At 58.9% G+C, this 41,050-nt stretch carries 36 protein-coding genes, 3 tRNA genes and 1 pseudogene; 23 read left to right on the plus strand and 17 right to left on the minus strand.

Going from position 1 to position 41,050, the window contains the following annotated elements; translation table 11 throughout:
- Positions 1 to 530: 530 nt before the first annotated feature.
- The 3 genes from rho to AB5767_RS08020 all read left to right on the plus strand — a co-directional run bounded on the left by rho (position 531) and on the right by AB5767_RS08020 (position 5,306).
- Positions 531 to 3,068, plus strand: coding sequence for a transcription termination factor Rho (gene rho / locus AB5767_RS08010; RefSeq protein WP_368132135.1), 2,538 nt, complete (start codon positions 531 to 533; stop codon positions 3,066 to 3,068).
- A gap of 311 nt (positions 3,069 to 3,379) precedes the next feature.
- Positions 3,380 to 4,849, plus strand: coding sequence for a hypothetical protein (locus tag AB5767_RS08015; protein WP_368132136.1), 1,470 nt, complete (start codon positions 3,380 to 3,382; stop codon positions 4,847 to 4,849).
- 7 nt (positions 4,850 to 4,856) lie between these two features.
- Complete coding sequence (locus tag AB5767_RS08020) at positions 4,857 to 5,306, plus strand: VanZ family protein (protein ID WP_368132137.1); 450 nt, start codon at positions 4,857 to 4,859, stop codon at positions 5,304 to 5,306.
- 113 nt (positions 5,307 to 5,419) lie between these two features.
- Here the strand turns inward: AB5767_RS08020 and AB5767_RS08025 are convergent, their stop codons facing one another.
- Complete coding sequence (locus AB5767_RS08025; RefSeq protein ID WP_368132138.1) at positions 5,420 to 6,313, minus strand: ROK family protein; 894 nt, start codon at positions 6,311 to 6,313, stop codon at positions 5,420 to 5,422.
- Between the two features lie 135 nt (positions 6,314 to 6,448).
- Positions 6,449 to 7,630, minus strand: coding sequence for a pyridoxal phosphate-dependent aminotransferase (locus tag AB5767_RS08030; protein WP_368132139.1), 1,182 nt, complete (start codon positions 7,628 to 7,630; stop codon positions 6,449 to 6,451).
- Between the two features lie 166 nt (positions 7,631 to 7,796).
- Here AB5767_RS08030 and AB5767_RS08035 point away from each other — a divergent pair.
- The 3 genes from AB5767_RS08035 (at position 7,797) to AB5767_RS08045 (ending at position 8,090) form a co-directional block, all read left to right on the plus strand.
- Positions 7,797 to 7,873 (plus strand) — tRNA-His (locus AB5767_RS08035).
- 22 nt (positions 7,874 to 7,895) lie between these two features.
- Positions 7,896 to 7,971, plus strand: a tRNA-Lys gene (locus tag AB5767_RS08040).
- Between the two features lie 43 nt (positions 7,972 to 8,014).
- Positions 8,015 to 8,090: transfer RNA gene (locus tag AB5767_RS08045), tRNA-Lys, on the plus strand.
- A gap of 51 nt (positions 8,091 to 8,141) precedes the next feature.
- Here AB5767_RS08045 and AB5767_RS08050 read toward each other — a convergent pair.
- The 4 genes from AB5767_RS08050 to AB5767_RS08065 form a co-directional block, all read right to left on the minus strand.
- A complete protein-coding gene (locus AB5767_RS08050; protein ID WP_368132140.1) occupies positions 8,142 to 8,579 on the minus strand; it encodes a BRO family protein in 438 nt (145 codons plus the stop codon).
- 161 nt (positions 8,580 to 8,740) lie between these two features.
- Entirely contained in the window at positions 8,741 to 10,267 is a 1,527-nt protein-coding gene (locus AB5767_RS08055; protein ID WP_368132141.1) for an FAD-dependent oxidoreductase, read from the minus strand.
- Between the two features lie 273 nt (positions 10,268 to 10,540).
- On the minus strand, positions 10,541 to 11,545 hold the full coding sequence (locus AB5767_RS08060; RefSeq protein WP_161160877.1) for a GGGtGRT protein: 1,005 nt from the start codon (positions 11,543 to 11,545) through the stop codon (positions 10,541 to 10,543).
- Positions 11,546 to 11,563: 18 nt separating this feature from the next.
- Positions 11,564 to 12,298 carry an iron-sulfur cluster assembly scaffold protein gene (locus AB5767_RS08065; protein ID WP_006235554.1) on the minus strand — a complete coding sequence of 245 codons (735 nt, stop codon included), beginning with the start codon at positions 12,296 to 12,298 and terminating at the stop codon, positions 11,564 to 11,566.
- 403 nt (positions 12,299 to 12,701) lie between these two features.
- Here AB5767_RS08065 and AB5767_RS08070 point away from each other — a divergent pair, with 403 nt between their 5' ends.
- Entirely contained in the window at positions 12,702 to 13,511 is an 810-nt protein-coding gene (locus AB5767_RS08070; protein WP_368132142.1) for a transposase, read from the plus strand.
- Positions 13,512 to 13,577: 66 nt separating this feature from the next.
- Here the strand turns inward: AB5767_RS08070 and sufU are convergent, their stop codons facing one another.
- From sufU to sufC, 5 genes are read right to left on the minus strand one after another with little or no spacing between them, the layout of a single operon-like run.
- Entirely contained in the window at positions 13,578 to 14,012 is a 435-nt protein-coding gene (sufU, locus tag AB5767_RS08075; protein ID WP_138340649.1) for a Fe-S cluster assembly sulfur transfer protein SufU, read from the minus strand.
- On the minus strand, positions 14,005 to 15,330 hold the full coding sequence (locus AB5767_RS08080; protein WP_368132143.1) for an aminotransferase class V-fold PLP-dependent enzyme: 1,326 nt from the start codon (positions 15,328 to 15,330) through the stop codon (positions 14,005 to 14,007). Before AB5767_RS08080 ends, sufU begins: the two co-directional genes overlap by 8 nt.
- Positions 15,327 to 16,598 carry a SufB/SufD family protein gene (locus tag AB5767_RS08085; protein WP_368132144.1) on the minus strand — a complete coding sequence of 424 codons (1,272 nt, stop codon included), beginning with the start codon at positions 16,596 to 16,598 and terminating at the stop codon, positions 15,327 to 15,329. The genes AB5767_RS08080 and AB5767_RS08085 overlap by 4 nt, the downstream gene beginning before the upstream one ends.
- Entirely contained in the window at positions 16,598 to 18,010 is a 1,413-nt protein-coding gene (gene sufB / locus AB5767_RS08090) for a Fe-S cluster assembly protein SufB (protein ID WP_368132145.1), read from the minus strand. The genes AB5767_RS08085 and sufB overlap by 1 nt, the downstream gene beginning before the upstream one ends.
- 12 nt (positions 18,011 to 18,022) lie before the next feature.
- Positions 18,023 to 18,820 carry a Fe-S cluster assembly ATPase SufC gene (gene sufC, locus AB5767_RS08095; RefSeq protein WP_368132146.1) on the minus strand — a complete coding sequence of 266 codons (798 nt, stop codon included), beginning with the start codon at positions 18,818 to 18,820 and terminating at the stop codon, positions 18,023 to 18,025.
- Between the two features lie 224 nt (positions 18,821 to 19,044).
- On the opposite strand from sufC, the gene AB5767_RS08100 reads away from it, so the two are divergent.
- From AB5767_RS08100 to AB5767_RS08120, 5 genes are all read left to right on the plus strand, one after another.
- On the plus strand, positions 19,045 to 19,476 hold the full coding sequence (locus tag AB5767_RS08100; protein WP_368132147.1) for an RrF2 family transcriptional regulator: 432 nt from the start codon (positions 19,045 to 19,047) through the stop codon (positions 19,474 to 19,476).
- An 8-nt stretch (positions 19,477 to 19,484) separates the two neighbouring features.
- Positions 19,485 to 19,772, plus strand: a complete 288-nt coding sequence (locus tag AB5767_RS08105) for a nucleotidyltransferase family protein (RefSeq protein ID WP_316366652.1) — start codon at positions 19,485 to 19,487, stop codon at positions 19,770 to 19,772.
- Positions 19,759 to 20,178 (plus strand): HI0074 family nucleotidyltransferase substrate-binding subunit, encoded by a 420-nt coding sequence (locus AB5767_RS08110; protein ID WP_035138648.1) that lies wholly within the window; start codon positions 19,759 to 19,761, stop codon positions 20,176 to 20,178. Before AB5767_RS08105 ends, AB5767_RS08110 begins: the two co-directional genes overlap by 14 nt.
- Positions 20,179 to 20,306: 128 nt before the next feature.
- Positions 20,307 to 22,058: a VgrG-related protein gene (locus AB5767_RS08115; protein WP_316366650.1), complete on the plus strand. Its 1,752-nt coding sequence runs from the start codon at positions 20,307 to 20,309 to the stop codon at positions 22,056 to 22,058.
- A gap of 202 nt (positions 22,059 to 22,260) precedes the next feature.
- On the plus strand, positions 22,261 to 24,057 hold the full coding sequence (locus AB5767_RS08120; RefSeq protein ID WP_368132148.1) for an AAA family ATPase: 1,797 nt from the start codon (positions 22,261 to 22,263) through the stop codon (positions 24,055 to 24,057).
- A 24-nt stretch (positions 24,058 to 24,081) separates the two neighbouring features.
- Here AB5767_RS08120 and AB5767_RS08125 read toward each other — a convergent pair whose 3' ends face one another.
- Positions 24,082 to 25,101 (minus strand): glycosyltransferase, encoded by a 1,020-nt coding sequence (locus AB5767_RS08125; protein ID WP_055252280.1) that lies wholly within the window; start codon positions 25,099 to 25,101, stop codon positions 24,082 to 24,084.
- A 256-nt stretch (positions 25,102 to 25,357) separates the two neighbouring features.
- Between AB5767_RS08125 and AB5767_RS08130 the strand changes: the two genes are divergently transcribed.
- The 7 genes from AB5767_RS08130 (at position 25,358) to AB5767_RS08160 (ending at position 34,558) form a co-directional block, all read left to right on the plus strand.
- The gene (locus tag AB5767_RS08130) at positions 25,358 to 26,461 is read left to right on the plus strand and encodes a glycosyltransferase family 2 protein (RefSeq protein ID WP_368132149.1); all 1,104 of its coding nucleotides are present in this window, start codon (positions 25,358 to 25,360) and stop codon (positions 26,459 to 26,461) included.
- Between the two features lie 6 nt (positions 26,462 to 26,467).
- Entirely contained in the window at positions 26,468 to 27,508 is a 1,041-nt protein-coding gene (locus AB5767_RS08135) for a glycosyltransferase family 2 protein (RefSeq protein ID WP_368132150.1), read from the plus strand.
- A 74-nt stretch (positions 27,509 to 27,582) separates the two neighbouring features.
- Positions 27,583 to 28,704, plus strand: a complete 1,122-nt coding sequence (locus tag AB5767_RS08140; RefSeq protein ID WP_368132151.1) for a glycosyltransferase family 2 protein — start codon at positions 27,583 to 27,585, stop codon at positions 28,702 to 28,704.
- Between the two features lie 12 nt (positions 28,705 to 28,716).
- Positions 28,717 to 29,784, plus strand: coding sequence for a glycosyltransferase family 2 protein (locus tag AB5767_RS08145; protein WP_368132152.1), 1,068 nt, complete (start codon positions 28,717 to 28,719; stop codon positions 29,782 to 29,784).
- Positions 29,785 to 32,271, plus strand: a complete 2,487-nt coding sequence (locus AB5767_RS08150; protein WP_368132153.1) for a glycosyltransferase family 2 protein — start codon at positions 29,785 to 29,787, stop codon at positions 32,269 to 32,271.
- A 210-nt stretch (positions 32,272 to 32,481) separates the two neighbouring features.
- Positions 32,482 to 33,585: a DUF8462 domain-containing protein gene (locus AB5767_RS08155; protein ID WP_368132154.1), complete on the plus strand. Its 1,104-nt coding sequence runs from the start codon at positions 32,482 to 32,484 to the stop codon at positions 33,583 to 33,585.
- 154 nt (positions 33,586 to 33,739) lie between these two features.
- Positions 33,740 to 34,558 carry a S1 family peptidase gene (locus AB5767_RS08160; protein WP_117638101.1) on the plus strand — a complete coding sequence of 273 codons (819 nt, stop codon included), beginning with the start codon at positions 33,740 to 33,742 and terminating at the stop codon, positions 34,556 to 34,558.
- Here the strand turns inward: AB5767_RS08160 and AB5767_RS08165 are convergent.
- A complete protein-coding gene (locus AB5767_RS08165) occupies positions 34,555 to 34,737 on the minus strand; it encodes a hypothetical protein (RefSeq protein WP_006235576.1) in 183 nt (60 codons plus the stop codon). The genes AB5767_RS08160 and AB5767_RS08165 overlap by 4 nt on opposite strands.
- Before the next feature lie 187 nt (positions 34,738 to 34,924).
- Here AB5767_RS08165 and AB5767_RS08170 point away from each other — a divergent pair, with 187 nt between their 5' ends.
- The 3 genes from AB5767_RS08170 (at position 34,925) to AB5767_RS08180 (ending at position 36,856) form a co-directional block, all read left to right on the plus strand.
- A complete protein-coding gene (locus AB5767_RS08170) occupies positions 34,925 to 35,359 on the plus strand; it encodes a hypothetical protein (protein WP_347498016.1) in 435 nt (144 codons plus the stop codon).
- Positions 35,331 to 36,005: a hypothetical protein gene (locus tag AB5767_RS08175; RefSeq protein ID WP_040359437.1), complete on the plus strand. Its 675-nt coding sequence runs from the start codon at positions 35,331 to 35,333 to the stop codon at positions 36,003 to 36,005. Before AB5767_RS08170 ends, AB5767_RS08175 begins: the two co-directional genes overlap by 29 nt.
- Positions 36,006 to 36,505: 500 nt before the next feature.
- Positions 36,506 to 36,856, plus strand: coding sequence for a hypothetical protein (locus tag AB5767_RS08180; RefSeq protein ID WP_040359438.1), 351 nt, complete (start codon positions 36,506 to 36,508; stop codon positions 36,854 to 36,856).
- Between the two features lie 146 nt (positions 36,857 to 37,002).
- Here AB5767_RS08180 and AB5767_RS08185 read toward each other — a convergent pair.
- Positions 37,003 to 37,295 (minus strand): annotated as a pseudogene (locus AB5767_RS08185) (IS3 family transposase); the annotation flags it as partial.
- Between the two features lie 10 nt (positions 37,296 to 37,305).
- Between AB5767_RS08185 and AB5767_RS08190 the strand changes: the two are divergent.
- Positions 37,306 to 37,821 (plus strand): transposase, encoded by a 516-nt coding sequence (locus AB5767_RS08190; protein WP_162010723.1) that lies wholly within the window; start codon positions 37,306 to 37,308, stop codon positions 37,819 to 37,821.
- A 1,166-nt stretch (positions 37,822 to 38,987) separates the two neighbouring features.
- On the opposite strand, the gene AB5767_RS08195 is transcribed toward AB5767_RS08190, so the two are convergent.
- The 3 genes from AB5767_RS08195 to AB5767_RS08205 form a co-directional block, all read right to left on the minus strand.
- On the minus strand, positions 38,988 to 39,290 hold the full coding sequence (locus tag AB5767_RS08195; RefSeq protein ID WP_006235584.1) for a nucleotidyltransferase domain-containing protein: 303 nt from the start codon (positions 39,288 to 39,290) through the stop codon (positions 38,988 to 38,990).
- Complete coding sequence (locus AB5767_RS08200; RefSeq protein ID WP_368132617.1) at positions 39,287 to 40,438, minus strand: HNH endonuclease; 1,152 nt, start codon at positions 40,436 to 40,438, stop codon at positions 39,287 to 39,289. Before AB5767_RS08200 ends, AB5767_RS08195 begins: the two co-directional genes overlap by 4 nt.
- Positions 40,439 to 40,627: 189 nt before the next feature.
- Positions 40,628 to 41,050, minus strand: a 423-nt coding sequence (locus AB5767_RS08205) for a helix-turn-helix domain-containing protein (RefSeq protein ID WP_368132618.1), incomplete at its 5' end; no start/stop codon positions are given.

Consider the following 41,050-nt stretch of genomic DNA (forward strand, 5'->3'; position numbering starts at 1 on the left):
TGCGACGCGGAAATCGCGCGCTGTCGCCGCGCCCCGCAGTGCCCGCTTCCCCCGAGAACAATTATCAGTGCAGGTAGCGGGCTTGCGATTTTAGGAAGATCGAGGGAATGGTCAGGGGTCGTGGGTCAAACGTAGTAGATAAGCGCGATTCGTGGCGTGGCTATTCCGGATGCCACGGTTTCACTCCTCTAGCGCGACATTTCAAGGCGCTTTTGATTAAGACACTTTTGAGGAGGAGTGTCCCTGATGACTGGGCGTTTAAGAACGTCCAATGACTAAGTTGCAGGTGGTGGCGGTTGTGCTACACTTACGCAGCGTATATGACGCAATCATCTCGATACAGATCAATGATGTCCGTCGTTTTTGTACGGAGCTAGACTGTTTAGCCGCCCTGAAGGTTTATGCAGGGAGCATGTGATCACAGGGCTTGAAAAGAAAGTTGAGCAAACACTGTGTCTGATCAACAGCAAGAAAACGAAATAACGACGGCGCAAACCGCTCCCGCTGCACCGGTTGCGTCGGACCAGGCCGTGAAGCCTGCGCCGGTGCAGGCCTCGGTTCCTGAGGCCTTCAAGGCCGCTTCGACGCCTGCGCCCGCATCGGCTGAGAAGGTCTCGCCTGCCGCTGGCGAGGGCGTTGCCCCTGCGGCCGAAGAGGATGCCGCGCCCGTAAAGCCCAAGCGCATACGCCGTGCGTCTAAGCCCGCCGCTGACGGCGAGGAGGCTGCAAAGCCCAAGCGTCGCACGACGCGCACCACGCGCGCGAAGCGGCCCGTTGCCGCCGATGCCTCGGCCCCCATTTCCGATGAGGTCGCGCAGGCCCGTGCGCTGGCGCAGATTAGCGAGGCTCAGGTTGTGCGCGCCCGTCGTCGTGCTGCCGAGCGCGAGGCCGCGGCACTGACCGAGCTTGCAGCGCCGGTCGTCTCCGAGGCGCCTGCGGCCACCGAGGCCCCTGTCGCGGGGCAGCCGACCGAGAAGCCGGCTCCGCGCACGCGTCGTCGTGCGGCCAAGTCTCAGCAGGATGCTGAGCAGGCGGCTCAAGAGTCCGGTGAAGCTCCGGCTCGTTCTGTGGTAGGGGAGGGTGAGCAGCCCTCTGAGTCTGCAACACCTGCCGAGGCCAACGAGGTTCCCGTTGTCGATCCCGCTCTTCGCCCGCACCGTCGCGGCCGCAAGCCCAAGGCCTTCGTCGAGGCCGAGAAGGCTGCCGCCGCCGCAGCAGCCGCAGCTCAGGATGCCGCGATGACCGCCGCGCCCGCGCCCGTCGCCGACACTCCTGCCCAGGGAACCGCTGCCACCGAGGTCGGAGCACCCGCCGAGGACGAGCCCGCCGATGTTCGTCCCGGTCGCAGCCGTCGCACGGCCGCTAAGCGCTCGTCCAAGGCCAAGGGTTCGAAAAAGGACACGTCCGAGGACTCGGGCAACGAGATCGCCGAGGCAACCGTCGACTCCGCTTCCGATGCCGAGAACACCGGTCAGCCGGCAGCCGAGAAGCCCAAGCGTACGCGCAAGAAGTCTGCAAAGGCTAAGGCTGTCGAGCAGCAAGCCGATGCCGAGCCCAATGCCGATGCCGATACCAAGGCCGATAACGAAGTCCCGGCCGACACCGACACGGCAACTTCGGCGGCCAAGGGCGCCACGACCGCCGAGTCCGACGAGAACGCCCGCCCCAACCGCCGTCAGCACAAGCGCAACGACGAGCGCAACGAGCGCAAAGACGAGCGCAACAACGATCGCCGCAACCGTCAGCGCGATCGCAAGCAGCGCAACAAGGAGCGCAACGCCGCCCCCACCGAGCCTACGCTTTCGCGCGAGGAACTCGCGGCCATGAAGGTTGCCGAGCTGCGCGAAAAGGCCAAGGAGTTCGAGATCGAGACGACCGGCAAGAAGAAGGCCGAGCTCGTCGAGGAAATCTACACCACCGCTGCGAAGGCTGAGGGCTTCCGTGACATTAAGGGCATTCTGCAGATTCGCCCGGACAGCTCCGGGATCATCCATGCCCACGGCTACATGAAGTCCAGCGACGACGCCTTTGTTCCCGCATATCTCATCCGTTCCGCACGCCTGCGTACGGGCGACGTGATCGAGGGCTCGCTGCGCCCCTCACGCGGCGGCGACAAGCGCGCCGGCCTTGCCAAGATCACAACCGTCAACGGCCTTGATCCCGAGCAGGCCCGTAACCGCCCCAAGTTCGGCGACCTCACGCCGGTCTATCCCAATGAGCCTCTGCGTATGGAGCACGGCAAGGATTCCATTACCGGTCGCGCTATCGACATCGTGTCGCCGATCGGCAAGGGCCAGCGTGGTCTGATCGTGTCGCCGCCCAAGGCCGGCAAGACCACGATCCTCAAGAAGATCTGCCAGTCTATCTCAATCAACAATCCTGAGGTGCACCTCATCTGCCTGCTCGTCGACGAGCGCCCCGAAGAGGTCACCGATATGCAGCGCTCCATCAAGGGCGAGGTCGTGGCCTCGACCTTCGATATGCCCGCCGACAACCATACTCGCGTGGCAGAGCTCGTGATTGAGCGTGCCAAACGCATCGTGGAGCTGGGTGGCGACGTCGTGGTGGTGCTCGACTCTATCACGCGCCTTGCCCGCGCCTACAACCTGGCAGCTCCCGCCTCGGGCCGTATCCTGTCGGGCGGTGTCGATTCGGCGGCGCTCTATCCGCCCAAGCGTTTCTTGGGCGCTGCCCGCAACATCGAGAACGGTGGCTCGCTTACCATCCTGGCCTCCGCCCTCATCGATACCGGCTCCAAGATGGACGAGGTCATCTTTGAGGAGTTCAAGGGTACCGGCAACATGGAGCTCAAGCTCGACCGCGACCTGGCCGACCGCCGTATCTTCCCGGCCATCGATCCCGTTGCCTCGGGCACGCGCAACGAGGATCTGCTGGTCGACGAGCAGATGCGCCCGTTTGTCTTTGGCCTGCGCCGTATCCTCGCCGGCATGAACAATACCGAGCGCGCGGCCGCGTCGTTTATCAAGGGCCTCAAGGGCACCAATACCAACCAGGAGTTCCTGGTGCGTTCGGCAAAAAAGCACAGCGATTACGAGCAGACGTTCTAGGCCGTTCGCTGCACGCGACAACAACCATAGACATGCCAGAAGGGCCGGGGTTTAGATCCTGGCCCTTTTCGTATAGCCGCTCGCCAGCGGTTATTGACCTCACGACCGGCAAGCAGCGATTTTCCCGTTTCAATCCCGCTTCGTCGCTTGCAATCCCCAAGGGGGTTTCGCATAATAGCTGTTAAGCTTCGCGACGGAAAACGCAGATGAAACGAACCATATACCGTTGCTTTGGGGCATAGCCCCGCTTCATCTTCTCTCGCGCAGCCAACTGAATGATGCGATTTTGGTGCTGGAAGATGGGGAGACTCATGGCTTCTTCTGATGCAACACAACGAGCAGTCCTTGCTGGACTTTCCTGCGGAATCGGCCTTGCCGCTCCCGTGGTGATGTATGCTGCCACGCTGCCGTTTTCGTCGGTGAACGAGACGGTCGTCGCGGGCGCTGTTCCCTTTGCCGTGGGTGCGGTGGCGGGCGTGGGTATCTATGCCGCCTCGCTCGGCATTTCTGAATATCGCGCGCAGCATGCCGAGCGCCTGTTCGAGCCCGACGCCATGGGTGGCGCTGCGAACGTCAGCCAGCATCAAAATGAGTTCCAGACCGCCTCGATGCCCGCTCAACAGCAGTGGGCTGCCCCTCAGGGCGTTGCTGCTGCGGCTCCTGCCGTTCAGGCAAACGCTGCGCAGCCCTCTTCGGTTTTCTCCGGCCTGACCGGTGCCTTCCAGCGCCGCCGTGCCGACGATGGCGTCCCCACCATCGCCCGCGCCGCAGACGCCATGAGCGAGGCCGACGCCTGGTCCATGATCGATAGCATGCTCGACGACGATTCGCCAGTCAGCTGCGACCCCACGCGCTCACGCGACGTCTACCAGGTCGCTATCGACGAACTCACCTACGGCGGGCAGACCGGCTCCTATAACCGCGATGACATCGCTGCCGCTGCGCGTGCCGTCTCGGGCTCTCATGCCGCTCCTGCGGGCAGCACGGCCGCCTTTGTGGCTGCCGTGGCTAACGCCGCCAACAACGCCGCCACGGCTCAATCCGTTACGTATGACACTGCCGTGCCCGTGACTCCGGCCGCCGCCACCGCCGCTGACCCTTACGCCAACGAGCCGCTGGCCGTCGACGAGGAGACTATTGCCGCCCGCCGCGCTGCCGAAAGCTCGCTGTGGGGCGCCCCTGCACAGCAGCAGGCGGCGGAGGCGGTGCCGTACAACGCGAACCTAGCCAACATGCCGATCATCAGCGACGCCTCTGCTGCAGCTATCGATCTCGATGACCTTGACGAGCCGGTCATCTCGAACGACATGCCGTATGTGGTCGCTGCCCCGGTCGATGTCCCGGCCTCCGCGTCCCAGTCCGTCGTAGTCGACGATCCTGTCGATGCGACTTCCGAGGAAGACGTCCCCATGGCCGATTATTCGGGCCACGAGGGCATGTGGGCAGCCGCTGCCGCAATTTTGGACGAGGTCGTCGAGCCTGCTTCCGTTGCCGCTCCGGTGTTTACGCCTGCTCCTCAGCCCGCTGCCCCCGCTTACGTCGGTCGCCACAGCGCTGTGTTCCCCGAGGATACCGCCCGCATCTCGCGCGAGGGTATCGAGCGTGCCGAGGCCATCGCTGCTGGCATCATGGAGAACCGTCGTCACGAGCGCGTCAATCAGATCCTCGAGGAGGAGATCGACCGCCTGCAGTCTGCAGCGGTGAGGCGCACAGGCCGTGCCTATCTGAGCGTTATCGAGGGTGGCACCGCCAGCTTTGAGCCGCTCTGTGCGGAGGCATAACTTCTGCATGCTTAAACTCGATCGAAAATGGGCGGTTGCGACCTGCCTGATGGTGCTGCTCATCTGGGGCAATTCGATGGTTCCCGGCACGGGGTCCGGTTCATTGAGCTTGTCGATTATGGAGGCCGTTCGCGGCTTTTTCCACGGCATAGGGCTTCCGTATGAGTGGGTGACCAACTTCGTCATTCGCAAGTGCGCGCATTTTACCGAGTACATGGTGCTCGGTATTCTGGCGACGCACGCTTTCGATATCGAGGGTCGTCGCACCTTTGACGTGCTGCTTCCCACGGCGGTGTTTTTGCTGCTGATCCCATCGATTGACGAGACGATTCAGCTCTTTGTGCCCGGTCGCGCCGGCATGATCACCGACGTGATGATCGATTGCTGCGGAGCGATGACGGGCGTTGTGCTTCGATATCTTCTACGATCGCTCATATGTGCTAAAAAGGCCGCCTAGGACACATTGCTTGGTCCTAGGCGGCCTTTCTTTGTTTGGGGGCTTATTCGGGGCGTGGCGGCGTTATACCGTTGAATGGGATTGCTGGACGTTGCGGCGCCCCTTTGGCGCGCCTACAGCTGAAGCGCGGCGGCACCCAGGGCCAGGCAGCCCATGATGCCCTGCTTGCCCTCGAGGCTATTGTTGACGATGTAGGTATCGATGTCGTTGACCTCGGGAGTGACGATGTAGCCGTTGAGCATCTCGGCGCACTTTTTGCGTGCGAGCGGCACGATGGGGGTGTGGTCGGCAACGCCGCCGCCGATGATGATCTTCTGCGGGGCATAGCACAGCGTGTAGGTCATGAGCGCCTGTGCCAGATAGCCTGCGAGCAGGTCCATGGCCTCCGGGTCATCGGCCATGTCTCCGGCGCTCTTGCCGTCCCAGCGCTTTTTAACGCCGGGACCGGCGATGAGGCCCTCGAGGCAGTTGTCGTGGAAGGGGCAGGCGCTATGCTCGCCAATGGTGTCGCGCGGGTCGCGCGTGACCAGGATGTGGCCGGCCTCGGGATGCATCATGCCGTGGACGAGCTGGCCGCCCGAAAGCACGCCGGCACCCACGCCGGTGCCGATCGTCAGGTACACCACGTCGGTGAGGCCCTGCGCGCAGCCAAAGGTGACCTCGCCCAAGCAGGCGACGTTGACGTCGGTATCGTAGCCGCAGGGGACCTTGAGCTCGTTTTGGATGGTGCCTAGTAGGTCAAAGTAACGCCATGCGGTCTTGGGCGTCTCCAAGATCTTGCCGTACTGGGGCGAGGCAGGGTTGACCGCGGTGGGGCCAAAGGCGCCGATGCCCAGCGCGGCGATGCCCTTGTCGGCAAACCATGCGTTGACGGCCTCAACGGTCTCCTGCGGGGTCGTGGTCGCGATCTGCTCGCGCTCCAGGACCGTGCCGTCCGCATAGCCCGTGGCGCAGACCATCTTGGTGCCGCCGGCCTCGAGTGCTCCGATAAGCTGCTGCTCTGCCATAGCGTCCCTCTCTTGGGCGAGTTGTCCCTTGACTAAAATATAGCGCTCTAAATTAAGAAAGCACTATAAAAAGAAGCCCTGCAACGCGACGGGCGATGCGGGGCCTCTTTGGTTGCTTTAGTTGCCGGGCCGCCCTTACCCGCGCGGCTTGATTTTATCACGCAGGGACTTGAGGTTCTCCAGCGCGGCGTTGAGTGTTTCGTCTCGCTTGGCAAAGTGGAAGCGGACCAGATGGTTGACGGGCTCGCGGAAGAAGCTCGAGCCGGGAACGGCGCCCACGCCAACCTTAGACGCGAGGTCCTCACAGAACTCGAGGTCGCTGTCGTAGCCGAACTCCGAGATATCCATCATCACGTAATAGGCGCCCTGCGGTACGTTGTGCTTAAGTCCGATACTATCGAGCCCTTGGCAGAACAGGTCGCGCTTGGCGGTATAGAGGTCGAGGACCTCATCGTAATAGCTGTCGTCGAAGTTGAGAGCGGTAACGACGGCTTCCTGCAGGGGAGCGGCGGCGCCCACCGTGAGGAAGTCGTGGACCTTCTTGATGCGCTCGGTAATCTCGGCCGGGGCGATGGTGTAGCCCAGGCGCCAGCCGGTGATGGAGTAGGTCTTAGACAGCGAGCTGCAGCTGATGGTGCGCTCGAACATGCCAGGCAGCGTGGCCATGTAGACGTGCTCATGGGGTGCGTAGACGATGTGCTCGTATACCTCGTCGGTGATGCAGTAGGCGTCGTACTTTTTGCAGAGGTCGGCGATAAAGGTGAGCTCCTTGCGCGTGAAGACCTTGCCGCAGGGGTTGGACGGGTTGCACAGGACGATGGCCTTGGGCTCGTTGTCGCGGAAGGCCGCCTCGAGGACCTCGCGATCGAAGTCGAACGTGGGCGGGTTGAGCGGCACATAGATGGGCTCAGCGCCCGAGAGAATCGTGTCGGCGCCGTAGTTCTCGTAGAACGGCGAGAAGATGACGACCTTGTCTCCGGGGTTCGTGACCGTCATCATGGCGGCCATCATGGCCTCGGTGGAGCCGCATGTGACTACGATGTTCTCGTTGGGGTTGATCGGCATGCCCATAAAGTGTTCCTGCTTGGCCGCGAGTGCCTCGCGCATGGCCTGGGAGCCCAAAGTGATGGAGTACTGGTGATAGAGCGGCTTGGGGTCGCTGGCGATGGTGCTCAGGCTCTCGAGCAGCTGCACAGGAGGATCGAAGTCAGGGAAGCCCTGCGAGAGGTTGACGGCGCCGTACTTATTAGAGATGCGCGTCATGCGGCGGATGACCGAATCGGTAAATCTCGCCGTACGGTTGGAGAGTTCTTTCATGCTGGTCCTTTCGAGCATTTGCAGTGGGGCAAGTTTACTCCTATGAAACCGGTGGGAATTGCTCGAAACGCGCTCGAAAAACTCTTTTCAAAATTCTTGAAAATTGGGGCTTGCATCGCGTGGCGTTCCTTGCGATAATAGTCGAGCGCGAAGCGCACAGGACACGGTGGGTGTAGCTCAGTTGGCTAGAGCGACGGGTTGTGGTCCCGTAGGTCGAGGGTTCGAGTCCCTTTACCCACCCCAGTTCTTGCTTCGTGTTGATATCGGGTCGTTAGCTCAGTTGGTAGAGCAGGGGACTCTTAATCCCAAGGTCCAGGGTTCGACCCCCTGACGGCCCACCACACGATATCTCCTCTAAAGTCCGCCACAATGGACTTTAGCTTTGGGTCGTTAGCTCAGTTGGTAGAGCAGGGGACTCTTAATCCCAAGGTCCAGGGTTCGACCCCCTGACGGCCCACCAAAGAATGTTAAGACGGTCAACTTCGGTTGGCCGTCTTTTTTTGTTGACCTTTCATGGGGTCGAACCCGAAAGGGCGCGGAGCTGAGGAAATGCGTAAGCATTTACCAGCGCAGCGCGCAAGGCGCAAAGCGCCGCAACGGCCGCCTGCACGGCGAAGTACGCCTGTGCGAGCGCGATTTCAGGTTTGTTTGGGTCTCCGTTTTGGGCGATTAAATAGCATGCGTAGCGTGTCAGCTTGTAGTCTTTTACGGCTCGTTTGGCGATGCCGGCATCTACCATTTTGCTGGCCTCAGCAAAATGGGCGGCAACAGGCATTTTATTGGTGTCACACGATGCCATGGATCTCTTAACCGCAGTCTCAAAATTACGCCATTGGGCGTATCCGAGGGGCTCCATTAAATCGCGTGCGAGCCAATACTCAACGCCGTCTTCTACATGGGTGTAGCTGTCAAGTTCGACACGCAATTTCTCGATATCCCTGCTGTCCATATCTCTTCCTTTCTGTTCATTTGTCTACGTGGACTATGTCGACTCTGTATTAAGAATAAGGATACGCTGTCGTGCGGACACGAATGGGCCCCGTGTCGCTTTGAGCTCACGGGGCCCATAGATATCGATTAGTTGTGTTCTGCTCTAGATGGGTGCTCAGCTTAGTCTGCTCGATAGTGCGATCCGAGACTTTCGGTTCGCTTACGCATGGCTTTGACCATTTCCTGTGCTAGTTGAATCTGCGATTGCAGGCGGGCGAGGGCTGCGACTTCGCTGTCCAGGACTTTCTGCGTGCTCAAGGTCGTTGCCTCCGTCTTCAAGCCCTCAAGCTCGTGTAGTGCCTCGGATAGGCCCGTCTCTGTGCGGTTGATCATGCAATAGGTGCTCATCGTGTGTTTGAGGCCGTGCGTCAGGCGTTCGGCATCTGTTGTGGCAATGCCGTACTGGGGGAGGGCGATATCCGCTTTCAGAGCTGCCTCAGGCTCTTTCTGCGCTGCAAGGGCTGCCGATGCGCCAGCGATGCGCCCAAACACGATGCCGTTGGCGCTTGACAGGCCGCCGATGCGGTCGGCGCCGTGCATGCCGCCTGTTGCCTCGCCACAGGCGTAGAGGCCCTCAACGCCCGTGCACGCGGTCTTGTCGATCTTGATACCGCCGTTGGCGGCGTGGGCATACATCGCCACGCGCATCTCGTCGGTCGGCGCGATGCTATGCTCGTCTTGTAGCCAAGTGGCAAAGGTCTGCACAAACTCGGGGACGTTCTCGCGGGGGAAGTCGTAGTGGAGCGCGAGGCCTTCGGCACCCGCTTGATCGATGGCAAGATCGATGGCGCGGGAGGCCAAGCGTGACGTGAAGGGACCATATCCGGAGCGCTGATCGAGCAGGTCGTCCAGCTTGTCGTCGGCAATATCGATCGGTTGGTCAAATGTGACGTAGCGCCAGGTCTTCTCGTTAAAGACCAGGTTGCGCTTAGGCTCAATGAAGCCCGGCATCATCTGCATGAACTCTATATTAGTAAGGGACGCACCGTGCACCAGTGCGATGGCCTGCGAGGAGCTGAGCACGTCTGCCGAAGTGAGGCTGCGCTCGAACAGTCCGCCCGTGCCTCCGGCGGCGATGATAGTGGCGTTGGCTGCCATAGGCACGAGATGCTCGTTTGCACGGTCATAGAGCACTGCGCCGACAATCTTTCCGTTCGCATCCTCAACAAGGTCGATAAGTTCGTGGCGGGGGAACAGGCGAATGCCAAGCAACTCGATTTGGGCCGTACACGCGTCCTCAAGCGGCTTGCGGGTGAGGCCGCGCCACATACGCGTCTTATGGTCAAAGCAGGGGATAAACTGCTTCTGCTGGGCGCTTTCGGCACTTTGCGGACGCTGGAGCTCAACACCTAGATCCTGCTCGAGCCATTGGATGGCCTGAGGAATACCGTGGACAAACGTCTGGACGAGTTCGGGGTCGGCAACGCCGCCGCCGACGGTCTGGATGGTGTCGATGAGGTCCTGCTCGTCGTCTTCGTCGACGGGACCAATCAGGCCGAGGCCCCAGGTGCCCGGGAAAAAGCTCGATCCGCTCATGGTCTTGCCGGCGCTTGCCACAGCGACGGTTACACCCGTGCGTGCCGCTTCGATGGCGGCGCAAAGGCCCGCAATGCCAGATCCAATTACCAGTACATCAGTCGATTCCATCGGATTCCTTTCTCGTCCGGCGCATTGTCGCACGGGTGATCGGCAAAGGTATCGCAAAGATTGGATAAATCGGTAAAGGGCCAAATTGGAAGGTGGGCGTCACCGATACCTTAACGCCCGCTAAGAAGTTGCGGTGGAATAGTTCCTGTTTGGAAGGATGGGGCGGCTGTTTAGGAACTATTTCACCGCAACTGAGGGAGGGACAAAAAAGAGCCGCTACCCAAGTGGATAGCGGCTCCAAAGCTCAACTATATGAGCATCGCGCAAGCGCGATTAGGCCTTGAGGGCCTCCTCGACGGCGACGGCGCAGGCGACGGTGGCACCGACCATGGGGTTGTTGCCCATGCCGATGAGACCCATCATGTCAACGTGCGCAGGCACGGAGGAAGAACCGGCGAACTGGGCGTCGGAGTGCATACGGCCCATGGTGTCGGTCATGCCGTAAGAGGCAGGGCCGGCGCCCATGTTGTCCGGGTGCAGGGTACGGCCAGTGCCGCCACCAGAAGCGACGGAGAAGTACTTCTTGCCAGCCTCGATGCGCTCCTTCTTGTAGGTGCCAGCGACGGGGTGCTGGAAGCGCGTGGGGTTGGTGGAGTTACCGGTGATCGAGATGTCGACGTTCTCGTGCCACATGATGGCAACGCCCTCGCGGACGTCGTCGGAGCCGTAGCAGTTAACGGCAGCGCGGGGACCATCGGAGTAGGGGATGGTCTCGACGACCTTGAGCTCGCCCGTGTAGTAGTCGAACTGGGTCTTCACATAGGTGAAGCCGTTGATGCGGGCGATGATCTGAGCAGCGTCCTTGCCCAGACCGTTGAGGATGACGCGCAGCGGCTTCTTGCGAGCCTTGTTGGCGTTCAGAGCCAGGCCAATAGCGCCCTCAGCGGCAGCGAAGGACTCGTGGCCGGCCAGGAAGGCGAAGCACTCGGTGTCGTCGGAGAGCAGCATAGCGCCCAGGTTGCCGTGGCCCAGACCGACCTTGCGGTCCTCGGCGACGGAGCCGGGAACGGTGAAGGCCTGGATGCCCTCGCCGATGATGGCAGCAGCCTCAGAAGCGGTCTTGGCCTCGCGCTTGACGGCGAGAGCGCAGCCGAGGGTGTAGGCCCACTCAGCGTTCTGGAAGGCGATGGACTGGGTGTTGTTGACGATCTCACGCGGGTTGAAGCCCTTGTCGGTGCAGATCTGCAGAGCTTCCTCGAGGGAGGCGATGCCGTTGTCGGCGAGGCACTTGTTGATCTTGTCAGCGCGGCGCTCGTAACCTTCGAACGTAACAGTCATAGTTATTTCCCTCCCTTTCTACTCGTGAACCGGGAACACGCTGGCGACGGAGTGAGTCTCCTCGTCGGTGCGCGGGTCGATGTACTTGGCAGCGTTCTCCCACTGACCATAGTGGCCCATAGCGCCAGCGATGGCCTCCTCGGGGGTCTTGCCGGCCTTGACGGCGTCGGTGAACTTGCCGAGGTTCAGGAACTCGAATGCGATGATCTCGTTCTTGTCGTTGAGAGCCATGCGGGTGACGTAGCCCTGGGCGAGCTCGAGGTAACGAGCGCCCTTGGCCTTGGTGCCGAACATGGTGCCGACCTGAGAGCGAAGGCCCTTGCCGAGGTCGTCGAGGGAGGCGCCCACGGGCAGGCCGCCCTCGGAGAACGCGGTCTGGCTGCGGCCGTAAACGATCTGCAGGAAGATCTCGCGCATAGCAACGTTGATGGCGTCGCAGACGAGGTCGGTGTTGAGGGCCTCGAGGATGGTCTTACCGGGAAGGATCTCGGAAGCCATGGCGGCAGAGTGGGTCATGCCCGAGCAGCCGATGGTCTCAACGAGGGCCTCCTCGATGATGCCGTCCTTGACGTTCAGCGTGAGCTTGCAGGCGCCCTGCTGAGGTGCGCACCAACCCACACCGTGCGTAAGACCGGAGATGTCGGAAATCTCCTTAGCCTGGACCCACTTGCCCTCCTCGGGGATGGGTGCGGGGCCGTGGTATGCACCCTTGGCAACGGGGCACATGTTCTCCACTTCCTGTGAGTACTGCATGCCTCTCCTCTCTATCGTGTTGGCGTCCCGTCTGGGGGTCGTGGCTGGCGATTGCCGGGCGACCCTTCGAAAGGGACATGACATGCAGCCCCTATAATACCGCGAAATGCACGGAATATTCGGCGAACGGCTCAGTTTTCGTAGCGAGAAGTCCGGAAGTTTTAATTGAAACGGTTTAACCCTATGTTATGTGGTCGTGAACTTCCGTAGAGGGGGTCCTTCTTGGGCAAGCTTTTGGTCAGCTCTTGTAAGCGTTACAGGGGTTGACCTGTTGCAACGGTGCCGTTCGCCGCCTGATTACTGCCTTTGGCCGCGCGAGTGTATTGTTTTGCGTGAATGTTTTGATGGCACGCTTCAATCGTGCTGTATTGGATGGCAAGCAGATCCCGGCGAAGGGAGCGCCATGCAGCGCGTTTGGAAAACGGTTACCGGCTTTTACCATGTCTGTGCCCGCGGTACGGGCAAGCAGCTCATCTTTGAGGGCGATGAAGACCGGTGGGAGTTTTTGGAGCTGATGCGCGAGTGCTGCTGCGAGGAGGGTGTGACGGTTATCGCCTGGTGCCTTATGGGCAATCACGTGCATTTGGTGCTTACAGATTACGAGGACAGGATGAGCGCGGCGATGCACCGGTTGCTTTTGACGTACGCGCGGCGGTTCAATAAACGCACGGGGCGCACAGGGCATCTGTTCCAGAACCGTTTTGACCGGCGCTCGCTCGATACCGACTGGCAGGTGATGGAGGCTATTCGCTCCGTACACGCCGATCCGCAGGAGGCGGGCGTTAGCCTAATCGAGCGTTATCCCTGGAGTAGCTTTGCGGAGCATTTGTGCGCTTACGACGGTGACGCGGCCGATGTCGTGAGGGGATTTTCTGATCCTTCTTGCGTGCTTGAGCTTTTTGGCTCTGCCGAGGGCTTTATTGCCTATTCGCTTTCGACGCCCGACGGCAGTGAGCCAGCTCTGTGCGATATGAAAGAGACGGAGTGGGAACGCCACGCCTTTGCCGACAAGATGGCGAAGAGCCTCGGGGTTCCGCTCAATGTGGTTAAAACTGCACCGCCGGCGCAGCGCGATACCGTTATTGTTGGATTGCACGATGCCGGTTTTACGGTGCGCCAGATTGAGCGGTATACCGGGATTGGCAAAAGTACCGTCTCTCGTATCGTGCGCGCTTATGCGCGGGTGAAGGCACAGGCCGAGCTCTCGGAATAGAAAATGGCCGAACCACTCTTAGTCAAGCGATTCGGCCAACAAAATTCTTAAGATTTGGGACAAATACTACTGATTATTTTGTCCCGTGAGCATGCCGTCGAGGGTGCGCCAGGCGAGCTCGGCGCATTTGACGCGGGCGGGCATGTGCGAGATGTCCTGGAGCTGGGCGGCTTCGTCCAGGTCTTCCAGATCTTCCTCGGAGAGCTGCTCGCCGCGGATCATGGCGAGGAAGAGCTCTGCCAGGCGGTGAGCTTCCTCGACGGTCTCGCCGGTGATGAGGTCGGCCATGATGTCGGCGCTGGCCTGGCTGATGGCGCAGCCATGACCGGTAAAGGAGGCCTCCTCGATCACACCGTTCTCGACGCGCAGCTGCAAGGTGAGCTCGTCGCCACAGCTGGGGTTGATGCCGTCGTGCTCGTGCGTGGGGGCATCCATCTCGTACTTGTAGTCGGGGTGCGAGTTGTGCTCCATAAACGTGGTGGAGGTGTACAGATTACCCATTGAACGTGCTCCAAACGTGATGCAGGCCGGCGATGAACTTATCGATGTCGGCCTTGTCGTTGTAGAAGGCCACGCTGGCGCGGCAGCAGGCGAGGTTCTCGACGCCCAGCCAGGTAAGCAGCGGCTGCGCGCAGTGGTGACCGGCACGGATGCACACGCCGTCCATGTCCATGATGCTCGCGACGTCGTGCGGGTGGATACCCTTGACGTTAAAGCTGACGACGCCGTGATGGTTGTCCCAGTAGATGGAGCCGATGATCTGGACAAAGTCGAGCTGCATGAGTTCGCCCATCAGGTAGTGGACGAGTGCCTGCTCGCGTGCCTGGATGTTTTCGTAGCCAACCGTGTTGACGAGGTAGTCGAGTGCCGCACCCGTGGCGAATATGCCGGCGGCGTCCTGCGTGCCGGCCTCGAACTTCTCGGGGACGGGCGCCCAGACGGCGTCCTGCTCGGTGACCGAATCGATCATCTCGCCGCCGGTGAGCATGGGCGGCATGGCGTTGAGCAGGTCCATCTTGCCCCACAGCACGCCGATGCCCATGGGGCCCATGGCCTTGTGCGCGCTAAAGGCAAAGAAGTCGGCGCCCAGGTCGGCCACATCGACCGGCATGTGCGGCAGCGACTGCGCACCGTCGACGACCAGGTAGCCGCCGTACTTGTGCACGAGTTTGCCGAGGTTCTTGACCGGGTTCTCGACGCCCAGCACGTTAGAAACCTGACCCACGGCCAGAATTTTGGTCTTGGGACCCACCTTGGCAAGAACCTCCTCGGTGGTGAGCTGGCCGTTCTTGGTGGGGTAGAGGTAGACGAGCTTGGTGCCGGTCTCGCGGCAGACCTGCTGCCACGGAATCAGGTTGGAGTGGTGCTCCATGATGGTGATGACGACCTCGTCGCCCGGTTTGAGCACTGTGGGCGCAAAGCTCTTGGCGACCAGGTTGAGCGACTCGCTCGTGTTGCGGGTGAAGACGACCTCGTTGGCCTGTGAGGCGCCGATGAGGTCGGCGATCTGCTGGCGGACCTTCGCGATGGCGTCGGTTGCCTCGACGGACAGCGAGTACAGGCCGCGCAGGGGGTTGGCGTTCATGCGCTGGTAGAAGTCGCGTTCGGCGTCAAGCACGCAGGCGGGGCGCTGCGCGGTGGCGGCGCTATCGAGGAAGGCGATCTCGGGGTGCTGCTGGAAAAGCGGGAATTGCGCCTTGTAGGGATTGGTCTCGATGTCGACGGTAGGCCAGCCGCGCGAGGCCTCGTCGCTGGCGTCGAGCTCCATAGGCTCCGGTGCGGTACAGGTGTTGCATTTAACGTGCTCGGTGTCGATCATGCGAGCTCCTCTTCAAAGTTGTCGATCAGGTTGTTGCCCAGGCGGACGATGCCGGCGCGGGTGCGCTCGTCGGTGGCGGAAAGCGCGGCGTCCTCCAGCTTGGCGCGGATGAACAGGTCCTCGGCGGCGTTTTGGTCAAGACCGCGGCAGGCGAGGTAGAACAGCTGCTCGTCGCGGACGTGACCGATGGTGGCGCCGTGGTTGCCGGCGACGTCGTCCTCGTCGCAGAGAATGACGGGAATGGTCTTGTTGTCGACGCCCTTGTTGGCCAAAAGCACCGTCTCGCGCTCGGTGCCGGTTGCACCCTTGCAGCCGTGCACGAGGTCGATGGTGCCACGGTAGACCTTCTTGGACGTGCCGGTCAGCACGCCGTTGGCGTCGATCTCGCACTCGGTCTTGCGACCGCGGTGGCGCAGCTCGTAGTTAAAGTCGCGCACCTGCTCACGGGCGCCAAGGTAGTCAGTATCGATGGTGACCTTGGCGGTATCGCCCAGCAGGTCGCCGGCAAGGCCGGTGGCGCTGGCGCCGGCACCCAGGACGGTGTGTCGCACGTTGACGCGCGCGCCCTCGTCCAGGAACAGGCCGGTATCGTCGAGTGCGATCCAGCTATCGTCGAGCGTCTGCGTGCAGGCCACGTTGACGGTGGCGTACTCGTGGGCGCACACGCGCAGCACGGATCCCACGACGCCCTCGCCGGCAACGGGGGAGTCCAGGGCGATCTGCAGGTCGAGCGTCGACTGGGGACGGACGACGACGTCGATGGCGGCGATGGCCGCGGCGGCATCGACACCGCTCACACGCACGGTAACCGTGGCGTGCTTGTATGCGGGCACATCGATGACGACGCGCTTGGTGGCGTGGTCGGCCAGGTAGGTGTAGGCAGCCTCGCCCATGCCAGTCTCGAAGGCCTCAGCGGGGGAGAGCTCCTCCTCCAGCTTAATGGCACCGGCCTGGTAGACGGAGGTGGCGGGCACGTCGAGCTCGGTCTCGGGCGTGATGCGGGCGCGGTCGGCGGCATCGCCGGGCGCGGAGGCGCGGCGCTCGGGGAAGCGCTCGGCCATGGCGTCCATGGCGGCGTCGAACGCGTCTGCCACGGCAGCAAATTGCTCGTCCAAGCCCTCAACCTTAACGGTCTCGGCGGGAGCGGCGGCAAGCTCGTCAGAGAGCTCGAGCTTGGTCTGGTTCATCTTCAGCCAGCCCCATGTGGCAGCCGGCATCGCATTGACCTGCTCAAGGGTGGTAGCAGCGGTGTTCGTGGTCTGTTTCATTATCCGATCGCTCCTTCCATCTCGAGCTTGATCAGGTTGTTCATCTCGACGGCGTACTCCACCGGTAGCTCCTTGGAGACCGGGTTGGCAAAGCCGTTGACGATCATGGTACGGGCTTCTTCCTCCGAGATACCGCGGCTCATCAGGTAGAACACCTTATCGTCGCCGATACGGCCGATGGTGGCCTCGTGGCCGATGTCGACATTCTTGGCGCGGATGTCCATGGCGGGGATGGTGTCGGAGCGGCTCTGGTCGTCGAGCATGAGCGACTGGCAGCTCACGGTTGCCTTGGAACCCTCGGCCTTGGGCGTGGCCACGATGGAGCTGCGGAAGGTCTGGATGCCGCCGCTCTTGGAGATGCCCTTGGTCTCGACGGTTGCCGAAGTATCGGGCGCGTTGAGCACGACCTTGCAGCCGGTATCCAGGTTCTGGCCGGCGCCGGCAAAGGTGATGCCGGTAAAGCTCGAGCGGGCGCGGCGTCCGCTGAGCACGCTCATGGGGTAGAGGTAGCCCACGTGGCTACCGAAGGAGCCGCTGATCCACTCGATGTCGCCGTCCTCGTCCACGCGCGCACGCTTGGTGTTGAGGTTGTACATGTTCTTGGACCAATTCTCGATGGTAGAGTAGCGCAGGTGCGCACGCTTGCCCACAAAGAGCTCGACGGCGCCGGCGTGGAGGTTGGCCACGTTGTACTTGGGCGCGGAGCAACCCTCAATGAAGTGCAGGTCGGCATCGTCCTCGACGATGATGAGCGTGTGCTCAAACTGGCCGGCGCCCTTGGCGTTAAGACGGAAGTAGCTCTGCAACGGGAAGTCAAGCTTGGTGCCCTTGGGCACGTAGACAAACGAGCCGCCCGACCACACGGCGCCGTGCAGGGCCGCAAACTTGTGGTCGGTGGGCGGGATGAGCGTCATAAACTTCTCGTGGATGAGCGGCTCCCACTGCGGATCGTGCAGGGCTTCTTCGATGCCGGAGTAGACGATACCCATCTTGGATGCGGTGTCCTGCATGTTGTGGTAGACGAGCTCGGAGTCGTACTGTGCGCCGACGCCCGCCAGATAGCTGCGCTCGGCCTCGGGGATGCCCAGGCGCTCAAAAGTGTTCTTGATGTCGTCGGGCACCGACTCCCAGTCGTGCTTTTGGTCGGTGTTGGGCTTGACGTAGGTGACGATGTTGTCCATGTCCAGGCCCTCGATGGAGGGGCCCCACGTCGGATCGGGGAAGCGGTTGAAGATCTCGAGGGACTTGAGGCGCAGGTCGAGCATCCACTGCGGCTCGTCCTTCTTGGCGCTGATCTCGCGCACGATGTCGGGCGTGATGCCGGCGTCGAGGCGCTCGAATCCCTCCTCGCCATAGGTGAAGTCGTAGAGGCTGCGGTCGATGTCCGCGACCTCGGTGCGGTTCTTGGTCATTGCTTCGCCCCTTTACGCCTGCTCGGCAGCGGCAGCCTCGGCCTGCGCGCGCTGCTCGGCGGCCTCGCGCTCGAAGGTCTCAAAGCCGTTCTTGTCGATCCAGGGGATCAGCGAGGCGTCGTCCTCGCGCACGATGTGGCCCTTGACCATAACGTGGACGCGGTCGACATCCAGGTGCTCCAGGATGCGCGTGTTGTGCGTGATGATGAGCATGGAGCCGTCGCAGCTCTTGCGGTAGGCGTCCATGCCGTGGCTGACGGTGGACAGGGCGTCGACGTCCAGGCCGGAGTCGGTCTCGTCCAAGATGGCGAGCTTGGGCTGCAGCAGCAGGAGCTGGAGCATCTCGACCTTCTTCTTCTCGCCGCCCGAGAAGCCCACGCCCAGCTCGCGGTTGAGGTAGGCGGTGTCCATGTTGAGCTCGGCCGCGAGCTCCTTTACGCGACGGCGGAACTCCTTGCCTTTCATCTCCAGACCGGGGTGGCCGGCGATGCTAGCGCGCAAAAAGCTCGACAGCGGCACGCCCGGGATCTCGACCGGGGCCTGGAAGCTCAGGAACAGGCCGGCGCGCGAGCGCTTGTCGGTGGTGAGCTCGGTGATGTCCTGGCCGTCAAAGACGATGCGGCCGTCGTTGACCGTGTAAACGGGGTCGCCCATGACCAGGTGGCCGAGGGTGGACTTGCCGGCGCCGTTGGGTCCCATCAGCACGTGGGTCTCGCCGGCGGCGACGTTAAGGTTGACGTTGTGGAGGATGGTCTTCTCGTCCACGGAGGCGGTCAGACCTTCGATGGAAAGCAGCGGATTTGCGCTCATGCTGTCCCTCTCTGTATATGGTGTACTCATAGGTGTACTAAACCCTAGGAATCTTCTCGGAATAAAGTTACTATGGGTTCGGCGTTAGTCAAGGGAAAACCCGACTAATCCACTCGACTTTTCAAATTCTGGGACAAAATAACCTGTTGTGTTTGTCCCACTTACTTAAGATTTGGGACAAACAAACCTGGTTATGTTGTCCCAGATGCGATGGGAGGGTAGGTATGCTCATTTCTTCCAAGGGCCGCTATGCCCTCCGGCTGATGATCTATATCGCGGCGCTCGGTGACGCCGAGGGCAAGATTGCTCTGCGCGAGGTTGCCGACCGCGAGCATATCTCGCAAAAGTATTTGGAGCAGCTGGTGCGTCCGCTTATGAAGGCTGGCTTGCTTAAGAGCGTGCGCGGCAAGGGCGGCGGCTACATGATGGCCAAGGACCCGGCCGAGGTGCGTGCCGGCGACATCCTGCGCGTTGTCGAGGGCAGCACGGCGCCCGTGGCGTGCGACGGCATCGACAACAGCTGCACCCGCAGCGATTTGTGCTCGACCGTCAAGTTCTGGCGCGGCCTAGACGACGTGATCGAAAAGTACGTAGATGGCGTGACGTTGGCCGACTTGGCCGCCGTCCCCGAGATCAACTTTGACATTAAGTTGTAGGGCTGCAAATGACATCTCTCGATAAGGTGTACAAGCAAATCGAAGTTTTTGCTCGGGAATGTGATACCGAGAAGGTTGTGCTGTTTGGTTCTCGCGCTCGAGGTGACGGTTTGCCTAAGAGCGATATTGACATCGCCGTAGCAGGTTGTCAGGATTTCGGCCGTTTCTCATATTTGATCGAGGAGCGTCTTGATACTCTTTTAGATGTAGATGTCGTCAATCTCGACGAGTCCTTATCGCAGCAATTGCTCGATGAAATTGCCAGGGATGGTGTGATTCTGTATGAAAAAATATGAGAACTTTGCCAGCGCCTTGGCGAATCTTGAGGATGCGCCCAATCAGGATCTCAACAATGATTTTGTTCAGAGTGGATTGATTAATAAGTTCAATCTTCAATTTGAACTGAGCTGGAAGCTCCTTAAGCGTCTGCTCGAGTATGAGGGCGCCACGCTTGCCGCGTCGGGGTCTCCTCGTGCCATCTTGAAGGAGTCCTACCGATTCTACGACTTTATTGATGAGGCAGCCTGGCTGGATATGCTCAGAGACCGCAATACGAACGTCCATATCTACGACAACAAGCTCGCTCAAGATTTGATTCAGCGCATCTTGAACGTCTATATTCCCGCTTTCTGTCAGTTGAGAGACGGGCTGACGAAACGTTACGGCGAGCTTCTGTTGGCGCCCGATGACCAGTTTGTCTAATTCCTTAAGATTTCGCGGAGGGTTGTTGCCGTTTACCGAGGGGTTGTTGTGCAACAACGGGCGAGCTGCAATACTTATTTTTATCTTTGCAAACTGAACTATAACTACACCAATGCAGGGAGGATCTTATGCAGCCCAAGCATTCTGCGATTGTCGCGGGCCTGACGTTGGCGCTTTCGTTTGGCGCCGTTTCCGCGCCGGCACCCGCCGCTGCCGAGGAGCCCACGCCGGGCGTTGCCTCGGATGCCACCGATATCGATAAAGGTCTCTACACCCAGCAGTCCTTCTCGGGCGTGCTGAGGTCGGTCCAGGGCGTTTCGTTTGTCAACGTGACTCCCGAGATGAAGTACTTTACCAAGTACGAGAGCCATGGTAACTACAACCAGGGATTTTCGTTTGGTGACGGCTATAACGCACTGGGTTACTATCAGTTTGATCGCCGCTGGTCGCTCATTCCGTTTATGAAGCAGGTTTACAACTACGATTCTGCCAAGTACAGCATGCTCAAGGATGCGATTGATCGCGGCAGCGAGATTTCCAACACGAGCAATGCCATGTACGAGAACGGCCAGCTCACCGAGTTGGGCCGTATTGCGCAGGAGGCCTTCCAGGGTGCTTACAACACCGATCCTGTTGAGTTCTCAGCACTTCAAGATGCTTATGCGTACAACTCGTACTATGCGGTGACCGAGGCGTGGCTCAAGAGCGGCCTGGGTATTGATATTTCGGGCCGCGCTGACTGCGTCAAGGGAATGGTGTGGAGCATTACCAACATGTGCGGCACTGGTGGCTGCAGGGACTTTTTCCGCTGGGCGAATCTTTCCAACGATATGTCCGATCGCGAGTTTGTGACGGCGCTTTCCAACAGCGTGGTCAATAACGTGGCGACCAAGTATTCGAGCCAACCCCAGTATCATGAGGGCTGGAAGAACCGCTACCGCAACGAGCTAAAGGACTGCTTGGTTTATATCGCTGAGGACGAGGCTGCCGCCGCGACGCCCGTGCAGCCCGAGCCCACACCGGCGCCCTCGCCGACACCTGATTCGAATGACGACTCGAGTGACGATGCCAACGATGACAGGATGGATGCGCCCTCGACCGATGCTGACGGTAATGGCTCTGCTGGTGGCACTACCAACGACGGCTCTACCTCGAACGGCTCCGATTCGAACGGCTCTGCTGCGGGCGATTCGCCTTCAAGCTCTGCCGGCAATACGGACAGCGACGCTTCTGGTTCGACCGGCGCTGACACCTCTAACTCATCTACCGGCTCTAACAACGGCTCCGGCTCTGACGCAACCCCTGATTCCGATGCTTCCAAGGACGACTCGAATAAAGCGCCGGACGCTCCCGTTGCTTCGCCGGACAAGAAGCCCTCTTTCTCCGAGCAGCTTGGTTCTACGCTGGGTTCTTCGCTGATGGCTGGCGTCAATAACGGCTCGGCCCAGAACAAGGACAACTCTGATCAGGTTTCCACGGAAAAGACCGAGGCCTCAAAGGGCGACTCCAAGGACAAGGCTTCCGAGAAGACCGAATCCGATAAGGGTTCTAGCTCTGAGGAGAAGGGCGACAAGTCCGAACAGAAGAAGGACGAGAGCAAGACCGAGGGCGAAAAGAAACAGCCCGAAGACGACGACAAGAGCGGTGCTGACAACCAGGCCCAAGAGCAAAATGACTCCAAGACGGTGACCACTACAACCACGACGACTACAACGACCAAGTCATCTGGCGGTAACATGCCCAAGACGGGCGACCTTATCGTTATGGCGAGCCTTGCCAGTGCAAGCTTGGCCACACTGGGCGCTACGTCTATCGTAAGTGGTAAGCATAAGCTCGATCAGCAGAAGAAAGCTTCTGGGGAGGACGGCTCGGAGGAGTAGCCTCTCGGTTGCCAGATAACTAAAGAGTTGGGACGGGGTCCGGTGCGAATGCATCGGGCCCCGTTTTGTTGTGCAACGATTAGTTATGCCCCCTCATACCTCTTGTTGCTACCGTTGCCCGATATGTTCGCGCGGCGACATCGGTACATGCGATGCGGTCATTACAATTGGCATCGTGCTGCGATTTAGGGGGAACGTTTTGGTGTCTGAACAGGCAAATGTTGATTGTGCTGCTGGCTTTGGCGTGCGCTTGATCGGCTGTGCCGACGATGCGGTTTTGCCCATTGGCATACACGACTATGCGGAGGCTCTTGGTTGCTGCACGCTGGTCGACAAGACCATGTTTATTGCCGATGTGTTGGACTGCGACGCGTCCGTTGTGGTGTGCTGTCGACCCGAGGGTTTTGGCAAGAGCATGAACTTGTCGATGCTCAGGGCTTTTCTGGAGCGTCCAGCGGTCGGTCGCTCTGGTCAGCGTTTGTTTGCCGATGCTCAGATTTGGGATGCGAACGGCGGGCGCTATCGGGATGAGTACGCTTGCTATCCGGTGATATCGCTGGACTTTTCTGGCGCTGCAAGGCGTGGCCCCGCTGTTGCCAACGTCGTGCGCGATGCTCTTTCGGGCGAGTGCGCCCGCCTGCCGGCGCTTTTGGAGGCTCCAGATTTAGCTCGAGACAAGGTGCGTCACATCGAACGTGTTGCGCGTGGCGCGGCGAGCGCGGACGAGGTCGCCTCGGTGCTTGGCGTGCTCATAGAGCTGCTGGAGATTGCCAGCGATGAGCAGGTTGTATTGCTCGTTGATGGGTACGATGCGGCGTGGTCTCGCCGTGCGAGCGCGAGGGACGCTTCCGACGCCGATCCGGCAGAACTACTTGACCGTGTGCTGTTTGACGCCATTGCCACTGCGCGCGATTCGTTGCGGCTGACGTGTCTGATGGGGGAGTGTCCCGGTCCTGCCGAAGCGGCGCTTTCTTCGCGCGGCTGCTCGTATTGTCTGACGACGCCGCTGTCGGCGTGGTGTGACCGATGGTTCGGTTTTTCGGATGCCGAGGTCGAGGCTCTGTTGAATCATGCTGGGCGCGAGGAATACCTGGATGATGCGCGTGAATGGCTCGAGGGGTATCGGTTTGGCAGGGCCTATTGCTCGAGTCCAGAGCGTGTGATCGGTTTTCTTGGCCGAGGCTGCACGGCGCCTGTGCGTGCCGATCTGTATGGATATGCCGATTGCCTGAGTAGGGTAGTTGCCGGGTGGAATCTCGACCGCCTTTCGGTCTTGTTTGATTTGCTCGAGGCCCATGGGTGCGCTGAGGTCTCGCTTTGTTTGGGCACTGCAGAGCCAGATGTCTCGCCTGACGATGGCATGTGGACAGCGCTATATCTGTCCGGTTTTCTCACGACGGATATGACTGAGGAGCCAGAGCATGGCAATCGCCTCCGTGCTTTGCGATTGCCCAATAACGAGCTTCGCCAGGCCTTGCGTCTAGTGATTATTGAGTGGTTTGAGTGCACTGCAGAAGACATTCGAGACGTCGATGCGTTTCGCGACGGGCTGTGCCATGGGAACGAGGATACCGTGAGGCGGGCGCTAAGCCGCATCCTGGGGGATGCGGGAATCGGTGAGACCGACCTAGATACGCCGCTGCCATATCATCTGCTCTTGCAGGGGCTCTGCTTTGGCTTGCCGGGCTATGCCAATCCTGCCTCGAGGCGAAAGTGTGGCGCAGGTCGCTGGGACATCCAGGTTTTCCCTACGGGTGCTGTGTTCGACGTAGCAGATACGATTGGCATGCTGGACGAGCGCCCGCTGATAACGATTAACTTGATGTATGACCCCGATGTGGATGCGCTGGGACTGGAATTGCTGGCCGTGCAGTCGCTACTCGACATAGAGCGCGACGGCATCGACGAAATCCGTGTACCGCGCCCCGGCGTGGGTCGCATGCGCTGGGGGTTCGGTTTTGATGGGCAGCATGTGGCTACGGTGTGCCAGCGGCTTTAAGCGCCGAGGTGTTTCCGGCTTCCGTTACTCGGTGTCCTTCATGGGCGGCATGGGCTTCCAGTCGGGGTCCTTGATGATCTTGCGGGCGTCCTTCATGCCACGGCGCAGCGCCGGAATGCCGGTCTTAAAGCACTTGTCGACCGCGGCCAGGCGAATGAACTCCTTGCAGAAGGTCGCGGCGTTGCCCAGACGGAACAGCACGGGGTGATAGTCGCCGTAGATTTGCATGTAGCGGGCCAGATAACCGCGGTTGCGCATGATGTAGTAGCGGTTGGTGTCGCTCGTGGAGTTGAGCTGGCGCTTGCCGGCGATGTCCCAGTTAGAGACGGCGCGGGCGCGCTTGAGCACCACGTCGGCCACAACGGCGGCGGGGAAGTGCTGGCTGGCTACGTAGCCGTAGCAGGCATCGTCGCCGTAGATAAAGAAGCGCGCGTCGGGCAGGCCGATTTTGTCGACCACGCGTCGCGAGAACATGCCGCCCTCAAAGCACAGCTGGTTCATGGCGCGGTAGCCCTCGGGACCCAGATCCCACTTGGCGATGGGGTTGGGGATGCCGAGCGAAAGGATGAGCTGGTACTGCCAAAAGAAGGCGCCGCCGTCAAAGTCCAGGCGCGAACCCTGGATGACATCGTAGCGGTCGGTCCACTTGGCAAGACGCTCGATGCCTTCGGGGATGACGAGCACATCGTCGTCCATCACCCAGAACCACTGGGCGCCCAGGTCGTAGGCGCATTTAGTGCCGGCGGAGAAGCCGCCCGCACCGCCGCCGTTTTTGAGCTGCGGGGCGTAGATGACACGGTCGGTGCCGCCCTGCGCGTCGGGCTGCTCGGTGTCGATGCCCCACAGGTTGGCCAGGCGCTCGTTGAATGCGGTGCACATGGCCTCGGTCTCGCGCGAATTCTCGTTATCGACAATCACGATGCGCCAGGGCGTTGCCGTGAGCTCGGTCATGGAGTCGAACAAGTTGGCCAGGAGTTCCTGGCGCTTGTACGTAACGACGACGATGGCGAGCTTGTCGATGGGAGCGGGAAGGGTTGAAGGCATGGGGCAATATATCCTTTCACGCGCGGCGGGCGAGTGCTGCGCGGAAGCTATCGAATACGTCCTTGGGACTGTCCTATTGTAAAGGCTCGGCGCACCTTAGCGGCAAGCTTTGAATAAAACGCAGGAACCTGCCATGGGCCCGCCGCATGACGTGGGGCTGCTTTGCCCGCAAGAGGCTCCATAGATTATATAAACGCCCGCTGGCGCGCTGACCCTTTGATACCATGAAACGACAGGTATTTCCTAAGGAGCACATTTGTCTACTAACGCCTCTGGCAGCCCTGTTCTGTCGCTGCTTATTCCCATTTACAATGTTCAGCGCTACCTGCGCGAGTGCCTCGATTCCGCCCTGGCGCAGACGCTCAAGGATATTGAGATCATCTGCATTAACGACGGGTCGACCGACAACTCGCCGGCGATTATCCGCGAGTATATGGAGCGCGATGGGCGCGTCAAGATGATCGACAAGGCCAACAGCGGCTACGGCGACTCGATGAACCACGGTCTGGAGATGGCGCGTGGCAAGTACGTGGGCATCTTGGAGTCCGATGACTTTATGGCGTCCGACGCACTCGAAAAGCTTGTCTCGGCCGCCGATAGCAATAATGCCGACTTCGCGAAGGCGAACTTTGATTTCTACTGGTCTAAGCCCGAGGAGCGCCGTTCGCTGCACGAGATGTTTAAGGCCAAGGACTGCGGCAAGCCGGTGCACCCGAGCGACACGACGCAGTTCTTTAAACAAAAGCCGTCGATTTGGTCGGCCGTGTACCGTCGCGATTTTCTTGAGCGCAACGGCATCAAGTTCTTGCCGACTCCGGGGGCATCCTTTCAGGACACGTCATTCGCCTTTAAGGTGATCGCGTGCGCCGATAAGGCTGTTTACCTGCATGATGCCGTGTTGTCGTATCGCCAGGACAACGAGAATTCCTCGGTCAATTCTTCGGCTAAGGTCTTTTGCGTCAATACCGAGTATGCCGAGATTGAGCGTTGGATTCGAGAGGATTATGCCCGCGACCACGCAAGCGGCGATGTCGCGCGCATGCTCAAGTTCAATCAGCTCATTAAGTACGATTCGTACATGTGGAACTACGTGCGCCTGGCGCCTAAGTTCTATAAGGAGTTCCTGGTTCAGATGGCCAAGGAGTTCCAAGCGGCCTTGGACGCCGGGGACTTTTCGCTTGACGACCTCAAGCCGTGGAAGCGCGCAAATCTCGCTGCCATCCTCAAAGATCCTGAGGGCTGGGTTGACGAGCACCCGAGTTTTGCGACGGATGGTGCCTTGGGGCGTGCTAAGTATTACGCCTCGGTTGGAGGCCCAGGCGTGGTTGCTGCCTTCCTCATCGAATCGCTGAGGGGGTAGGTCGACATGGGAGAGGCCTCGTGTCCTAAAGCTACCATTGTCGTCCCCGTTTACAACTCTGCGCGCTCCATTCAGCGATGCCTCGATTCGCTGTTGGCCCAGTCCGAGCGCTCGATTCAGGTTGTCTGCGTCAACGACGGTTCGACTGATGATTCGTTGAACGTGTTGTGCCAGATCGCGCAGGCCGACGATCGCGTACTGGTGATTGACCAGGAAAACGCGGGCGTCTCGTGCGCTCGAAATGTCGGTATCGATGCCGCCGAGGGCGAGACCGTCTTTTTTGTGGACGCCGACGATTACATCGATGCCCAGACGGTTGAGCGCGTGCTGCATGCCATGGAGTCTGCAGATGCCGAGGCCGCCGTTTTTGGCGGCGTCTGTGAACCTGCCGATGCTGCCCCCAAACGCGTCCAGCAACTCATGAGCCCCAAAGCTGGTACCTCCGGCGCCCGTGATCCCCAACTGCTGTTCCATTCGAATGCGCAGCCCTATGCCTGCCGTGCGGCTTTTTCGCGCGAGCTGCTCAATCGCGAAGGCATTCGCTTCGCCCCCGGTTTGGCTTTGGGCGAGGACGTCGTCTTCCAATTTGCGGCTTATGCGCTTGCCCGCAGGACCGTCGTCATGCCGGACAAGTTCTACCACTACGTGATGGAGAACGAATCGGCGACGCACGAGTTCAACAGTGCCGAGGCTCGTGCCAAAAAGCTTGACGCCCACATGAGGATGCTCGAGGAGATCTTGGAAGACTGGGCGGCCTACGGTCTTTTAGACCTGTGTCCCGGCGAGCTGATAACTTGGTTTTTGGACCTTATTGTGTTCGACTTGGCGCGCTTGGATGCCGATGACTTCCATCGCGTGGCGGCTCGCGTCAACATGGATCTCACGACGTTTTTGGGAACGGCGTGGGCGGATATGCCTGCTAAGGGCGCCGTTCGGCGTGTTGCCCACAAGCTCGTTGCGGCGACCTCGGGCGTTTCGATGGCAGACGCCACGCTGTTCTATCTTTCGACTCGCGGTCTCAAAGCCTGTCTGGAGCGCTTTATCTAATTCCAAGCGCTGCCGCCCGCCGCAACCCGGCTGCTAAAATAACCCTGTTACACGCTATTCAACAGGAGGTTCTCTTGCTGCAGAACTCTGATACCCCTAAAGTTTCGCTGCTTGTCCCCATTTGCAATGTCGAGCGCTATCTGCGCGAGTGCCTCGATTCCGCCGTGGCGCAGACGCTCAAGGACATCGAGATCATCTGTATCAATGACGGTTCCACCGATAGCTCGCCGGATATCATCCGCGAGTACATGGAGCGCGACCCCCGTGTAAAGATGATCGACAAAGCCAACAGCGGCTACGGCGACTCGATGAACCGCGGTCTGGAGATGGCGCGCGGTGAGTACGTGGGCATTCTTGAGTCCGACGACTTTATGTTTGAGGATTCGCTCCAAAAGCTGGTCGCCAAGGCCGATGCTGAGCATGCCGATGTGGTAAAGGGCGACTTTTATCTGTATTGGTCCACGCCCAGGGAGCGCCGTGAGCTGTTTGGGATCATCGACGAGCATATGACGGGCGCCGCGTATCGCCCCGTCGATCGCCCGGGCATCTTCTACCGCAAACCTTCCATTTGGTCGGCTATTTATCGACGCGAGTTCCTCAACGACAATCAGGTTCGGTTCCTTCCCACGCCGGGCGCCTCGTATCAGGACGCAGGCTTTAACTTTAAGGTTTGGGCTTGCGCCGAGCGTGCCGCGTTTATTACGGACCCCATTTTGTGCTATCGCCAGGATAACGAGAAGAGCTCCGTTAATTCGCCCAACAAGGTGTTTTGCGTATGCGACGAATATGCCGAGATGCAGCGCTTTTTGGATGAGCGCCCCGAACTCAAGGCTCAGCTCCAGGGGATTTTAATGCGCATGAAGGTCGATACGTATCGTTGGAATGACGAGCGTTTGGTCGATGAACTGCGTGAGCAGTTTTGGAAGAAAGCCTCGTCTGAGCTCAAGGCCGATTGGGATGCCGGTCGCTTTGATCTGTCGCTGTTCGACCCGCGTGGCGAGACCGACTTGCGCCTGATGGTCAAGTCGCCTCGCGCCTATATCGATTCGCGCTTTGGCTTTAAGAAGCCGGGCAAGATCAATACGTTTAAGCATTACTTTAAGATTGGCGGCCTGCCGCTGGTGTGGCGCGTGCTGACGTATCAGCGCACCTACGGCGACAACCCGCACCCTGATGACGTTCCCGCCGCACAGTAGGAGCGAGTGATTATGGCTACCCCCAAGATTTCCGTTGTCGTTCCCATCTACAAAGTGGAGGAGTGCCTGGCCTGGTGCCTGGACTCCCTGCTTGCGCAGGACACGCCCGATTGGGAAGGCGTGTTAGTCAACGATGGCTCGCCGGACGGTTCGCGCGATATTGCGGCTGCGTATTGCGAAAAGGACGCGCGCTTTACGCTGGTCGATAAGGAGAACGGCGGCCTGTCGAGTGCGCGTAATGCAGGCATCGCCGCGTCCACGGCGCCTATCGTTGCGTTTTTGGATTCCGACGACCGATTTACGCCCGATGCATGCCGCGTGATCGTCGATACCTTTGAGCGCGAGGATTGCGACGTTTTGACCTTTGGCGCGAATCCGTATCCGCTGGAGGCGGGGTATCCGTGGCTTAACTATGTGCTGAGCCCGCGCGATGTGTCGTTTGAAGGCTATAGCTCTGACCTGCTGTTTAAGGAAGCTTCTCGCCCCTTTGCATGGCGCACTGCCTGCAAGCGTGAGTTTTTGCTGGGCAACGGGATCGTGTTCGACGAAACCGTTAAGTATGGCGAGGACCAGGTCTTCGATTTTGCCGTGTACGGTCGTTCGCATAAGACCGCGCTTATCTCGAGCAAGCTGTATGACTACCGCGTGGCGCGCAAGGGTTCGCTCATGGATACCATGCGCTATGACGACGAGACGCGTCTGCTGGAGCATGTGAAGATTTACTCCGCTGTGCTGGCTGACTGGCAGCGCGACGGTCTCGATGCACAGCATGCCGATGACCTGGCGTACTTCCTATGTGATCTGGTGCTGTACGATGCGCTCAGGTTGCTGGGCTCGGACTGCGGCAAGGTGTTTGCTGCCGTTGCCACGGCGCTTGCCGGTTCTGCCGCGGGCAGCGATGCTGCACTCGCACAATGCGCTCCTTCTGTTGCTGCTATGGTGCGTGCGGCGCTTACCAGCAAGGCCCCCAATGCCCGTGAGTGCAAAAAGCTCATGTTCGATTACGACGTCTTGAGGTTTGGGCGCCTGGGTGCCTGCAAACGCATGGCAGCGAACGCCCTGGGAAAGCGAGAAGTGTAGATGAGTATCAAGCGTTTGGCACTTTGCCGCAGTCAGGGCCGTCTGTTTGTGCTGCTTCGTTTTGCCGGCCAGGATGTCGCCGCGCTTATTGAGCGGGAGGGTTCTCAAGCGTTTGCCCATGCGACGACGAGCGGTTCTTGTGCGCCGTCGCTGGTGCTCCCAGTCGATCATGGCCGTGTGCTGGCGCTTTGCCCTTCCGTTTCCGATTACGAACACGAGCTCGCCGTCTTGGTGCTTCCATTTTTGGACGGTTCTACGATTGACGTCGCATTTGCGTTCGGTGGCCAAAGGTTGGGCTCCATTTGCCTCGATAGCCGCGTGGCCAAGCTGGAATCCAAGATTAACTACAAAGCAAAGGCTGCGATGTGTGCGCTCGTTCGCGACGCACAGCGCGGCGAGTGCTGCGGTCGCTATGAGATCGATGCCGTTCGTTATTTACCGGCAGACGCCGGCGTGGTGTGGCGCTATGAGGTTACGTGGGTGGGAGACCCCCAGTACGCACCTGAGCTCCAGGTCTTCGATACACATATGAACGCCATCGGTGCCACCGTGCATGTGTTTGAATCGCAGGTCGATGTGCCGCAGCGCAACGGTTGCCACGTCAATAAAACGTATCTGAGCGTTGAGATGCCTCAGGATATACGAGATTTTGTCGCGATTGTGAGCGATCCCACGGAGCAGATCCAGAGCGGGTTTTGCGCCATGGATGGTCGCCTGTACAACGGCATGGTCGATGACAGTTGGAACCGCATGAAGGATGCGCGTGCAGACGACGCGGCTTATCGACGTTGGTTTGAGCAGCATCGCGCAAAGCCGGGCGATTTAGCGTGCCAGCGTGTCGCTTCGGTGGCTTTTGCCTATAGACCACTCGTGAGCATTGTGGTGCCGTGCTACAAGACTGATCGGGTCTACCTGCGCGAGCTGCTGGACTCGGTGCTAGCCCAGAGCTATGACAACTGGGAATTGCTGCTTATGGACGCCTCGCCCGAATGGGACGAGGTGTCCAATCTTGCGGCAGGCGCCCACGACGAGCGCGTTCGTCGCATCGAGCTGCCCGGCAACGGCGGCATTGTGCTCAACACCAACGCAGGTATCGAGCGAGCGACAGGCGACTACGTCGCGTTCTTGGACCATGACGACATTCTGGAACCGGACGCGTTATTCCAGTATGTTTCCGCGCTGAATAAGGCGGCCGAGGGCGAGCGCCCCCATGTCCTATTCTGCGACGAGGACATGTTCCAGAAAACGGGGGAGTGGGGCCAGCCGGTCTTTAAGACCAAGCTCAATGTAGACCTGCTCTATAGCCATAACTGCGTGACGCATTTCCTGATGGTGGAGAAGGCGCTTATCGATCGTATTGGCATGTCTCCGGAAGATGTTGCGGGCGCGCAGGACTACGACCTGACGCTTCGCTGCCTTGCGGCGGGCGCACGGTTTGAGCATGTTGCTCACGTGTTGTATCACTGGCGCGTGCACCCCGGTTCCACCGCCGACGGTTCTGCCGATAGCAAGCCGTATGCTATTGAAGCTGGGCGCCTTGCGCTGCAGCGCCACTTTAACGCGCTGGGCATTTGCGGAACAGTCGAGGAGACCGAGACGCCGTTTGTCTATCGCATGCGCTATGCGCTGCCGGAGTCTGCGCCGCTGGTGAGCATTGTGATTCCCACCAAGGACCACGTTGAGACGCTCGATGCCTGTGTGATGTCGATCGCCCAGAAAGCCACGTATACCAATTACGAGATCGTCTTGGTGGAGAACAACAGCGAAGCCCCGGAGACGTTTGCGTATTACGAAACCCTTCCAGAGCGCGTGGCTGCAGCATCCGAAGGCAAGGGCATCGCGCGCGTTGTGTACTGGCCGGGCGAGTTCAATTACTCTCAGATCATTAATTTTGGCGTGGAGCATGCCAAGGGCGATTACCTTCTGCTGCTGAACAACGACACCGAGGTCATAAGCCCCGACTTTATCGAAGAGATGATGGGCTATCTGCAGCGTCCTGATGCGGGCGTGGTGGGCGCCAAGCTCTACTTTGCCGATCATCTGGTGCAGCACGCTGGCATTGTGGTTGGTGTGCGTGGCGCACTTGCCCATGCCAACCAGGACTTCTCGGCAAAGCGCGAGGGCTATCTTGCCCGTGCCGTGCGTCCGGGCAACTTTAGCGCCGTAACGGGCGCCTGTCAGATGGTCCGCCGCGACATATTTGAGCAGGTCGGAGGCTATAACGAGGAATTCGCCGTCGGTTTTAACGACGCAGACTTTTGCCTGCGCGTGTGGGAGGCGGGCTACCGCACCATCTTTACGCCCTATGCCGAGCTGTATCACTACGAGTTCACCTCGCGCGGCAGGGAAGAGGCCAGTGAGGAAAAACTGCGCCGCTGGAAGCGCGAGCAAGCGCTGTTCATGCAACGCTGGCCGGAGTTTTTCTTGACGGGTGATCCATGGTTGGGGCCTAACTTGTCTTCCGAGAGTGAGTACTTCTCGCTTTAGACAATGGTTGTTAGAAGGCCCTCAGCTTGACTTCGCCATGAGTTGGGAAGAAGGCAGCGTTTAGGCTATTTGTTAGTTTACATTACGATAGCTCGATACTTCTACGATAAGTTTGTACAGGCTTATACAACTCGATATAATCCGATATAGTTGCGATAAACTAATAAAGCTAAGATTGACCGATAATCGATTTCCTTGAGAGGCAAACAAGTGAGCGCCACAATATTCCATAACCCGTTTCGTCCCACTGCCGGCGCTGAGCCTCCGCGCATAATTGGTCGTGATGATATTGCCCTTGAGTTTACCGAGAGTTTGAATTCGGGAATTGGTGCACCTGCGAGGCTCATGCGCGTTGCCGGGCCAAGGGGTTCCGGAAAAACTGTTTTGCTCTGTGATCTTAGAGATCGTGCACGAGAGCTTGGCTGGAAGACGGCTATTGTTTCTGCTGGTCCCAACCTATTGCTGGACCTGAAGGATCAGATTGCAGAATCCTCCCTTGCGACCAATGCTTCAGTCGGCGTAAATGCCGGCTTTGTTTCCGCTAAATTCGACGTTGTGCCAAAAGAGTCGAGTCTTAGAAAGTTGCTTGGCTCGGCCGCAAAGTCTTCCAAGGGCCTGTTTATTGCAATAGATGAGGTGCAGGATGCCCCGATTGACGATATGCGCGCTATTGCTTCTGCTGTGCAGCTTCTAATAGGGGAGAAAGTCGATATTGCTCTCGCATTTGCCGGATTGCCCGCTGGTGTTATGGATCTTATTAACGGCAAGGCACTTACATTCTTGCGTCGTGCCCTCCCCGAAGATCTGGCGCCTATCAACCAGGTGGAGGTAGCGCTCTCTATGGGCGATAGCTTTATAGCGACTGGTTTGACCATAGAGGACGATCTGCTGTCGAGAGCCGCTAAGGCCACGAAGGGCTATGCCTATTTGGTGCAACTGGTCGGTTACTCCATTTGGCAGCGCGCCAACTTGCATCGTGTCAAAAGTGCCAACGTGAGCGAGCGCGATGTTATCGAAGGCATTGCGCTGGCAGAGGCTCGTTTTCACGATGTTGTTCACGAGCCCGCGATTTCTGGACTTGGACTCAACGATATCAAATATCTTTTGGCCATGTGCGAGGATAAGCAGCAGTCCAAATCATCTGAGATTGCTAAACGTATGGGTAAAAAGACCAATGAGGTCAGCTCTGTTAGGGCTAAGCTGCTACAAAGAGAGGTTATTCAGGCTCCACAGAGGGGCTACGTGCAGTTTGCCGTGCCGGACCTAGATATCTATCTGCGAGAGAATGCCGCGGAGATTCTCGAGCGGTTCTAAATCAAGGCATGAATAGCCGCCGGTTAACTGCCTTTTTCGACTTGGCTCGCGTCCCCCCCCGCGAGGACGTGCCCAAAGCGGCAATACTGATTGATTACGGAAGGGCATCTCAGGGTGCAATCGATATACTATTTGTCCAAATGAAAGGAAACCCATGCAGCTATCTGAGCAGCTTCTGCACACGACGATTCGCATCGAAGCTTCGTTGGCCTCGGGAGGTTGCTCAGTTGGAACGGGTTTCTTTTTCAAGTTCTGCGACGACGGAAAGACCTATGTGCCGGCAATCGTGACCAACAGGCACGTGGTCGAGGGCGCGTACGAGTATCGCGTCATCTTTTCGAGATCTGACGAGAACGGAAACCTGCTCAATATAAACGAGCAACTTACCATGCGGGGCTCCGAGAGCGACTGGATCGCACACCCTGACGAAAGTGTTGACCTGTGCGTCTTACCCATCGGTCCCGCACTGAATGGTTTTATCCGGGCGGGGAAGCATCTGCTTACCATACCGCTCAGCTTGGAGCTTCTGCCGACGGATAAGCAGATTCAAGACATGGGCTGTATGGACGAGGTGACCATGGTCGGATACCCCAACGGCATTTGGGATGAGGCCAACAACCTGCCGATCGTCCGTCGGGGTATCACGGCGACGCCCTATAGGTACGACTATCAGGGGCAGAAAGAGTTCCTGGTTGACATGGCGTGCTACCCGGGATCGAGCGGTTCCCCGGTCTTTCTCTACAACGAGGGTACTTATTTGGAGAACGATGCTGTGGTCATGGGCAAGAGGCTCTATCTACTTGGCATCCTTCGGGCTGTGCCCATCAGAACTCTTCTCGGAGACATCACCGTATCCACGATTGCCCACGTGAGCGTTCAGGACATGTTGAATCTCGGCATCGTCATCAAATCCGAGCGTCTGAGGGACTTCGATCCCATCGTGAGGGAACGCTTGAGCGTTTCTGGAAATTAGTATTTATTTGGCTCGCCCGCTCTGATGCCGCCCCCGCACAGCTGGTCGGCCTCGGCGTCCATCACCGCGTTCACGACCTGCTCGGCGAGGCGCCTGAGCAGCTCCTGCATGTCGATGGCGCCGTCGTCGAAACGGGGCATGGCGAGCATGTCCGGCGTCGGGTCTGATAAGATTTCCATAGCGGTCCTCGTCCTTTCCTAGAACCTGTTGTTGTGGTGATTTCAGATTCTAGGACGAGGGCCGCTCTTCGTTAAGCGGCCGCTGGGGCGTCACCCTTACACCAACATTTTCGACGCGATCGGCCGCTTCGTGGACTTCGTGCGCGACGTGTGTGCTGAGGATGCTCTGGAAGAGAATCTCCGTTTTGTGTCTGATGCCCTGGACGGTAAGTGCACGCCGCGTGAGATTATTCGCAACTACTTCCTCAAAGATTTCTACAAGGATCACTGCTCAACCTACCAGAAGCGCCCCATCTACTGGATGCTTGATTTCGGTAAGAAAAACGGCTTCAAGTGCCTTATTTACATGCATCGCTACCAGCCAGACCTGCTGGTCCGCGTACGCACTAATTATGTCCATGAACAGCAAGAACGGTACCGCACGCAGCTCGCTCACCTAGAGGAAGCCGTGGCACAAGTTGATATCTCGCAACGCGTAAAGTTGAACAAGCAGATCAAGAAGCTCAACGATCAGCTCGCTGAGACTATAACCTTTGGGGAGAAGATTCACCATTTAGCAGAACAAATGATTGCGATCGGACTGAGGGATAAGCGTGATCGATTTCGGCATCTTTACCATTGACGGGGTGAAAAGGTTCTTGTTCGACGCCCTGCGCATCGATGGGTGCGAGTTCGGAGATATGCAGCTGCGTTTTCGCAGCGACGAGGTTGGGACGTACGCCGATGTCCGGGAGAGGCTGGGGGAGTCCCTCGCCCCCGACGACCTGCTGCTGCACCTCAGGCACGTCACGGCCAACACGGATGGCTGCGCGTCCATTCGCGAGAGCGGGATTCTCGGAATCGGGGACGTGCTCTCGCGTCCTAGTGCGCTTACGCGTCTTTTCGAGGGCTGCGGGGTTCATTTCGACAAGGCGAGCCGAACCGTGTCTGTCGACGGGAGAAGGCTCAGCCTGGACCTGGTCGATGATGCCTTCCTCGGACGGGAGTCCTCGGAGCCGATAGATGGACTTCTGTACATTCTGGCGGAAGACTCCCTCGTGAACTCCTTCATCCACAAGTCGTGCATCCGGGAGTACTCCACGCTTTCGCGGTATCCCGAGGCCATATGGGCTCTGGAAGAGGTCGTCGGGCATGGGAACGAGGCGGTTTGGAGATGGAAGGACGCCGCGCGCCCATATGTTGTCGAGTTCACCGCGACTTTGAAGGAGCTCGATCTGTGTCGACTCCAGCCGGACGATGGGATGGGTTTTTGCAGGGCGGCGGTTTGAAGGAGTCCGTATTCAATAATCTGGTTTACCAGGCGCTCGGGGTCTGCGTGCGGGGTGCCCGCGAGGTTATCGCCTCCCTGCCTGCTGGCGGCGGGGTGCCCCGTCGTCGATCGTTCGGATAACCCCTCTGGATGAGTTCTGCGGCGACCCCGAAGCTGGCTTGGATTCCATGTGCGATAGGGAGGGGCGTTGTCGGATTTGCGACGAAGACGCTGTGGAGTCCCTGTCGGCGTTCCTTATCGCTAATGGGTATCTAGGGGAGGGCTTCTCGGGATAAAACGGGTTTCGCTTGGTCTAATGCGTAGGATGACCAGTTTCGTGTTGTCCCAGCAGGGAATCGCCCGACGGATCAGATTGCGGAAACATGGGGTTCCGATGCATGGGGTAGGCGAGGGGTCGTCGCCCTGATGTGCGAATGAGCTTCACCCTGCTGTCGCATTCTGTCCGTATGGATAATGGCCGGCTTAAGGTGCCGGCCTCCTACCGGAGGAGGTTGCGACGTGCGCGCGATGATCGAGATTGAGTGGATGGACGGGCTTGTGACGAAGGTGCCGGAGTTCGCTCTGGGCGACGTATTCGGTGAAAGCGTTCAGGTAGAGCTCGATTTCAAGTTCGACGACGTGTCGGAGGGCCTCTGGGTCGAGGTGCGCCATCATAAACCGGACGAGGGCTCGGATGGCGACCCGCGCGAAAGGGCCTGTACGCTGCATGCGGACTGTCACTACGGTTTGGTCGACGCGGTCGACCTCGACCGTATCTTCTGCGTTCTCTTTGAGGGGCAGCCGAGGATCTGCCGCATCGCGGGGGAGCTCGTGAACCTCTCAAGGGCCTGTGCTATGGCTCAAGGTTGACGCGCTACTGAACGTTGTCGGTGCGCAGCCTCGCGTGGCGCTCGTAGGGGAAGTCCAGGTAGGTCAGCGCGTCGGCCTCTGCCTCCTGTTACCGTTCATGGGAAATCGGTCAATTGGGAGCGCGGTGGAAATCCTGGACCGTGTTCCTACGCTACAAGACCTAGGCTTCTTCGGTACTGCATCGGGCTCATATAGCCCAGGTCGCTCTTGCAGCGCTTGTCGCGATACCAGACCAGATAGGCGTACAGCATCTTCATGAATTCCCCCATGCCAACATCGTCCCAGCCCCTTCCGTAGAAGAGCTCCACCTTCAGCCTGCCGAAGCCCTCCGTCCTTGAATTGTCGGGTGAGCACCCCTTTCTCGACATCGAGCGCGCGAGGTCCTGGGCGGCGCATAGCCGATCCGGCCCTGCCACCGGTAGTGGCCGCCGCGGTCGCTGGCTTACGCCTTGAGGAAGCGCGCCCGGGACCTCGGCCCCTACGAGGCATCGGCATTGTGCCAGCTTCGATCGGAGGCGGGCTGCTCGAGCCTCATGACCGCATACGACCTCAAAGAGGACTTCTTCGACATCTACGACGAGCACCCGCTCTCGCGGGAGGATGCCGAGGATGCATTCGATGCGTGGAAGGCATCCATCCCCGATGACAAGGCCTACGATCCCTTCCGGGGGCTTGCGAAGGCCGTGGAGAACCACCGCGAGTTCATATTTAACTACCGGGATTGTCCGAGCCGCATCTCGAACGGTTACACGGAATGCGCGAACCGCCTCATCAACGAGACTAACATGATGGGGCGTGGCCACTCCTTCGAGACGCTGCGCGCGCGTACGCTCTATCGCAGTTTGTCCCGTCACAGAGGTATGGCCCTACGCCTGTCATCTCGGCTGTCGGAACAGGAGTGGGTGCGGTTACCCCAAGTGTCGCTACGACGCTGCCTATCGCACCCGCCTGTCCGCGGCCCGTGAAGGGTTATGTCTCACCGCTGACGAGCTCGCCGCCATGGTCGCGATTGCGGTCCCTTTGTTTAGGCGGGGGCAGAGTTACGAGACCATATGGGCCACACATGCTGACGAGCTTCCTGTGTGCGTGCGCAGTGCCTGCTCCTATCAGGAGAGGGACAGGCGCGCCTTACCTGCTTCTCCCGCGAAAGGACCGTATGAGGAAGCGTAAGCGCAGGGATGTCGAAGGTGCTGGGCGCGACGGGGTTGACCGCACTGGCCGTACCTACGCCGAATTCGAGGCGCTCTCGCTTGCCGACAGGTCGCGCGTGGTCCAATGTGACTCCGTTGAGGGCTACGAGCGCAACACCTACGACATCCTGAGCGCACACATCGTGGCCCGGGCGTTCCAAATCTATTTGCGCAAGCGTCATGCCAGCTCCGGCAGCCATCGTTGCCTGCCTCGACCATATAGAGAGTCTCATAGGCTCTGTTGCTGCCTTCGAGGCTATCTTCGGCATCCTGCTAGTCGATTGAGGAGTCGAGTTCGATGATTGGAAGGGCCTGGAGCGCTGGTGTCTCGAAAGCGGAGCTCGGCGCTGCCGCGTGTTCTGCTGCGACGCGATGAGATCCAACCAGTAGTCGGCATGTGAGCGCAACCACGAGCAGCTCAGGCGCATTCTGCCCAAAAGCCGTAGTGGCGGTGCTCTGAGCCCCTACGACGTTGTAGTATGCTGCAGCCACGTAAACTCTTGCCCGCTTGCTGGACTCGCTGGCAGGTGTCCATTCGAGCTCCTCGGAGACCTGTTGCTGTGCGGCATCGGATGATCGCTTCGGGCTGTCCCTCGACAGCGAGCTCGCCGTCTCGCCCGATAAGGGGTCATCCCCGACGGGGTGGTACCAGGCCTACGAGCGGGGCGAAGGCTCTTGGGCCGCCGGGTGTCAGTGGTAGCGTGAAACTGAACACTTGTTCAGTTTCACGCTACCACTGACAGTTCGCAAGCTTCATTATGAATTCAGGGTACCTCATCTTGTCGATGCGGGATTGGCGCCCAGAGCCGGGGTCCCGCCAGAGTGCGATACGCCGTGTGCCGAACATGCAGGCGCGACCGTTGACGCCTTCTTCTCTTCTGCCGGAATCCACGCAGAAAGCATTCTGTACGACAGGCTATGCCAGGTGTTCTACCAAATGGTCATTTTATCTTTCTATAATGAGGCGAGATTCTATCCAAGAATCCGACATGTCGCTCTTCATCGATGCCGAGGACCGTTAAGTCGACTACTCTACCGGTCTCGTTACCTAACTTTTGGGATATCTGTTCGCATCCGGAGACAAGTTGATCGGAATATTTCGAGTACAGTAGCAGCAAATCAATATCACTGTCTGCACTGAGCTCTGAACCACTCAGCGCAGATCCGAACAGATAGACATGATCAAACTGAGAGAACAGTTCTAGGTTGCTGTCGAGAATGTCTATGAGTCTCAAATAGTTCATAGTTTGCGAACGAATGGGAAGAAGCTATCCATATCGAGGAGCTTCACGTTAATTTGCCCCGCAAACACCTGGGCTTCTTCGGAGATGCATTGCTTACCGTTCCATCTATGCAAGTTGACGACAACGGTATGTTCTGCCGGTGCTAAACGGGCCAACTCTGCATAGCTCAGACAGTATTCGTATACGAATAAGAAGCATTTTCCTTTCGCTATATATTCTCTAAGGTTTGTCTTCGACTTGCGAGTTGCTTTCTTTCCGCACAGGCGGAAGTACTTTAGGGCAAAAATCAAGCTGTCTAGCCTCATCTCGGCACGCCTGAAGCAGCGGGCGTCATAGTACATCTGTCGGATACGCGGCGTATCGTCAAGATAAACTACCGCCTCTTTCCCGTTTTCTATTATTTGCAACAATGGATGTTCTGCATCTAGAGAAACATCTATAAATCGCCCCTGTTCGTCAAGCTTTTTGATTAGCAGCTCTAGGGATTCTGCAGAGGGGAGCAGGTCACCTTCTATGGGCTGGATTCCGAAGATGGAGTTGATGACCTCGGGGAAAAGAATAGACCTTTGTCTTTCCGTATTATCTCTGGTGGCTTCGAACTCCTTAGCATGGTCGATAAAATCGCGGACAGCGGCCTGGTTGGAGAAGGAATTGTCCTTGTGGTTCTGGAACAGGCACAAGTTCGATTCGAACAGCGTGCAAAGTTTTCGGTTGTTGACGATTATTTCCTTTTCAAAAACATCCCACAGTCTTCGCTTGTCCTTCATGTAGTAATTCTCATATATCGACTTGTTTCGGGCGAGCAGAGGTGCGGCCTCTTTGCGCAGGTCGTCGAAGGAACTGAACGTCTTTCCGAAAACGCGATCAATTTCTGCGTGACGAATCGACTTCCATTTCCTCACTTCATCTGCCGTGAAAGCGGAGTTTCTGTCGAAATTCGTATGGCAGTTTGGACAGATGAGAATAAGGTTGTCGAACGTGTTCTCTGCGCTTTTGCAATATGGGACGATATGGGCTCGTTCAGCAATGTCTCCATTGCTGATGAATAGATCGGCCCGACAATCTGGATTCATGCATTTGCCGGCAGACCCCGCCCAGAGTCTTCGCTCGACATATGCTGAGATTGGCTTTCTGCTTGTCTTCGACACTTTCCGTCCCCGCTTTGACCTCTTCGATTGACGATTAACTGTCATTTAAGAATATGTTATCCAATGATTGGGCCACCGTCAGGCTTCAAGTGAAGATTATTGAACGGGGAGGTAAATGGAGCACTAAAGAAGTAGACATTCGGCAGCTTTAAGCCCCAGGGTTAACGAATCGCGTGCCGAATGACGCTGCTATAGGCTGTCAAGTCCTTTATCGGACGACATTTTAGCATTCAAGTAGCGGTCGTATTCGCGTCTGATTTCCTCGTGGGGGCATACTTCTCTTTCTATTTCGCTGAGCCTTACATTCGGCACGTTAAGCTCTCGGGCAACCTGCTTTTGGGTCAATCCGAGCGATTTTCGCATGTCCGCCAGTATCGAGCCCCGGGCGTACTTCAACCTCATGGGGCGCCGCAACGTTGGGTAAACCTCCCTGGCTGTGAACCTCTTAAGGCAGCGCATGATCTCTCGCTTTGTCTTGCCGTCGGACTTGCGCTTCGCCATGTAGGCGAGCGTTCTCTCGTCCCCGCGCATCCTGTGTTGGTCATGCCGTCGTAGCCCGCCGAGACCCAGCGGTAGATGGTCGACGGCGACAGGTCCACGGGCCCGCCGTTG

The sequence above is a fragment of the Collinsella aerofaciens genome (assembly GCF_040926265.1).
Classification (GTDB): domain Bacteria; phylum Actinomycetota; class Coriobacteriia; order Coriobacteriales; family Coriobacteriaceae; genus Collinsella; species Collinsella aerofaciens_BB.

Bases quoted from the DNA above. Each gene is read 5' to 3' on its own strand.
- AB5767_RS08015 (WP_368132136.1), top strand. From the start codon at position 3,380: ATGGCTTCTTCTGATGCAACACAACGAGCAGTCCTTGCTGGACTTTCC.
- AB5767_RS08020 (WP_368132137.1), top strand. From the start codon at position 4,857: ATGCTTAAACTCGATCGAAAATGGGCGGTTGCGACCTGCCTGATGGTG.
- AB5767_RS08025 (WP_368132138.1), bottom strand. From the start codon at position 6,313: ATGGCAGAGCAGCAGCTTATCGGAGCACTCGAGGCCGGCGGCACCAAG.
- AB5767_RS08030 (WP_368132139.1), bottom strand. From the start codon at position 7,630: ATGAAAGAACTCTCCAACCGTACGGCGAGATTTACCGATTCGGTCATC.
- AB5767_RS08050 (WP_368132140.1), bottom strand. From the start codon at position 8,579: ATGGACAGCAGGGATATCGAGAAATTGCGTGTCGAACTTGACAGCTAC.
- AB5767_RS08055 (WP_368132141.1), bottom strand. From the start codon at position 10,267: ATGGAATCGACTGATGTACTGGTAATTGGATCTGGCATTGCGGGCCTT.
- AB5767_RS08060 (WP_161160877.1), bottom strand. From the start codon at position 11,545: ATGACTGTTACGTTCGAAGGTTACGAGCGCCGCGCTGACAAGATCAAC.
- AB5767_RS08065 (WP_006235554.1), bottom strand. From the start codon at position 12,298: ATGCAGTACTCACAGGAAGTGGAGAACATGTGCCCCGTTGCCAAGGGT.
- AB5767_RS08070 (WP_368132142.1), top strand. From the start codon at position 12,702: ATGCAGCGCGTTTGGAAAACGGTTACCGGCTTTTACCATGTCTGTGCC.
- sufU (WP_138340649.1), bottom strand. From the start codon at position 14,012: ATGGGTAATCTGTACACCTCCACCACGTTTATGGAGCACAACTCGCAC.
- AB5767_RS08080 (WP_368132143.1), bottom strand. From the start codon at position 15,330: ATGATCGACACCGAGCACGTTAAATGCAACACCTGTACCGCACCGGAG.
- AB5767_RS08085 (WP_368132144.1), bottom strand. From the start codon at position 16,598: ATGAAACAGACCACGAACACCGCTGCTACCACCCTTGAGCAGGTCAAT.
- sufB (WP_368132145.1), bottom strand. From the start codon at position 18,010: ATGACCAAGAACCGCACCGAGGTCGCGGACATCGACCGCAGCCTCTAC.
- sufC (WP_368132146.1), bottom strand. From the start codon at position 18,820: ATGAGCGCAAATCCGCTGCTTTCCATCGAAGGTCTGACCGCCTCCGTG.
- AB5767_RS08100 (WP_368132147.1), top strand. From the start codon at position 19,045: ATGCTCATTTCTTCCAAGGGCCGCTATGCCCTCCGGCTGATGATCTAT.
- AB5767_RS08105 (WP_316366652.1), top strand. From the start codon at position 19,485: ATGACATCTCTCGATAAGGTGTACAAGCAAATCGAAGTTTTTGCTCGG.
- AB5767_RS08110 (WP_035138648.1), top strand. From the start codon at position 19,759: ATGAAAAAATATGAGAACTTTGCCAGCGCCTTGGCGAATCTTGAGGAT.
- AB5767_RS08115 (WP_316366650.1), top strand. From the start codon at position 20,307: ATGCAGCCCAAGCATTCTGCGATTGTCGCGGGCCTGACGTTGGCGCTT.
- AB5767_RS08125 (WP_055252280.1), bottom strand. From the start codon at position 25,101: ATGCCTTCAACCCTTCCCGCTCCCATCGACAAGCTCGCCATCGTCGTC.
- AB5767_RS08135 (WP_368132150.1), top strand. From the start codon at position 26,468: ATGGGAGAGGCCTCGTGTCCTAAAGCTACCATTGTCGTCCCCGTTTAC.
- AB5767_RS08145 (WP_368132152.1), top strand. From the start codon at position 28,717: ATGGCTACCCCCAAGATTTCCGTTGTCGTTCCCATCTACAAAGTGGAG.
- AB5767_RS08150 (WP_368132153.1), top strand. From the start codon at position 29,785: ATGAGTATCAAGCGTTTGGCACTTTGCCGCAGTCAGGGCCGTCTGTTT.
- AB5767_RS08160 (WP_117638101.1), top strand. From the start codon at position 33,740: ATGCAGCTATCTGAGCAGCTTCTGCACACGACGATTCGCATCGAAGCT.
- AB5767_RS08165 (WP_006235576.1), bottom strand. From the start codon at position 34,737: ATGGAAATCTTATCAGACCCGACGCCGGACATGCTCGCCATGCCCCGT.
- AB5767_RS08195 (WP_006235584.1), bottom strand. From the start codon at position 39,290: ATGAACTATTTGAGACTCATAGACATTCTCGACAGCAACCTAGAACTG.